General features: G+C 35.5%; 44 protein-coding genes (2 of these 44 only partly in view). 27 read left to right on the top strand and 17 right to left on the bottom strand.

The genetic code is table 11. From position 1 onward, the window contains the following. The 7 genes from CHSO_RS17185 to CHSO_RS17160 form a co-directional block, all read right to left on the bottom strand. Positions 1 to 1,773, bottom strand: the 5' portion of a protein-coding gene (locus CHSO_RS17185; protein ID WP_045498623.1) for an AAA family ATPase. Its footprint begins 606 nt before the window's first position; 1,773 of the gene's 2,379 nt are visible here — the first part of the coding sequence; the start codon lies at positions 1,771 to 1,773; its stop codon lies beyond the left edge, outside the window. Further along, positions 1,766 to 2,473, bottom strand: coding sequence for an ABC-three component system middle component 1 (locus CHSO_RS17180; protein ID WP_045498620.1), 708 nt, complete (start codon positions 2,471 to 2,473; stop codon positions 1,766 to 1,768). Before CHSO_RS17180 ends, CHSO_RS17185 begins: the two co-directional genes overlap by 8 nt. Then, positions 2,457 to 3,668 carry an ABC-three component system protein gene (locus tag CHSO_RS17175; protein ID WP_144428955.1) on the bottom strand — a complete coding sequence of 404 codons (1,212 nt, stop codon included), beginning with the start codon at positions 3,666 to 3,668 and terminating at the stop codon, positions 2,457 to 2,459. The genes CHSO_RS17180 and CHSO_RS17175 overlap by 17 nt, the downstream gene beginning before the upstream one ends. Positions 3,669 to 3,944: 276 nt before the next feature. After that, positions 3,945 to 4,121: a DUF3606 domain-containing protein gene (locus tag CHSO_RS25440; protein ID WP_084221015.1), complete on the bottom strand. Its 177-nt coding sequence runs from the start codon at positions 4,119 to 4,121 to the stop codon at positions 3,945 to 3,947. Between the two features lie 95 nt (positions 4,122 to 4,216). Then, entirely contained in the window at positions 4,217 to 4,471 is a 255-nt protein-coding gene (locus CHSO_RS17170; protein WP_045498614.1) for a helix-turn-helix domain-containing protein, read from the bottom strand. A 37-nt stretch (positions 4,472 to 4,508) separates the two neighbouring features. Continuing rightward, positions 4,509 to 5,225 (bottom strand): hypothetical protein, encoded by a 717-nt coding sequence (locus tag CHSO_RS17165; protein WP_171817663.1) that lies wholly within the window; start codon positions 5,223 to 5,225, stop codon positions 4,509 to 4,511. Between the two features lie 161 nt (positions 5,226 to 5,386). After that, the gene (locus CHSO_RS17160) at positions 5,387 to 5,620 is read right to left on the bottom strand and encodes a helix-turn-helix domain-containing protein (RefSeq protein ID WP_002977873.1); all 234 of its coding nucleotides are present in this window, start codon (positions 5,618 to 5,620) and stop codon (positions 5,387 to 5,389) included. 90 nt (positions 5,621 to 5,710) lie between these two features. Here CHSO_RS17160 and CHSO_RS17155 point away from each other — a divergent pair, with 90 nt between their 5' ends. Further along, complete coding sequence (locus CHSO_RS17155) at positions 5,711 to 6,256, top strand: hypothetical protein (RefSeq protein ID WP_045498608.1); 546 nt, start codon at positions 5,711 to 5,713, stop codon at positions 6,254 to 6,256. A 544-nt stretch (positions 6,257 to 6,800) separates the two neighbouring features. On the opposite strand, the gene CHSO_RS17150 is transcribed toward CHSO_RS17155, so the two are convergent. Further along, a complete protein-coding gene (locus CHSO_RS17150) occupies positions 6,801 to 8,018 on the bottom strand; it encodes a hypothetical protein (RefSeq protein WP_045498604.1) in 1,218 nt (405 codons plus the stop codon). Positions 8,019 to 8,794: 776 nt separating this feature from the next. On the opposite strand from CHSO_RS17150, the gene CHSO_RS17145 reads away from it, so the two are divergent. The 4 genes from CHSO_RS17145 (at position 8,795) to CHSO_RS17130 (ending at position 15,110) form a co-directional block, all read left to right on the top strand. Next, entirely contained in the window at positions 8,795 to 9,466 is a 672-nt protein-coding gene (locus CHSO_RS17145) for a hypothetical protein (protein WP_045498601.1), read from the top strand. 791 nt (positions 9,467 to 10,257) lie between these two features. Then, on the top strand, positions 10,258 to 12,762 hold the full coding sequence (locus tag CHSO_RS17140) for a PIG-L family deacetylase (protein ID WP_045498598.1): 2,505 nt from the start codon (positions 10,258 to 10,260) through the stop codon (positions 12,760 to 12,762). Positions 12,763 to 12,862: 100 nt separating this feature from the next. Further along, positions 12,863 to 14,554 carry a sodium:solute symporter gene (locus tag CHSO_RS17135; RefSeq protein ID WP_045498595.1) on the top strand — a complete coding sequence of 564 codons (1,692 nt, stop codon included), beginning with the start codon at positions 12,863 to 12,865 and terminating at the stop codon, positions 14,552 to 14,554. Between the two features lie 37 nt (positions 14,555 to 14,591). Then, complete coding sequence (locus CHSO_RS17130; protein ID WP_045498593.1) at positions 14,592 to 15,110, top strand: DUF2911 domain-containing protein; 519 nt, start codon at positions 14,592 to 14,594, stop codon at positions 15,108 to 15,110. Positions 15,111 to 15,211: 101 nt separating this feature from the next. On the opposite strand, the gene CHSO_RS17125 is transcribed toward CHSO_RS17130, so the two are convergent. From CHSO_RS17125 to CHSO_RS17090, 8 genes are all read right to left on the bottom strand, one after another. Further along, positions 15,212 to 16,723, bottom strand: coding sequence for a serine hydrolase (locus CHSO_RS17125; protein WP_052480635.1), 1,512 nt, complete (start codon positions 16,721 to 16,723; stop codon positions 15,212 to 15,214). Positions 16,724 to 16,796: 73 nt separating this feature from the next. Continuing rightward, positions 16,797 to 18,233 carry a serine hydrolase gene (locus tag CHSO_RS17120; protein ID WP_045498590.1) on the bottom strand — a complete coding sequence of 479 codons (1,437 nt, stop codon included), beginning with the start codon at positions 18,231 to 18,233 and terminating at the stop codon, positions 16,797 to 16,799. A gap of 5 nt (positions 18,234 to 18,238) precedes the next feature. Next, positions 18,239 to 19,735, bottom strand: a complete 1,497-nt coding sequence (locus tag CHSO_RS17115; RefSeq protein WP_045498583.1) for a serine hydrolase domain-containing protein — start codon at positions 19,733 to 19,735, stop codon at positions 18,239 to 18,241. Between the two features lie 90 nt (positions 19,736 to 19,825). Further along, the gene (locus CHSO_RS17110) at positions 19,826 to 20,572 is read right to left on the bottom strand and encodes a helix-turn-helix domain-containing protein (RefSeq protein WP_232509089.1); all 747 of its coding nucleotides are present in this window, start codon (positions 20,570 to 20,572) and stop codon (positions 19,826 to 19,828) included. Positions 20,573 to 21,672: 1,100 nt separating this feature from the next. Next, entirely contained in the window at positions 21,673 to 22,548 is an 876-nt protein-coding gene (locus tag CHSO_RS17105) for a helix-turn-helix domain-containing protein (RefSeq protein WP_045498576.1), read from the bottom strand. A 230-nt stretch (positions 22,549 to 22,778) separates the two neighbouring features. Beyond that, entirely contained in the window at positions 22,779 to 23,495 is a 717-nt protein-coding gene (locus CHSO_RS17100; protein ID WP_045498573.1) for a class I SAM-dependent methyltransferase, read from the bottom strand. Positions 23,496 to 23,660: 165 nt separating this feature from the next. After that, positions 23,661 to 25,418, bottom strand: coding sequence for an ABC transporter ATP-binding protein (locus CHSO_RS17095; protein ID WP_045498570.1), 1,758 nt, complete (start codon positions 25,416 to 25,418; stop codon positions 23,661 to 23,663). 123 nt (positions 25,419 to 25,541) lie between these two features. Further along, positions 25,542 to 26,471 (bottom strand): bifunctional helix-turn-helix transcriptional regulator/GNAT family N-acetyltransferase, encoded by a 930-nt coding sequence (locus tag CHSO_RS17090; RefSeq protein WP_045498568.1) that lies wholly within the window; start codon positions 26,469 to 26,471, stop codon positions 25,542 to 25,544. A 422-nt stretch (positions 26,472 to 26,893) separates the two neighbouring features. Between CHSO_RS17090 and CHSO_RS17085 the strand changes: the two genes are divergently transcribed. Beyond that, positions 26,894 to 27,355, top strand: a complete 462-nt coding sequence (locus CHSO_RS17085; RefSeq protein WP_045502802.1) for a GNAT family N-acetyltransferase — start codon at positions 26,894 to 26,896, stop codon at positions 27,353 to 27,355. Positions 27,356 to 28,106: 751 nt separating this feature from the next. Here the strand turns inward: CHSO_RS17085 and CHSO_RS17080 are convergent. Continuing rightward, positions 28,107 to 31,175, bottom strand: coding sequence for an amino acid adenylation domain-containing protein (locus tag CHSO_RS17080; RefSeq protein WP_198408388.1), 3,069 nt, complete (start codon positions 31,173 to 31,175; stop codon positions 28,107 to 28,109). A 1,268-nt stretch (positions 31,176 to 32,443) separates the two neighbouring features. Here CHSO_RS17080 and CHSO_RS17075 point away from each other — a divergent pair. The 21 genes from CHSO_RS17075 to CHSO_RS16975 form a co-directional block, all read left to right on the top strand. Next, positions 32,444 to 33,304, top strand: a complete 861-nt coding sequence (locus CHSO_RS17075) for an AraC family transcriptional regulator (RefSeq protein ID WP_045498567.1) — start codon at positions 32,444 to 32,446, stop codon at positions 33,302 to 33,304. 23 nt (positions 33,305 to 33,327) lie between these two features. Then, the gene (locus tag CHSO_RS17070; RefSeq protein ID WP_045498565.1) at positions 33,328 to 33,963 is read left to right on the top strand and encodes an SDR family oxidoreductase; all 636 of its coding nucleotides are present in this window, start codon (positions 33,328 to 33,330) and stop codon (positions 33,961 to 33,963) included. 282 nt (positions 33,964 to 34,245) lie between these two features. Beyond that, entirely contained in the window at positions 34,246 to 34,806 is a 561-nt protein-coding gene (locus CHSO_RS17065; protein WP_045498562.1) for a nuclear transport factor 2 family protein, read from the top strand. Beyond that, entirely contained in the window at positions 34,806 to 35,192 is a 387-nt protein-coding gene (locus tag CHSO_RS17060) for a nuclear transport factor 2 family protein (protein WP_045498560.1), read from the top strand. Before CHSO_RS17065 ends, CHSO_RS17060 begins: the two co-directional genes overlap by 1 nt. A gap of 80 nt (positions 35,193 to 35,272) precedes the next feature. Further along, positions 35,273 to 36,343, top strand: coding sequence for an NADH:flavin oxidoreductase/NADH oxidase (locus CHSO_RS17055; protein WP_045502797.1), 1,071 nt, complete (start codon positions 35,273 to 35,275; stop codon positions 36,341 to 36,343). Between the two features lie 15 nt (positions 36,344 to 36,358). Further along, entirely contained in the window at positions 36,359 to 36,637 is a 279-nt protein-coding gene (locus CHSO_RS17050) for a putative quinol monooxygenase (protein ID WP_045498558.1), read from the top strand. A gap of 30 nt (positions 36,638 to 36,667) precedes the next feature. Continuing rightward, entirely contained in the window at positions 36,668 to 37,411 is a 744-nt protein-coding gene (locus tag CHSO_RS17045; protein WP_045498555.1) for an SDR family oxidoreductase, read from the top strand. A gap of 27 nt (positions 37,412 to 37,438) precedes the next feature. Further along, positions 37,439 to 38,584 (top strand): NADH-dependent flavin oxidoreductase, encoded by a 1,146-nt coding sequence (locus tag CHSO_RS17040; protein ID WP_045498553.1) that lies wholly within the window; start codon positions 37,439 to 37,441, stop codon positions 38,582 to 38,584. Between the two features lie 1,023 nt (positions 38,585 to 39,607). Beyond that, positions 39,608 to 40,333, top strand: a complete 726-nt coding sequence (locus CHSO_RS17035) for an NUDIX hydrolase (protein WP_045498550.1) — start codon at positions 39,608 to 39,610, stop codon at positions 40,331 to 40,333. A 16-nt stretch (positions 40,334 to 40,349) separates the two neighbouring features. Beyond that, complete coding sequence (locus tag CHSO_RS17030) at positions 40,350 to 41,834, top strand: xylulokinase (protein ID WP_045498546.1); 1,485 nt, start codon at positions 40,350 to 40,352, stop codon at positions 41,832 to 41,834. A gap of 107 nt (positions 41,835 to 41,941) precedes the next feature. Next, positions 41,942 to 43,270, top strand: coding sequence for a xylose isomerase (gene xylA / locus CHSO_RS17025; RefSeq protein ID WP_045498543.1), 1,329 nt, complete (start codon positions 41,942 to 41,944; stop codon positions 43,268 to 43,270). Positions 43,271 to 43,362: 92 nt separating this feature from the next. Further along, positions 43,363 to 46,242, top strand: a complete 2,880-nt coding sequence (locus tag CHSO_RS17020) for a SusC/RagA family TonB-linked outer membrane protein (protein WP_045498539.1) — start codon at positions 43,363 to 43,365, stop codon at positions 46,240 to 46,242. A gap of 13 nt (positions 46,243 to 46,255) precedes the next feature. Next, positions 46,256 to 48,220 (top strand): RagB/SusD family nutrient uptake outer membrane protein, encoded by a 1,965-nt coding sequence (locus CHSO_RS17015; RefSeq protein WP_045498535.1) that lies wholly within the window; start codon positions 46,256 to 46,258, stop codon positions 48,218 to 48,220. Positions 48,221 to 48,299: 79 nt separating this feature from the next. Next, positions 48,300 to 49,475, top strand: coding sequence for a mannonate dehydratase (uxuA, locus tag CHSO_RS17010; RefSeq protein ID WP_045498531.1), 1,176 nt, complete (start codon positions 48,300 to 48,302; stop codon positions 49,473 to 49,475). A gap of 32 nt (positions 49,476 to 49,507) precedes the next feature. Further along, on the top strand, positions 49,508 to 50,323 hold the full coding sequence (locus CHSO_RS17005; protein WP_045498528.1) for an SDR family oxidoreductase: 816 nt from the start codon (positions 49,508 to 49,510) through the stop codon (positions 50,321 to 50,323). Positions 50,324 to 50,619: 296 nt separating this feature from the next. Then, on the top strand, positions 50,620 to 52,038 hold the full coding sequence (gene uxaC, locus CHSO_RS17000) for a glucuronate isomerase (RefSeq protein ID WP_045498525.1): 1,419 nt from the start codon (positions 50,620 to 50,622) through the stop codon (positions 52,036 to 52,038). A gap of 4 nt (positions 52,039 to 52,042) precedes the next feature. After that, positions 52,043 to 53,041, top strand: a complete 999-nt coding sequence (locus CHSO_RS16995; protein WP_045502794.1) for a PfkB family carbohydrate kinase — start codon at positions 52,043 to 52,045, stop codon at positions 53,039 to 53,041. Continuing rightward, positions 53,038 to 53,673: a bifunctional 4-hydroxy-2-oxoglutarate aldolase/2-dehydro-3-deoxy-phosphogluconate aldolase gene (locus CHSO_RS16990; protein ID WP_045498522.1), complete on the top strand. Its 636-nt coding sequence runs from the start codon at positions 53,038 to 53,040 to the stop codon at positions 53,671 to 53,673. Before CHSO_RS16995 ends, CHSO_RS16990 begins: the two co-directional genes overlap by 4 nt. Then, positions 53,674 to 54,948 carry an MFS transporter gene (locus tag CHSO_RS16985; RefSeq protein WP_045498512.1) on the top strand — a complete coding sequence of 425 codons (1,275 nt, stop codon included), beginning with the start codon at positions 53,674 to 53,676 and terminating at the stop codon, positions 54,946 to 54,948. It abuts the gene before it with no gap. Between the two features lie 172 nt (positions 54,949 to 55,120). Continuing rightward, positions 55,121 to 56,839, top strand: a complete 1,719-nt coding sequence (locus tag CHSO_RS16980; protein WP_144428952.1) for a glycoside hydrolase family 43 protein — start codon at positions 55,121 to 55,123, stop codon at positions 56,837 to 56,839. Between the two features lie 145 nt (positions 56,840 to 56,984). Beyond that, positions 56,985 to 57,671: the 5' end (the start) of a glycoside hydrolase 43 family protein gene (locus tag CHSO_RS16975; RefSeq protein WP_045498510.1), read on the top strand. 927 nt of this gene lie beyond the right edge of the window; only the first 687 of its 1,614 coding nucleotides appear in the window; it begins with the start codon at positions 56,985 to 56,987; its stop codon lies off the right edge, out of view.

The raw sequence follows: 57,671 nt of genomic DNA, 5'->3' as shown, positions 1-57,671 counted from the left end.
TATTGCTTTTTCAAGAATCATTTCATTTGTTATAATTGAAAATTTTTCTTTATCTGCGTCAAAATATTGGATATATAAATGTTTATTTTCTATTAATAATTCATTATACACTAATTCTGCTAAAAGAGTTTGCTCTAAAAAAAATTTAAGTAAAGCTTGTTTTTCGACAATTTCAGCTAAAGTAGTTGGTGGCTGAAGGAAGTTTATTTCATTCAGTAATTCACTATTTAAGATAGGATAGCTTTCAAAAATTTGATCCGTTAAATCCCTTAAATTAGTAAATCCTCTGAAAAGAGCAATAACAGTTTGCTCTGTAACTTTGTTGTTAGATATAAATAATTTTGCTGAATCTGCTATTTTAGCATGTACCGCTTTCAAGCTTTCTTCTAATTCTGTTTTTTGTTGCAGTTTTTGAGCATTATATAATTCTAATGAAAAAGTTTTAGACTGTATTGCAGATTCTAAAGATTCAAACGAATCAAAACTTGAATCACATAGAGGACAGTTTGTTTCAATAATGTGATCAGTATGTTTTATTTTATTAAACTCTTCAAGAATTTTATTTCGATCAGAATTTATTTCTGAAATAATTCTACCAATATCCCCCAAATCTCTGTTTATGTCTTTTATACTATTCTCAAAAACAAGATAATCGGAATATTCTTGATTTTCAGGTAAAAACAAATCAAAATATTCTTTTTTGATAAATGTAGTATTGCTAGTTTCTAAAAATTCTCTAGCCTTTGCTAATTTTGAATTGATTGTTTCTAGGGTTTCCACCAATTCAGTACTATAAATGGGCTTTATTAATATTGCTTTTAATATTTGCTCATTAGCAAGTACTTCGTTATTCAGTTTATGATATCTTACTGACTTTTCGTACTCATCAGGGGAAAAGTTATTTCGAAGAAGTAATAATTTAGAAAGTAAATCTTGGTAATAATTAAGTTGTTCCTTAGCTGAGTCTAAATTTCTAAACGGTAACTCCAAATCAAAATCAAAATCTTTTTCCTGAAGTAATTTTTTATACTCTCCTGTTTCCGAATCTTGTAAGGAATCTCGTAGTTGATTTATTTGTTCATCAATTCCTGTTTGTTGTCTCGTCAAGGTATCTTTCAATTCCTGAAGTTTTTGTTTTTCACCTTCTTCCTTTTCGATGTTAAAAAGAAAGCCTAATGAAGCTCCTTTGTCATCTTCATTTTTACGCAAAAAATAAATACTATCTTCCTGTTGAATGTAATTAAACAGATAGTATACTGATGATAAATCAACTCTCGAATCTGCGCCGTAAATTATAGCATTAATTTGATCCTGTTGAGTAGGTGAAAGTTCTGAAAAATCATCTTCAGAAAAATGAGTTGGGTTTGTGGAGAGAAATGTCGTAAAAATATTTCCTGCATCTCCGGGGATAAAATCTCTTCCAAAAACTTTTTTTGTGGGTGATTCATCATCATCATAAAATTTTATAATAATATATTCGGTATTCGATGTCGAATCATGAAGCCATAACTTAAGAATAACATCTTCGTTATCAGTATTTTGAAAAAAAGGCTTATTCTTATTGTTAGTTTTCTTTTGAACATTCTCAAACAAATTTATTCTTTTAAATTCACCTGTAAGACAGATTTCGATAACATCAAAAATAGTTGTTTTTCCAAACCCATTTGGACCTGAAAGAATGTTTACCTGTACGTTTGAATCATTGAAATCAAAAATTGTTTTGGACTTAATTCCTTTAAAATTCTGAAGGGATATTTTTTTTAATTTAATCATTGGGAAAAAAACTTAAAAGGTCATTTATTTCAGTTTCATCCTCAACCCTACTAAAATCGAGTTTTTTTATTTCATTTGTCTTACTAAGTAAAGTTGTATAAAGAGGTATATCATAATCAAGTGTATTTGTGATTTTCTCACTGAGTGCTGTAAATCCTTCTCTATCTTCAGCAAGACTTAAAAATGGAAGTTTTATAAATAACTCCATGATGACAACATATTCAGCTATATCAGTTTTATATCCAATTGAAGCAAAAACATTAAAAAGCTCAATATTGCCAACCTTCTTCCTTAATGAAGGTATCAATGGGGAATCAGTAAGTTGAATGATCGATGCGTCAGTATAAAGTACTACATATTTTTTAAAAAAATATTCATCCTCCTCAAATAAAAGAATCTGTTGTTGTAACTCTTCAATAGATTCTATATTATTACATTTAACTAGTACAATTAAAGAAGAATTTTTTTCTATTGTAATTTGTTCGCCATTATTTACAATCGTAGTGAAGCCATCTAAAACTCTTTTATACTGTTCGTTCTCCTTAATTAATTCTTTACTCTTTAAATTAATGAAATCTGCTTCTGAGATATTTACTATAAAAAAGTATGATTTTTCCTCTCTCGTGTAACATTGAAGTGTTGCATTTTCTACTATAGTATAGCCGGACTCATTTAAAATTTTGCTAATTATTTCCTCCATTATTTAAATTTAGTTTTTTTAATGCGCTTTCTCTGTTGATAAGTTTGCTATTAGTAAATGACATAAATTTTTTCTTGTCATCAATTTGTTGTTCAGTATTAGGAATATTATTGATATTTGGATTTCTTGAAACAAGATCAACTTCAATATATTTATTAATTAAAGAGTGATTTTCCCACAATAGATTCTGGGAATCGATATTGATCAATATATTTTTGATGACTTCAAGCTGGTCTTGTTCTTCTTCAATAATTGCAGTTAAAATATACCTGCTTGGTTCATTCTCTATATGATATTTTACCGCATTTTCTACTAGCGAAGGGTCTGAGTGAATAATATTTATAATCATTTTAAAGAATACCTGTTTTAATCCGTTTCCATTATAATAGATCTGAGAATGCTTTAATCTTTCTGGAGTTTCATGTAAATTTAACCTTTGAAGAAAGGATAAAAAATTAGTATCATTTAATGTATTTATCTGTTTGAAAATATTTTCTTCAAGAAATTCTATGCGTGCTTGTTCTAAATCTTCAGATTTTAATATTTGTGCATAGGTATCATAGAATAATTTCCTGCACTCAAAAATCTCTTTTTGTACAAATGTTTCCCTACTCCTAATTAGATCGTTAACTTCGGATAAACAAAATTTGATATCAAACAAATGTTTATGTTTTTTTTGATGCTCGTACCTAATACGATGATCTAGTTCAAAGGTTAACCTGCAATAAGCTTCAGAGATTACGGCATCATTTTCATTGAGAATATTATTTAATTCTATTTTTATAAAATTTTCAATTTCAGTGGTTCCACAGTGGAACTGTGTTGTTGTATATTCGTATCTTCGGACATTATTAGTATTCCTCGTGGTAGAGGTATCCCAATCACTTATTTCTACTGCTGTATGTAGAAACTTATCATTTCCATCTTCAAAAGCCTCATTTAATACAGCATTATATTTACTTTTATTTTGGTTTCCATCAGAATAATATGCTTTAACCTGATGAACTGTTTTGTAAAGAGGATTAGCCCCAGGAATATCTTCGTAAATTGCAACATCTTCATGTGTTTCAAATTGTACAAAATGTGTATTTAGATTGATTCCCGACTCTTGCATAGTCCGCAGAGCAACTAATAACCCTACCTGACCTTGATGCGAATAGCCACTCCAACTAGCTGTAGCGTTTCTATCACACATTATTTTTCATTTTAATAATTTTTATGATTATAAAAGTCTTTTAATTTTATATTGTTTTTTATAAAACGACATTAACAATATTCTGATCATTATCAAATCTACTCATCTGTTTATGATTTACGTTACGGTTTCCCATAAACAGCAAAAATAAAAACCCTCTTAAAATTTTCAATCAGTATTTTTACTGTATTTCTAGAGAATTTTGCCACAAAAAAAATCCCAACTCTCGTCAGGATTTATTTTAGAAATAAAAAATTTTCTTACTGAAAACATCCATTATTTCCCAAGATACTTTTTAACCGCATCAACGGAATCTCCAACAGCTTCAACTGCTTTTTTCAATTGGTCTTTGGTAACCCCAAGTTTTTTTGACCAATCGTTTAATTCCCACTCCTCGTTCACATTTATTCTGATTGCATCCTGTGGTCTTTTTTTACCTAAATCATCGGGCATAATAATTTTTTTTTTTGATTAATAAGAGCAAAGGTAAACAGCCTTTAAACCATATCCTTACGGTTTTCCGTAAAAATAAAAAATCCCAACTTTCGTCAGGATTTTCTCTTATTTTGATTTTTAAATTCTTTTTGTAGGTGATCGATTTCACTTTCAATCTTCTTTAATTCTTTTTCATTGAGTTTTGTAAATAAATGTAATAGATCAATTTCAAGAAAATTACAAAATAGAATAAGACTTTCAATGGTTGGGTTTGTTTCAGCTTTTTCAATTCTACCAACATGGTTGCTTGAGATATTCAGCTCATTTCCAAGCTGAAACAGAATAACAGTTTTTAATTCTTTTTGCAATGTAGCAGAGGTTTCTACGTAAAGAAGGAAAGCAATTTTATATGATTGTAATTACAAATGGGAAGTCGTTAATTCCAATTCTAGTAGGTGTTTGAGCTCCTTTAGTCAAGATATTTACTTGAGATTTTGCCTGCTCAAATATATTTCCTGCGGAATATATTGAATTTCTAAAATATTCGTGCGCATAAATTGCTATATCAATCATTACTTGTAAAAAGAAAAAATTATGGGCGCTTTCGTCAATATCACAAGCAAATAAATATAGTGTCCCTTCATCAGCATTCTCTATAGCTGAATTAAATAATTGAGCAGACTCTTCACGAGTGAGAGGAGCTTTCACGGTTCCCCCGTATGCATATTTGGGTACTAATCTATTAATCCTCTTAATATCTAATTCAAAATCGATGATATCTCTACAAGATTCAATGATATGTAGTTGTTTTGGGCAGGAATATTGAATTTGACCAGGATTAATTATCGTATGTTCTTGCAATTGAAAAATTTGAATTCCATCTTTGTTTGCTCCATGGCCAATTAGTACTACAATTAAATAATCTTGATTATTTAACATTGTTAGGTTATTAAGAGTTTCTATATCAGGTTCTTCTAGTATAATTATTTCTGAGTCAAAGTCAAATGCTCCACCTGCATTACTAGTAAAAAAATCAATATAAAGTTGGATTATTTTTCTATCATTAATTAATTCTGTAGGTGTTTTACTATAGCCTTTTATAAATAAAACTTTCTTTTCCAATTTCATAAACTTTAAGTTAATAGGATTTTATAAGGCTTTTTAACAGATTGCCTGAACAGCAAAAATAAAAAGGCTCGTGAAATTTTCAATCAGTATTTTCACGGAATTTCTAAATGATTTCGAAAATTTTGTCAAAAAAATAATCCCAACTTTCGTCAGGATTATTCATTTATAAGTTTAAAGAAATCAGATAAACTAATTTTTCTTGCTTCGCATATTTTAAAAAGTGTTTCAACTGGTATTCTGTAAGTTTCTTCACTTTTAATTTTTCTAATGGTACTTTCTTCTACGCCATGATTTTTGGCAAAAGAATTTTGTGACTTGCCTTCTTGAAGCCAAGGTATCAACCATTTTTTTGTAATGTATGAACAAATTTTTTCGTTTATATCTGTCATAGAACAAATGAAATAATTAAATAATAAAAAATTACGGTCGATCGACCGTAATTAAATTTCTTTTCTTACATTTATAAAAAAATACAAACAATGAAAAAGATAAAAACAGATTTTAATCCCCGGTTTTGGGTAGACAAGAAGCACTCCGGGTTGCAGCTGATGGAAACTTTCTTTCAGTTCAACGAGCTGGATGTTTCCAAAGAAAGGCTCAACAATATGATGAATTATGCAGTAAAAAGAAATAGCTGGATCAATGAAGACCCGGCGATCATCTTTGAGTTTTACCATTCGATGAGATCATTGATCCGGGCAGGGTATCTCATCATGCTGAAAGACAGGAAATGGACGGTCGATACCAAGACTGAAAAGATTTCCCCGTGGGTACTTGGCCTGCTTTCGGAGAAAGAATACCGGAATCCTCTGCTGGTTTTCAAAAATGCATTCAGAGAATACACCCTCAAAGAGTTTGATTATTTTATGTCTGGAATCGTCTATTTTTCAATGGGTGTCTATGAAAATCTACCGGAAAGAAATATCGTGATGCCCTACATTCATACGGTTAAAATGCTGGATGCTGCCCACCTTATACTTCAAAGAAGGAGAGAAAAGAAGATGGAGGACACCCATTCAGAATAAAAAAGTTGAGCGTAATGAAGCTAAAGCTTTGCGTTAGAAAAACATACCATCATTACATTATTTTGATTACAAAGATTAACGCAAAGTTGATGAATAATTCCGATTTATGGTAAGTGGGCAAAGTGATGCGGCTTTGTCGCTGATGAAGCTGTATGCTTTTCCATGCGCTTCGACGAATCAACGAGAAATGATTGTCAATCATCATTTCTCAAATATTGTGTTTTATTGTCTCTGTTGCGCAAGGTCTCCCGAGTTTGAGCTAGTAAATAAGATTATTTCCTTTACACTTGCTCCAAAGTCAGGAGACTTCGGAGAGCAAGTGATGCAAACATCACTTGTGATTTTACAAAATGTAGCGTAAACTTCGTAGATAAATAAGAAATGAGGCTGTCTCAAAAGTGTCTTTCTGAACACAGACTGAAGGTCTGCGAACGAAGTTCTGAAATGTAGTGAAGAATCTTATATATGTGGTTATTAAAGAGATTCTTCCTTCGTCAGAATGACAAAAACCAAATTAGTTGACTTTTGAGACAGCCTCATTATATTATGGTGCTTTTACTTGCTCTATCTTTATGTATATTTTAGAAAGGTTGGGTTGGGCACTGCCTGAGGTAGGGGCTCCTGCCATAATGGTTGCGGTATAAGCGGTTTTTGAAGAAGCATTACTGTCTATCCAGGTATATCTTCTATGCTCAGGTCCACCACTGGCTCCATCTATAATTCCTACGTTCCCCCAGTAAGCACTTCCTACTGCTCCAGTGCCTTGAGGAAACCAAGTAGCTGATGCATCTCCCATACCACCCCATACTCCTGAAGTAATATTGTTTGTGGTTACAGCTGCTCCAATATAACCGCCATATTCGGTATTATAATTCCAATACAGATTAACGGTAGCACCTGTATTATTATACAATTGTACATTAGGAACTGCAGCGGTTGTACCACTTGTGGTATCAAATATTACCCTGATGGAATACTTCCCATCTGGGGTAGTAAGAGGGAAAGTATAGGCTTGTTTTCCGTTGGGATCGGTTGTTAAGGTAGGATATCCCATCGCAGCGAGAGATGAGATGTCTGCACGACTGCTATTTCCCACTGTAGCGGTACAGTTTTGTCCTGCTGTTAGGAAAGGAACTGCAGTGCTGTTCAGAGGAAGAGTCATATCATTACCAGTGGTAGGAGTCCCGGTCACGGAGAATACCAATTCGCCATCACCAAACTCTAGGGTTCCGGGTCTTAGCTGGAAGGTTAATCCGTTCACTGTAAAGGGAGCTCCGGAATTATACGCACCTCCGTTTCCTTGGCTATAAGTAACTCTCAGGTTTCCGTTGAAAGGAGTACCTGCAGTATAAGTAGAAGGATTTAAGTAAGCTGTGGTACATTGTAAAGCTGAAATCGCCGGAGAGATGGCATTGGTTGCCTGTGTAAGTCTCTGCCATAGCGCTCCATCAAAATAATAATAGCCCATAGCATTAACAAGGATACGTTGTCCTGTGGCATCTCCACCGGTAACATCCGTAATATAAATTAATGCTCCTCTTTGATCACTGCCATAGGTAGCAGTATTAGCTGTAAGCTCAGCTCTTGTAAGCCTCGGAGCCTGTAATCCGAATGTTTGTGTGTTATCCGTAATCACTCCTGAACCATCTCTTTTAGCAGATACATCCATCGTTGTTTTCGGTAAAGTTGTATTGAAGCCTACTTGGGCAAGGGAAAATCCAGAAATAAGAATAGCACTGAATTGTGTAAATTTTGTTTTCATGTTAAGGTGTTATTTGGATAAATCAAATATAACTTTTTTTTATGAAAAAAATAAAAAAAATCATTTATTGTTGAAATAAAATAATTAATTCGTTATATTCTATTGAAATATGGGGATTTTGAATGGGTTTGTAACGTTTTTAATTTCAGTGTTTTATGCTTGGTTAAAACTATTTATATCAAATTTTCCCAAATTCTATTCTTCTCTAAAATATGATGTTTTTTATTTAATATACAGATATTTGTACTCATTATTTTATTTCTAATCGGTTCTAATATCTTGATGGCATCACTAAATATATTATAGTTAAATATAAATGGTTATCAATGAATCTGATAAAATGTCCAAAATCTACTGATTGGATTGTCCTGATAGAATTACCTATCTTGGAGACAAGAGAATGGTAATAAAACCCAGAAAGAATCGGCGGAGTTGATTTTTGAAGCGAATGTTATTGATCAGCCTCATCCTAATCTATTTCTTCTTAACACAATTAAAAATAAAGCATATTTTAAATAGAAACTTTGCGTTTATCTTTTTAATCAAAAAAAAAATTTCAAACACGATGCGTTGAGTAATATGTGTTTTATAATCGATAAGAAGTAGAATTAACATTTTTATAAAATACTATCGGGCACATTCAGGTATATAACGCCATATTTTTTTCTATATTTAGAACTATATTAGTATACATGTTTATTAATGTTTAATAAAATGGCTTGTGTTTGTATTTTGAACTCTAAAGCATGCCTAAATTGTGATATAAAAAAAAGACAATGCCAATAAACCCACTACCTCCGGATGGAGGCATGTTATATAAAGAAACAGATATGGCTCAGTTTTTCCCTGAGCCATTAAATGCAATAACGGCTCTGTTATTTTTAGGCTTGGCCATTTTTTGGACCATTAAAATGAAGGGTAATTTTAAAGAATATCCTTTTTTAACATACTGCTTAATTTTATTATATATTGGCGCCATTGGAGGAACGGTTTATCATTCATTCAGAGAATGGCCGGTATTTATCATGATGGATTGGATGCCCATTATGTTGCTCTGTTTATCTGCCGGATTTTATTTTTTAGCTCAGAGCATCAAATGGTACTATGCTGTTGTAATGATTCTTGCCTATATAGTACTCATGTTGGGTTTGAGAAATTGGATGTTGGTAGATAACCCATCTCTTTTTATCAACGTAAATTATGCAATCATGGCTTCATTTGTGCTTTTTTCGGTAGTAAGTTATTTAATCTATACCCAATGGAAAGCTGGCAAATGGGTAGGCTTTGCTTTATTGTCGTTTGTTCTTGCACTCACTTTCCGCATCGTTGATAAATGGGACTGGCTGAGTTTCGGAACCCACTTTTTATGGCATACTTTTGGGGCAATAGCCACATTTTGTATGTTTAATTATATCTATCTTACGCGGAATGCAATTAGAAAAGCATAAGGAGTTTTTATTTTCCCGGAAACTATCATTAACAAATAAGTGTGTTTAAATTTAACCACAAAAGTCACAAAAGATTTTATTTTTTTAAACACTTTAGTACACTTTAGAAAGTTTAAAAGAATACCGCATAATTAAGTTCACATAAGATGAAAATCAAAGATTTTTTAAAACTTAAGTGAACTTATTCTGCACCAGGATATCCTCTTAAGCTCACTTAAGTGTTTCAATCTGTGGTTTAATAAAAAAGTTTAAACTTCATCACAGTAGATTTTATTTTTCAAACACTTTAGTACACTTTAGAAAGTTTAAAGGAATACCGCATAATTAAGTTCACATAAGATGAAAATCAAAGATTTTTTTAAACTTACGTGAACTTATTCTGCACCAGGATATCCTCTTAAGCTTACTTAAGTGTTTCAATCTGTGGTTTTAAAAAAAAGTTTAAACTTCACCACAGTAGATTTTATTTTTCAAACCCTTTAGTACACTTTAGAAAGTTTAAAGGAATACCGCATAATTAAGTTCACATAAGATGAAAATCAAAGATTTTCAACAAAACTTACGTGTACTTCTTATACACAAAGTATATAACTTAAAATAGCTTAAGTGTTTAAAAATCTTTTGTGACTTTTGACTCCGTCGAAATAACATTCATCGACTAAAAGGAGATAATCTTTGATTTGTGGTTTAATAAAAAAATAAACAGCTTTTTTTGTGAAATTCACAGTTTAATTCTTTTAAGGTTGAAAGAAAGATGATTTACTTATATTTGCCCTGCAAAGTAAAATTAAATGTTCAAAAAAGTAAGCACTGTATTTATCCTAGGATTTTATACGGTTTTTTGTTCGGCCCAACAGGTCCGGCCATCAAAATCATCTGAAATTTACCGTGAACTCAAAACCCTTAAACAGCTGCCTAAAGTTTTATACCTTGCAGCTCATCCCGATGATGAAAATACGGGATTGCTCTCCTGGTTAATCAACGACCAAAATGTAGAAACGGGCTATTTGTCTTTGACCAGAGGGGATGGTGGGCAGAATTTATTAGGCACAGAGCAGGGTGCTGCATTGGGTTTAATCAGGACACATGAGCTTTTAGAGGCAAGAAAGTTAGACGGCGCCCAACAGTTTTTTACCAGAGCGATTGATTTTGGGTTTTCTAAAAACACTACCGATACCTTTAAACAATGGGATGTAGACGGTATTACAGCGGATGTAGTCTGGGTAATCCGTCAATTTCGTCCTGATGTTATCATCTGTCGTTTTCCTCCTACTGCTGCGGCAGGTCACGGACAGCATGCGGCTTCGGCCGTGGTTGCGGAAAAAGCTTTTAAGCTGGCAGGTGACAAAACGGCTTTTCCAGACCAACTAAAATATGTTAATACATGGCAGCCAAAACGTGTACTGTGGAATACCTTTCGCTTTGGTGGGGTCAATACGACAGCCGAAAATCAACTGAAAGTTACCGTTGGGCAATATGATGCGCAATTGGGAATGGGCTATGGTGAATTGGCAGGATTAAGCAGAAGTTTACATAAAAGCCAGGGTGCGGGAACACAATCTGTAGCCGGCATCAGAACAGAATATTTTGCCCATGTTATTGGTGAACCTGCAAAAGCAAACCTTTTTGACGGAGTAGTTAAAACCTGGACTTCAAAAGGAAACGCTGATATTGACCAATCATTAGATAAAATTATTTCCGCTTTCAATTTCAATAATCCAGACTTTAGCTTGCCTGCTTTGCTTGCTTTGCGAAAAAAAGTGATGGCACTAAAAGATGCAGACCTGAAAAAGGATAAAATTAAATCTCTTGACCATATCATTTTAAGCTGTGCCGGATTTATGGGCGAGGTGGTGACCAATCAGGCCGAAGCTGTTGCCGGAGATCATTATAGTTTCAGATTAAATCTGATTTCAAGAGCTGCAAATTCTGTGGTTTTAGAAGATGTACAATGGTTAAGTCAATCAGCAAGCTTCAATAGAAGACTATCAAAAGATTCTTTAATTACCATTCAGCATGACATTCAGATTCCTGCGGATGCAGCACTCACCGAACCTTACTGGTTGGCAAAACCAGCCACGAATGCAGCAACTTTCTCTGTTCCAAATGATACTTTAATCGGTTTGCCTGAGGCAGAATCACCGCTGAATGTTTTGCTTGGTTTAAAAATCGGTTCGGAAAATTTTCAGGTTAAGCTTCCTTTATCTTTCAAGAAATTAGATCCGGTGCGTGGTGATGTGGTAGAAGCCTTGCGCATTGTTCCTGCATTGGAACTTAAATTTACACAACCATTGTATTGGGTTAAGGAAAATGAAGATCTACATTTGAGTTTAAATGTTAAGGTTAATTCTAACAGACCATATACTAAAGGAATTCTCAACCTGATGTATAACGGAGAGCGATTAGGCAGCGCTGATGTAAGCTCGCTTAATGGAAAAGATACTACCATCGATTACGTTATTCCCAAAACTAAGCTTGCCGCAATACATTCATCACGTTTGCAATTGGATGCCAATTTTGTGGCAGATGGAGTCGCTTATCATAAAAAACAAATATTAATTCAGTACCCGCATTTACCCACCTTACAATATTTTTCGCCTGCAACGGTAACCGTCATGAAAGGTGATATTCAGGCGAAGGTTAAAAAAGTGGGTTATATAGAAGGTGCGGGCGATTTCATTCCTGAGTTCCTACGCATTGCAGGGATTCAGGTAGATGTTTTGAAAGACGAAGATTTTTATGGCACATTAGATGAAACTGCTGGAAATGGTAGTCAAAACAAGCTATCACAATATGATGCCATTGTATTGGGTGTTCGTGCCAATAATACAGAGAAAAAACTGGGCCGCTGGATGCCTTTTTTATGGTCTTATGTAAAATCCGGAGGTAATTTGGTGATGCAGTATAATACCAGCCAGGATACCACTGTAGACCAATTGGGAATGTACAATTTCAGTATTGCCAATAAACGGGTTACCGAAGAAAATGCTGCGGTTACGTTTTTAAATCCCAATCATAAATTACTGAACTTTCCAAACAAAATCACTGCGGATGATTTTAAAGGCTGGGTACAGGAGCGTGGCGCCTATTTCCCTGCTCAATGGGATGCAGCGTATGAACCGCTTTTTGAAATGCACGATACAGATGAAGAGCCACAGCAGGGATCAACTTTATATGCCCAATACGGGAAGGGTAATTTTATTTATACACCGTTGGCATTTTTCAGACAGCTGCCTGCAGGAAATGTGGGAGCGGCACGTTTATTTTTTAACTTTTTATCTGCACAGAAAAACTGATGAACAAGCAACTTAAAAATTGGAATATCTGGTATGTACTATTAGCTGTTGCATTAGTATTGCAGATCGCATTTTATTATTGGTTTACTAAATTCTGGGCATGAGTAATATAGATTGGACAGTTCTCATTTTTACACTTGTTGCAGTGGTGGTTTACGGCGTATTCATCGGGCGTGGCCAAAAAAGCAACGAATCATACCTGAAAGCAGATAATAAAATGCCTTGGTATATTGTACTGATAGGTATTATGGCTACGCAGGCAAGCGCGATTACATTTTTGTCAGCCCCGGGGCAGGCTTATACAGACGGTATGCGTTTCGTTCAGTATTACTTTGGTTTGCCTTTGGCGATGATTGTGATCTGTATCACTTTCATCCCGATTTTTCAGCGCTTAAATGTTTACACGGCCTATGAATATTTAGAAAACCGTTTTGATAAAAAAACAAGGGTACTTACTTCACTGCTTTTTCTTTTTTCCAGAGGCTTATCTACGGGAATCAGCATTTACGCTCCGAGTATCATCTTATCAAGCGTTTTAAACTGGAATATTTATTTAACTAATGTTTTAACGGGGGGCATTCTGTTGATTTATACCTATGTTGGCGGTGCAAAAGCGATTGCTCACACCCAAAAATTACAGTTTCTTATTATTTTGGGAACCATGGCTTTTGCGGGGTATTTGCTTATTCAAAATATGCCGAATGGAATTGGGGTTAACGATGCGCTGTATCTGGCAGGAAAATCCGGAAAGCTCAATGTAATCACCACAGAATTCGATTGGAAAGATAAATACAACATTTGGAGTGGGCTGATTGGTGGTTTTTTTCTGGCACTTTCTTATTTCGGAACGGATCAGAGTCAGGTCGGGAGGTATATTACTGCGAAGGACAATACCAATGCAAAAATGGGCTTGCTGTTGAACGGATTGGTTAAAATTCCGATGCAATTTTCTATTCTCCTGATCGGTGCCTTGCTTTTCGCATTCTTTTCTCTAAAACCGGCTCCGATTTATTTTAACGAACGCTCTTATCAACATTTAAAGGAATCACAACCTGAACAGGCTGCGGTATTTGAAAAAGAGCATCAGGATTTACAACTAAAATTTAATGCAGAATCGAAAGAGATTCTAAAACTAAAAGAAACTCATTCTCCCCATCTCAAAAAAACAATTCAGGATTTTAAGAACACACAAGCCCAGGTAAAAGCACTTCACGGCAGGGTAGAGGAAGCTATTAATAACTCGAACTATAATGCAGAAAAAACGGATACCAATTACATTTTCCTGTATTTCGTTAAAAATACCTTACCTGTAGGGATGATCGGTTTATTGTTTGCCGTCATTTTTCTGGCCAGCTGGGGTTCAATTTCTGCGGCGCTGAATTCCCTTGCTGCCTGCTCATTAAAAGATGTTCATTTGATATTTAAAAAAGAAATTCCTGATGATGCCACCGAATTAAAGTATAGCCGCCTGCATACTTTAGCTTGGGGTATTTTCTCAATCGGTGTAGCTATGTTTGCCACTCAAATGGGTTCTCTCATTGAAGCGGTTAATGTATTAGGTTCTCTTTTCTACGGTCCGATATTAGGGATTTTTCTGGTCGCTTTTTACTATAAAAAAATCACCGGTTCCAATGTATTTATTTCTGCAATATTATCAGAAATCGCGGTTATTGCCGTTTATAATTTTGATATCGTTTCTTTCCTTTGGCTCAACGTTATTGGGGCAGCGGCAGTGATTATATTTTCCGCAATCGGATTACTGTTTTATAAGCAGAAAGCAGTAAATTCGTAAACGAACAACAGTAAATATACAAACAAACAAAAATATTATGAAAACCATCATTAAATCTGCAGCCGTACTTGTTGCGACCATGACAATCTCTATGAATGCCTTTGCACAGGATACTAAAAAACCTGCCAGCCCTCCGGCTACTGCGACAGGAAAAATTAAAGATGCAACCATTACCATTGCCTATAGCAGTCCTTCTGTTAAAGGGCGTACCATCTGGGGCGGTTTGGAAGCTTATGATAAAGTTTGGCGCGCGGGAGCCAATGAAGCAACGACTTTCGAAACGGATAAAGACATTACCGTTCAGGGTAAAAAACTTCCTGCAGGTAAATACAGCTTTTTCTTAATCCCAAAACAAAGCGGAACCTGGACTGCGATTTTTAACAAAGAACCAAAACAATGGGGTGCTTATAAATACCAAGAAGCTAAAGATGCTTTGCGTGTGGATGTAAAAACACAAGCTTTACCAGCAACACAGGAAACTTTAGTATATAAAATAAACAGTAATGGATTTACAATGGATTGGGATAAAATCTCAGTTCCTGTAGAGATCAAATAAATTTAGATAAGAAATTAAAATCCCGGTTAACCCGGGATTTTTTGTTTATAATTTTGATATTTTCTCAAAAATTACTGTCACTCAATAGTAAAAAGTATAATTTATTTTTGAGTGGTCAAAAGTTGGTTGATTTTCAAAACCATTTCCTTTGCATTCTGATTGGCTGGATCAAGTTCAAATGATTTCTGATAATCGCTTTTTGACAACGTGTATTCTTTTTTGTTAAAATAAGCTTCACCACGACTGTCATACACATTTCCTGACTTTGGAAACTGATTGACATTTAAGGTAAAAATCTTAAGTGCTGCATCTAATTGATTATCTTTTAGAAATTCATAACCAAGTCCGTTGAGTTCATTTTCATTGGAGAAGTTGTAGTCATTTGGATTATTCTTTTTCAGTTCTTGGTACAACACAATTCCTTTGTCGATATTTTTTAAACATTCTTTTCTAATGGTTAAGGCAATGGATTCTTTTTGAGGTTCAATGGGATAATTTTTCCATTGGTTCAAACTGGCAATACTTAAAAGAATTTCATCTATTAATTTAAAATTATTACCGTTAGTCATTACAACCAGACCGTTTCCGTCTTCAACACTTCCGATATAATAACACACAAAACCTTCATTTCCCCCACTATGTCCGAAATATTTTGTGCCTTTGAAATCATTCAGAAACACCCCATAATTATTCTCAATTCTCTTTACGGACATTTCCTTAGATAAAACTTTATTCGATTTACCTGCTAATGACAATTGTGTTTCGATGATATATTTTGCCAAATCATTTGGGTTAGTCCATAAACCGGCTGCGGCTTTTTCAGGATAAATATGATATTTACCTTTTACTTCTTTTCCATTGTTATAAGCTGTTGCCAATAATTTTTCTCTATCTGAAGAAGGTGGTTGATGGTAAGAGCTTTCGTTCATCCCTAATGGGGTCAAAACGTTTTTCAACATATAATCTTCATACTTTTCTCCTGTAGTGTTTTCAAGGATTAATTGTGAAATGGTTGTTCCGCCCCCTGAATATTGAAATTTAAGGTTGGGCTCAAACACAGACCGCACCGCAGGAGAATTGGCTGGTTTTTGTCCATCGAGAATTTGTATCAAGGTAGGTAATTCTTTCCCTTTTTGATAGCCTCCGAAGCCATGAACAGATAAACCCGCTTTATGACTCAACAGATTGGCAATAGAAATTTTTTTCCCTTTTGAAAGCGAATCGTATGGGAATTTCCAGGTTTTTAAATAATTATTAATGTCATCGTCCAACCCTAATTTTCCTTGTTCAATCAATTTTAAAAGACCGAGACTGTTGATAGACTTGCTAATAGATGCAGCCTGAAACAGTGTTTGCGGGGTGGCTTTTCTGTTTTCAGTAACATCCGCATATCCATAAGCTTTTGTCCATTCTATCTTATAATCTTTTATCACTGCAATGCTTACTGCATTCATATTGTAGAAAGCCATTCTTTCTTTTAGCGTCCATTTTTTTGTTTTCGATGTATCCCAACTGAGCAGATTGTCTTCGAATGATTTTATTTTATCCTTAACATTTTGGGCAAAAACATTCAACGATAAAGAAAGCAGTAGGATTAGGTTTAGTTTTTTCATTTAGAAATAATTAATTGATTCTGTATTTAATAAGACAATTCAAAAAAGGATGTTATTACATTTTGTGCCTGTTTTATTTCCCTGTTTCTTTCTCAATTTTTTCTATCATTTTTTCTGCATTACCGTTGGTTCCACCAAGACTGATTGCTTTTTTATAACTCTCTAATGCTAAATCGTACTGCTTAGCTGTAAAATAAGCTTCACCTAAACTATCGAAAAGATTAGCATCTTTAGGAAACTCGGTGGTAGCCAATTTAAATATTGTTATGGATTCGTTGATTTTTCCAAGTCTTGATAATTCATATCCTAACTTATTAAGTTCTCCCGGATTATCAAAACTATATTCATTTTTAGAGCTTTTTTTGAGTAAATAATAAGTTTCTATACCTTTATTTACGTCGTAGAGCGATTCTTTTCTTATTGCTTGCTCAATAGATTTTTTAGGAATTTCGTACTCTTTCCCTAACATTATGTTGTGGATAATATACCCTAAATCCCAAACTCTATTGAGGTTATTGGACAATAGAATGATCGTAATATTATTTTTAATATCATTTAAAAAGATAGACTCAAATTTGTAAGAAACCCCATTGTGTCTTTGTAGGTCTTCTTTTTCAAAGTATCTGCCAAGTGATCCGCCTTCATCTTTTGCATATGGATTATTCAACAGGGTTTGAAAGGAATCTTTGGATATTAAAAGATTGGAATTCATTGCTTCAATCCATTTATACAGATTATCGATATCTACCCAAAGCCATCCACTAATGAAATTCATTTCCGGGCATCGGACATTGTCCATATCATAACAGGAAGTTCTGTTTTTATAGCCAAATGTTGGGTCAAATACCGAATTGGTCATCTTTAGCGGCTTAATTATATTTTTAGTAACAAATTCTTGAAAGGATACTCCAGTTACCTTCTCAATGATTCTTCTTTGCAAAAAGACATTGCTGTTATCGTATTTGTAACTTGTTCCAGGTTCAAACAATAAATTATCACTGCTTCTCAAAATCTTCCATGCATCTGTATCACTTACCGGATTTAACCCCGATTCTATTTTAGGAATTCCGCTGGCATAATTAATCAGATGACGTATGGTTACTTTTTCCGACCATTTCGGCAATCCCAAATCAAATTTGGAAATCGGGTCATCAAGATTAAGAAGACCCCGCTCCACTAAAATCATGATGGAAACCGCATTAAATTCCTTTGCAATAGAGCCAATATTGAATATTGACTTATTGTTTAAAGGAGTTTGTCTCGTTTCATCGGTAAATCCAAATGATTTCTGATACACAATCGTATTGTTTTTAACGACAAGGACGTTTCCATTGAATAAACCTCTTTCGTAAGATTTTGTCATTAAGGAATCAATTTGATTGATTTCTGATTTTTGTTCAGTCGAAGTTTGATGTATTTTCTTTGTTTCTTTGGAATTATTTAACGCTTGGGCAGAAAGCGCATTGGTAAATAAAACAGTTGTTAATAATAAGAAAAGTAGGTTCTTCATTTTAATTAATTTTTAGAAGATAGAATTTGATTGATTTTTGAAAGCATTTCTTTGGCATTATCGTTATTCGGATTCAGTTCCAACGTTTTATGATAATCCTTTTTAGAAGCATTGTAATCTTTTTTAATGAAATAAACCTCGCCCCGTGTATCATAAATATTGGATGAATTTGGAAATTCTGAAACTGCGTAATTAATAATTTTTAAAGCTTCATCAGTTTTTCCTTCACCCAAAAACTTGTATGTTAATCTATTCAATTCATTTTCAAAACCATTAAAATTATAAGAATTGAATTTGTTTTTCTTCAGTTCATTCAAATAAACAATTCCTTTTTCTACTGATTCTGCTTTCATTTTTTTATAAACCTCGAAGATAATTAACGGTTTAGGCAAATCAACTTTGGTATTGTATAGAACTCCAAAGACATCATCGATAACAGCTTCCAATTGTCCGCCTCTTTTACCTGCTCTAGTATTATCAAGCAAGATCACATATATTTTGTCCTCCGGAATTCTGGCAATATTGCAGGAAAAACCATTGATTCCGCCACTATGTGCCATTGTTGTAATATTTTTATCTGAACCTAAAAAATTCTGATGTTTCTGAACAACTAAACCGTAAGCGTAATCGCCTAAATTTGGCGTGAAATATATTTTTTTGCTCTCGTCATTTAGCAGAGTATTTGTGTATAAAGCATCATCCCATTTTCGCATATCATTGGCTGTGCTGTACATTCCGCCAGCAGAAAATACGGCAGTTTTGATATTAATATAATCTGTTTTTTGATAACCATCGTAGTCAAAATCATAACCCTGTGCATAATTTGAAATAATTTGTTTTGGGTTTTCAACTCCTGTATTTTTCATTCCAATGACATCAAATATTTTTTCTTTGAGAACTTTTTCATAAGGTTTTTTAGTGATTTCCTCAATAATTAATCCCAACAGATAATAGCCAGTATTGCAATAATTCTGTTTAGCTCCAGGTTCAAATCCCAGATTATCTTTAAAATATTTGATTGCAAAATCTTTCCCAGACAAATTTTCAAATCCCATTTTAGTTTTAAAATCAGGAAAATCGGTGTAATTGGGTAAGCCGGAAGTATGCGTTAATAATTGGTGAATCGTAATTTTGCTTCCAACTGTTTTGCTAAACCAAGGCAAATAATCACTTATTTTATCATCAAGTTTAATTTTTCCTTCCTGTTTTAACTGCATAATCAGCATTGCTGTAAACTGTTTCGTTATAGAACCAATTCTGAATTTGGTGTCAGATGTTGCCTCGATATCCCAGCCAATGTCGGCTTTTCCATAATTTTTTTGCAAGATAATTTCGCCATTTTGAATAACTAAAGCACTTCCGTTAAAAAGATTGTAATCGTGATATTTACCAATGATTAAATCAATTTTCTTAGCTTTTTCTTCATTTGAATTGGTGTAGGGGTTTTGTGCAAAAGTATTCAGAGATAAAAGCACTAGCAATGCAAACAGAAAATTCTTCATATTTTATAATTTGAGGCAAAGATGCTTTAAAACGCCTCAGTACGCGACCGATTAAAAAAAGTCGAACCCATTTCTTAGAAAAAGGATGGATTAATTTGGATTTTTTCTAAAATCTGTTGGTGTTGTTCCTGTATATTTTTTAAAAGAAGTACTAAACGACGATTTAGAATTGAAACCAACCTGGTAAAGAATTTCTAAAATAGTGAGCTCTTTTTGCGAAGGATCTTTCAATATTTCCTTTGCTTTTTCGATCCGATATTCATTTACGAAATCAAAAAAATGCTTGTTCATATACAGATTAATCAAAGCAGACAGATCTTTAACGGGCATATTTAATTGTTCTGCCAGATCCTGAATCGTTAACGAAGAATCCAGGTAGGGCTCTTTTTCCACCATATAATCTTTTAAGAATTCGATTTGTTTATTTTTTTCATCATCAATGATAGGAGAAGATTTTTTTTTCGGGGCAACATCTGAGATCGGCTTTAATAGAGAATTAACGCCTCTGAAAAATTCAGGTTTGTCTAATGCAACAAATAGATACCAACACGTACAAAACAAAAACGCAAATCCATCAAGGGTTACAATCCATGCTCTGATCTCACCCCAACCAAAGATAAAAGTAACCGACCATCTGATAAGTACTAAAAAATGTAAGACATAATAGAGAATTGTTATTTTGTAAAGTGCATTGAGGATAGAAATATTTGGATTCGTATAATTTTCCAGATAGACGGTTTTAGATTTTCTAATCACCAGAAATGAAGCAATAAAATAAACCTGAAATAGAAATTCAAAAAGAAAATAAAAAAACTGCATGATAGGCGTTTGATTCATTGTATTTATGAAGCTTATTTTCGAAGCTCTATCTTCAAAATAAATCCCATACGCCATATACAAATTGAACGCAATAAACGGAATGGTGTGCCATAAATGTTTCGGTTTTAATCGAAAGTTGGAAAAACAAACGGACAATACATAGAGGTAAAATGATGCCGGAACCAAATAGTTAATGCTCCAGCGAAAAGCCTCGAGGTTGATGAAATTAACAGGAAAATCACGCATCAAAAATTTACAAGCATCTACGGCATTTGTAAAAAGGAAAAAAGCAAGAAGCCAATTTGCAAGTTTGTGCTTCGTTTTTACAGTCAATAAAAATAGGGCGAGAAACAGCACCAAAAATATTCCTATAAATGCTGCTATTTCCAAAAAGCTGTATTTGTCCATAGTTTTTTAACGTAGGTGCAATTTAATATTTAAATAGGAAAGCTTAAAAAAGTATAGATGATTTTATCCAAATGCTAAAAGTTGTATTGTTGTAAATACCAATACAGCCACAGTCCTGGCTTATTTTGAAATAGTTAAAGTCATTATTGAATGAGCAAAGGGGAAAGGAAAAACAGAATATACAAAAATAATAAAACATAATCGATTGTAAATGAGTGATTTGTATATTGTTTTTAGCTTGAAAAGTGGAGCTTGATGCATTCGAATCCTCTCTTTCAAAACACTTTAAAATCTCATTTTCACATATATTATGATTCTTCCACGAAAAAATAGCACAAAATTTATGCTATAATTATTCTATATCGACTTCAAAGAACATCCATAAATCTCTAATGTTAAATATAAGAATTTCCATGCTAATGTTTTAAGGATCATCTAAGTAGTAGTTTTAGCAGAGAATTACTGTCTTATACTTTATTATCCGATTTATTTTCTAAAGTTTAGTCGGATTCTTTAGCGCTGCTTCTGGTTTACAAGGCGAGGTGAAAGTATCTTTTGAAATTCTTATTTCCTTTTTGTGAAATACCAAGACGATATGATTTTAAAATGCCTTCCAGATACAAAAATAAAAGAATATAGGTAATTCAGACAACTAATCATTGTAAATAGAGCATAAGAGCAGTAAAATTTTCAAACTTGATCAAGTTATATTATGTCTTATTCCTAAAATTTCTTGGGGAGGAACCTGTGAGTCTTTTAAAATATCTGCAAAATAAACTGGTATCTGCAAAATTTAGTTCACTGCTGATCTGTTTAATTGATAGATTAGATGACTTAAGCAATGTTTTTGCATGTAGTATCATAACATGATCAACCCATTGTATGACAGATTTTCCCGTCTTTTGTTTTAATAGTGTAGAGAGATACTGAGGGGTCAGATGCAGTTTTTCTGCATAAAATTTTACGCTTCGCTCTTGATTGGCATGTTTAGAAATTAAGATATAGAAACCATCAATTATCTCATGTACGCGGTTTTTTACGAGACTATTGTTATTTGCTAAACTGGAATACACTTCGGAAATCATACAAATTAGAGCTATGATAAGATGTTGTAAAATTTCTGTCTTCTTAGAACTTTGTTTACTATGGTAGAAATCTTGTAAAAGAGCCAGCAATTCTTTTTGACGTCCTATACTTTCAGGTAATAGCTTTACAATAGGATTCCACCGAATTTGGTCATTCATGATAAATTCACGAAGAATTGGAAAAGCTGTAATAAAATCTAGCGACAGTCCAATAGTGACAAATTCAGCGTCTTCACTAGCCGTTTTAGTTTCTATCATTAATTGGGGCAATACAACAAGAGTATCGTCTGCATGAACTTCATACTCCAAAAAATGAATTTGTGTACGCATTGAGCCTTTTAACATAAAACCCAGTAATAAGCCGTCAAACTGATGCCTATAATCGGTGAATTCTTTTTGTGGCTGATCATTTTGATCAATGATAAACATTCCCTCAGCTTTTTTAGAAGGGTCAATATTATAAAGCTTATAGACGTTGTCTAATGTTAAGAATAAAGGCATAAGCAAATATTAGAAAAAATGAACATTTCTTGTGAATACCTGACGGTCAATACGTATAATTTGTTACAAATTGAAAGTAGTTGTCCGCTGAAAACCAAAAGTAAGCAATTCAAGATATTTATTATGCACCCTTTAACCCGTAGAGAGAATTTAAAGTTAGGTCCCCTGATTGTTAGTCCTTTTTTACCGATTCCTCTGTTGAGCTACTATTTTTGACGCTGGGATATGATTCAACTTAAGGGTTTTAAAGTATCTAAAATTAAAATTGGTGGATGTTGAATATGTTTCTCAAAATCTGTACGTTGTCTTAAAAGTCTTGTATCTGGCGTAGGTTCTTTCAAATTCTTTAAAATAAAACCAACTTCTAGCACTTCTTGTACAATAGTAGAGAGCTTACGATGGTATTTTACGACATCTTTTATAAACCAATCCTGTTTACGTTGATTTTCGATTGCGTAATTGGGGATGGTTTGCATCCGATTTAAACTCTCGAGTATTGCAGTGCAACTCGGGTGTTCTATTGAAAATAAAAATTGCCCGCCTGGTTTTAAGCCGGCATATATTTTTTTAAATACCATTTTTAAATTGGCAATATAGTGCAGCGTCATGGAACTCAATACTAAATCGAGTTTTTCTTTTCCAAACTCATATTCTTCTACTGCCTGACAAACCCATTGAACAGAGGGAGAAGAAATTCTCTTCTTTGCCTCAGCAAGCATTTTTTTAGAAATATCTACACCAATAATTTTTTTTGGACTCTGACTCAAAATCGATTCTACTTGATGACCTAGTCCGCAGCCCAGATCTACAACTATCTTGCCTTGTACAGGTTTCATTAGACATTTTATTGCGGGCTGTTCCAACAGTTCATTCAAACCCTTGTCATTGTCTCTTAAATCTTTATAACCTTCGAAAAAATCGGGATGATCATATATATTTTGTTTCATACTTATAATTTAGGTCTGTGATAGCGAATTTATTCATAATTGATGTTCTATAAAATTTACCAATTGAGTTAAAACGGGACAATTTAATTCATCAAGGAAATGAATAGAAATTTTTACTATTATTCCTTAGAAGTTAAACGCACTTCTGGATATTTTTGACTACTATCAGTTGAATATCATTTTGGCATACCTGCCTCCAAGAGTAATCAAATGATCGTGCGTGCCTATTTCTTCAACCCTACCATTTTCTAGAACGATTATTTGATCTGCATAACGAACAGTTGAAAGTCTGTGCGCGATCGAAATGACGGTCATACCATCACTCACAGAAGATAAAGCAGCAGTGAATGCTTTTTGGGTTTCAGCGTCCAGTGCGCTTGTTGCTTCATCGAGAAGTAGAATTGGCGGTTGACGTAATAATGTTCTGGCAATACACAGTCGTTGTCGTTCTCCACCAGAAAATTGATAACCACGTTCACCCACCTGAGTTTGTAGACCTTCTGGGAGGCTGGCGATAAGTGTCTTTAGCTGTGCTACCTGGAGAATATTTGCTATCTCTTCCCCTGTAGCATCTGGTTTAGCAAAAAGAAGATTCTCTTCAATAGAGGCGTTGAGTAAAAAAGGGTCTTGCGTTACTATCCCCAGCAATTCAGAAATAGATTTAAAGCTTAAATCCTTAACATCTATCCCATCAAACAGTATTCGTCCCTCGTCGGTATCGTACAGCCTGGCGATAAGATTTCCAATTGTACTCTTCCCAGATCCTGTCGGTCCGATAAGAGCAGTATATTTACCAGCAGGGATTGTAAAGGAGATGTTTTTCAGCAAAGATACAGATTCCCTGTCATAAGAGAATGAAACGTTCTCGAATGTTATACCCTTTTTGAATTCACTTTTGTCTAATGTGAGAGGATTTTCTCTTTCTGTTATTTCTGGAGGCATATCAAGATAGGAAAAAACTCTGGTAAGGATTGCCCTTACTTTACCAAATTCAATACGAGTTTCAAACACTTCTAGGAGAGGCCATAGAAGTTGTTCCTGCAGTGCTACAAAGGCTACCATAGTCCCGATAGATACTTGGTAACCCATTCCCAAAAGCATGCCCCCACCAAAGAATGTAAAGGCAGGCAACATATCCAAGAATAGAAAAATAATAGCAAATTCCCATTGGCCTGCTGTGTTTGACCGGGTTTCTAATTTGGATAGATCTTCAGAGTTCTTTCTGAACATGTGTACAAGATGCTTCGCTCGTCCCATTGTTCTGGCTAGAATGAAACCTCCAGCAGATAAAGATTCAGTAATATTAGACGAGAGATCAGCTACACGTTCCTGTTGGTCATGCATAATCCTTTCCCGTATTTTGGCAACTCGTTGGTTGACCAAGACGAGTAGAGGGACTATCAAAATAGAAACAATAGCTATGCGCCAATCTAAAAGTAACATGGCTATAGTAGTTGTAATAATAGCGGTTATATGTCTGGCAAAATCAGTTGCGGTATTCGTTAACAAAGATTGCATTTTCGAAATGTCACTCGTAATACGTGCTTGTATTTCTCCTGTTCGGGTGGATGAAAAAAATGAGAGCGATAAGGACTGGAGATGTTCATAGAGCTTCACACGAAGATCATGCATAATCTTTTGTCCAATGCTAGTTGAAATATAAGATTGTACAACAGAGACAATTGTTGTAAAAATTGAAATAGCTGCTAATCCAAGCACGAGCTTGTATAGTAAATCCATATCCGAGGCCGGTAGTGCATCGTCGACGATTTTCTGGATTAAGAAGGGACTTATTGTGCCAAATATCCCACCTATTATAATTAATAATAGTACAATAGCTAACGTGGTAGTATAGGGTTTCACAAGATGTGTAACCCTTGAAAAGGAAAATTTCGTATGAGATACTTTTGTATTTGCTTTCATTATAGTAGGATTATCTAGCGGCAAAAAGTGAGTGTATTGCTATATTTAATAGCGAATTGCAAAAATACATGTAAAGAGTTTGCTTTTGTTGGCAATTCTACTGGTTTTACATTCAATCCGTAACTAAATGAGCTTTAAATCAAATCGTTCTTCGTACAAGGGTTTTCCCCATTGTGTAGATTCGACGGCATGTGTTTGCACAAAACCAGCTTTTTTATACATGCTTATAGCACGTTCTTGAATACTTGTAGTCAATAGAAATATATTGCTATAATCTCTTTCTTTGCAATATTCCAGTGCCACATTCAGGAGTCGTTTACCAATTCCAGTTCCACGAAAGATAGGATGGGTCAGAAACCAGCGTAATTGTGCTTCTTCTGAATTATGATGGACAATTGCTATACAGCCAATGATCTGCTGATTGTATTCAGCTAGCCATACACGGTCATCTGCTTCAGAGTAACTTCCTAAGAAATCATAGAAAGTCTTTGCAACATATCCTTCAAATTGAAGTGAATACCCGGATTCTCTGGCATAGAGCAAACCATGCAAATAGATTAAATAGCCAATGTCACCTGGTTTTAGTCCTTCTCTAAAAGTTACTTCTTTGGCGAGCATGCTGTTGTTATAATCCTTCGATAGGAGATTTTGAATGGTACGCATCGAATTTATAAGCATGGACTTTTCTTCGGTGCCTAATTTGTTTTCAAAACTTGCTATCTGTTTGTCCGATTTGGTCTGTAACTCATGAAGTAATTGCTGACCTTTGTCTGAGAGCGTAATTATCAGGGATCTTGCGTCATCCTCACATTTCATCTTTTGAATAATATCTTTTTTCAAGAAACTATTCAAAAGACGGCTTACATATCCCTTATCTAGGTTTAATAAATCACATATATGCTGGGCTGTTATATTTTCATGTGCACCAATTTCGTATAATATACGTACTTCGGTTAATGAATAGGGGCTATCCAAGAATTGTTGGTTCAAAAGCCCAATATGAGAGGTGTAAAACCTGTTGAAGCTTCGTATGTTGCTAATGATCTGTTCCATTTCTGTAGTTTTAAGCCCCAAATGTAAATTAATTAGTTGACTTTGGCAACTAACTGAAGGGTTGAAGATTTTTTAATAAATTATGACTATGTCTTTTTCATATAAAATTTCTTATTGACATCATTACAAAACATTCTAAATAATCAAAAAAATGTAACGTATAATCGTAATATCTGAATGTTATTTATTGAATTATTTAGAATAATAGCCACATTATATTACAAATTGCACGATAAATTACTTTAACTGATAATTTTTGAACGGACGAAAGAACTAATTTTGTTTTTCAGAAAAATGAAATACAACTTCTTTTTCAACTATATGACTCCAGCTGGAACAGTTAAGATAAGTTTCAAATGTTATGCAATATAACTACAAGAAAAATCAACAATGGCCTGGGTGATTTATTAAATAAATTCAAAATGATAGTAAAACTTAGAGAAATTACACAAAGCAACTACTATGAAGTATGCCTTCTTACTACTAATGCAGATGGAATGCCTACTTTTGATGAAGAATATGTTTGTGCAAATTCCGTTTCTATAGCGGAATCTAAATATTATCCCAACTTGCATACACGTGCTATCTATCAGGGCGATACAGCTGTAGGATTTATGCTGTTTGGACCATACGAAGAGGATGAAAACAACTTTTGGTTACTTAGGTATATGATAGATTACAGATATAGGGGTAAAGGATTTGGAAAAGCTGCTTTTGAAGCTTTCCTTAAAGAAGTCGAGGCCTTAAACTCCATATCAACAATTTATTTAGGCCTATATCCTGAAAATGAAATTGCCAAAGCTCTCTATACATCATTTGGCTTTGTTTTCACAGGAAGGGAAAAAGATGAAGAGCATATATACAAGCTCGACTTGAATAAATAAACGTTATAGCTATCACCCGAAAGTTTATTGTTTCATCGATAATCCTTGTCTTATTATGCTCAACGGTTTACTTCATCTACAGAGGATCTCAGGAATTTGACATTGAAAATATTTTTCATAAGACTTAGCATTTACTTTAAAAGGTGATGAATTAGCGGACACATTATTCGTTCCGAAACAGGGTATGTAGGATTTTCTCAAGGAGGGTGGGGAATTCCCAAAGCGGAACGGCAAATAACACCCGCATTTTCAGCTATTATTGGGTGATGGTTAATTGATTAGACCAGGAGCGTTTTATACTGGACTAAAATTAAAAAAACAAGGAATCTCCTTGGATAAAATCAAGTAAAAGGTAGATTTTATCCAGAGAACTAATGTTGCTTTGTTTTCCATTTATAGCGATAGTACTATCCTGACCTTGAAAACATGTATCGCTATCTTATAATCTAAGAAAAATCTATCATCAGCCCATTACAAAATCTGTTGTTATATTGTGACCTCGACGAGCGTATCTTCAAAACTTTTTATAGATGATTTGGTTTGTTTGAGCGAAATACAACAAGAATTATAAAGCTCTTTTTTATCAATATTTTGTTAACAAACTTCAAAAACAGTTACCTACTACAACCCTAGAAATGTTTTTCTAATGCCGGGATTCTAAAAATGATTACACAGGATAATGCAGAGTTGCTGCAACTTTCTGGGTTGCGTAGTCCTTATCAGGGCAAACTCTATCCAAAACAATCAATATTTAAAGAACTCCCATAAACTCCAGATAAGGAGTCATCAATTTTTTATCAAAAACTGGAGGCATCAAATCTGTATCTGCTAAAAACTGCTGCGTATTGCTTCTGTCGTAATAATAAGTGTTTTCATACGCTTCTACTAATGATTTTCCTTCGTGTACATCTTCTGTAAACAGGCTCAACAAAGGGTAAATCGGTAAATTATTATCATATTTCCATTGGTTGAGCCATTGATGGTATTCCATTCCTTTTAAATTGATATCATAATATTCATTTATTTTGACGCAGAAATCAGTAAGTGAAACATCATTTTCTGGCAAAGGAGAAAGGTGGAAATTGAGTCCGATCGCTTCTTTCTTCTTACTGATGTGCATGATGGCTTTACACATATAATCTACCGTTGTAAGCTCATCCTTTAATCCCATCACAAGTGGAAACGAGTTCAGCTCAACACAACTTCTGATCAGCGATCCCCACCATTGATTCATCACGGTTGCTCCGGAAGTACTGTGACAAACCGCAAAACCCAATCTGAAATTCGTAATTGGAAGCCCTTTTTGCCGGGCTTTTTCAGCAATACTTTCCATTACCCATTTGCTTTTTATATATCCAAGATCTCTGGCGACTGCATCCATATTTTGGTTGATCGAATCATCTTCATACATCCAGGTTTTCTTTGTAAAAGGTCTTCCCCAGCTAAATACGCCCATCGAAGACAGCAACATCAGAAATTTTATTTTTCCTGTCACTGCAAGATCAATGATATTGTGTAAACCGTCAATATTCGATTTTTTAATTAAAGAATAAGGCTGCACATAGCTCACCGAACTCCCCGAATGATAAATCACTTCGATACGATTGGTAATGAAACTGTAATTTTCATCTTCCATACCGAAATGATGCAAGGATAAATCTCCAGTCATCGCGATAACGCGGCTGTCATACTCGAGTGACCACGATAATTTAAATTTTTCAAAAGTAGCTTTAATACGTTCCAATCCTTCTTCCGAAGAGGCTGCACGCACCAAACAGTAAATATTTGCTGTGGTCTGCTGTAAAAGTTCTTCCAGTAAATGAGATCCCACAAAACCCGTTGTTCCTGTTAAAAAAATACTCTTAGGATTCTTTAAAATCTCGGGATTTGGTGATTCATTTATAGTAAAATCAATGTGTAGTTCTGAATCTTTTATCAACTCGCTGATCATCATTTCAGCTTTATTTTTTTGCGAAATTTCAGTTTTTACCATTCGGTTTTTAACTTCTTTAACAAAAGCTGAAATAGTGGTGTAAATATAAAGTTCCGGTAAGCTGATCAAATTTCTGACAGGTTCAGGAAGCAGCATATGCAGTTGAGCAAGCAACAAAGAATGACCTCCCAATTCAAAGAAGTCTTCTTCTTCATTAACGTCTTCCAACGAAAGAAGATCTTTCCAGATATGCATTACGACTTGGGTTAAATTATCATCTTTCCATTTCGGCAGATTGTCATTTTTTACTTGATTTTCGGGAATTTCCAAGAGTTTTTTATCTATTTTTCCGGCATGGTTCAAAGGCATCTGATCTATAATTAAAATCTTGTCAGGAAGCATATACGCAGGCATTACCTGTTGTAATTTTGCCTTTATGTTCTGCAGAACTTTTGTCTGATCTTCATCCGTTGCAAGCTGAATAAAAGCAATTAAAGCCGGTAAACCATTTTCTTTTCTCTGAACTTTAACAGCACTTTGAGTGATCTGTGGCAATTTTGAGATATTATATTCAATCTCAGCAAGTTCGATCCTGTAACCCCTAATTTTAACCTGATCGTCTTTTCTTCCGTAAAATTCAAGATTTCCGTCTTCTCTGCGAAGAGCCATATCTCCGGTTTTATAAAGCGTTTTACCATTATTTAATTGATCTAAAAGCCATTCCGGAGCTTGAATAAAAGATTTTTGAGTGTCTTCTTCACGATGTAAATACCCTAACGCCAATTGAGAACCTCCGATATAAATTTCTCCAACTGTTCCACCTATTACAGGTTTCAGATTTTCGTCTAATAGAAATACATCAACAAACGGTATTGCGGTTCCGATAATTCTTGGATCAACCTCTTCTTTAAATTCATAATTACTTACCGCAACAGTTGCTTCGGTCGGTCCATAACTATTGATCAGACGAATCTTTTTATACCATGCTTTTACCGTGTTTTCAGTACAGGCTTCACCTCCAATCGCTATAGTGCGGAGATTTCCGATAGGTTTGTTTACCGGCAACGAAGCCAATACCATCGGAGGCATCAAAGGAACGGTGTCTATAGAGTGCTCAACAATAAAATCTAAAAGCGGCTCGCCCACAATTTTATTATTCGGATATAAATGCATCGTGGCTCCTTTAATTAAGGGTGTCCAGATATCTATTATGGCTGCATCAAAACTCGGAGAAGCAAACTGCAAAGTTGTATTATCTGCAGATAAACCTAAAATTTCTGCCTGATATTGTACAAAATTATAAAAAGAATGATGTGAAATGATCACTCCTTTTGGCATTCCCGTACTGCCGGAAGTGTAAATTACGTAAGCAGGATTTTCAGGTAAAATATTAATTAAAAGGTTCTCAGTTGACCTATTTTGAAAAATTTCATCAGAAATTAAAGAATCTAATGCAATACATTGAATTTGGTCATTATTGACTTTATCTACATATTGATCTACGGTGATGATCATTTTAATTTTTGAATCATCAATCATCATCTGGATTCGGGCTTGCGGTAGTTCCCCATCGATAGGTAAATAAGTGGCTCCCGTTTTTAAAATGGCTAAAAAAGCAATGATACGGCCTGTTGACTGCGGGATACAGACCCCGATCAGTCCACCTTCTTCAATATTCCGAGTTTGTAGATAGTGTGCTAATTGATTCGCTTTTTCGTTTAACTTTTCATAAGTAATTTTTTCAGCACCATCAACAATGGCAATTTTTTCGGGGTATTCTTTCGAGATTTTCTCGATTTGTTTTACAATATCAACTACTTTTTTATGGAAGTTATTTGTTGAAAAGTCATTCGAATGAAAGCTCATGGTAGCTGGCTCTTTTTTCATGGTGTAAAATTTTATGTTAAAATTTGGTGTTAGTTTTCCACATAAAATTAGATAAAAAAAGGTTTCCAAATTATAATAACTAAGCAAAAAATTAGATGGTAACAAAACCATGATTGCGAATAGAAATCTGTTTTGTAGATCATTACATATCGTTTAATTCCTTTTATTTTTTTATTCCCGTCAAATCTATTTAATGTGCGGTTGTTTCTTCATCTTACACTTTGGCTGCCCATAATTCACAAACCCGGTTTTCTGTTTTGTTTTCTTTTTAATCTTATTTTTTTATGCAACTTGGAAAGAAGATTTAAAGCCCTTTTTATAAATTGGCATTGATTGTTAGAAATGTTTGTAGCGTAATTTTTTATCTTAACTTAATTGATGCATCAATCCTAAATAAAAAAGGAGTCTATCTACAATTTTACACCATTGTCATTCTGACGAAGGAAGAATCTCATATTTGGCTTAGATTCTTCATTTCACTTCTGAACTATGTTCGCAGGCCTTCAGCCGGTATTCAGAATGACAGGGGTCAAAATAGTAAAATATTTGGGTCAGTGTAAAATTGTATATAATTACCTAAAAAAAAATGACACCAACAGTATTTAGTAGGTGCCATTTAGCTTTTTGTGACCTCAACGAGCGTATTTTCAAACACTTTTATAGATGATTTGGTTCGTTTAAGCCAAATTAAAAAAGAATTACAAAACTCATTTTTATCAAGTAGTTTCTTTTAGTTTTTGTCTATTGCAATTTAATTTTAAAAATTAATAATAATGAGCATTAGCATTAGAATTAGAATAGTTAGTCTTTAGATGTCTGTGCTTGTCTTGTACTCATAACTGAAGAAATATCGAAATATTTAGTTGAAGATTTTGAAAGAATTTCTGAATTATCACAAATGAAAACTTATTTGTCAAATCCATATTGCAGGTTCATAGCATTACAATAACTACAGGTTTCGAGATGTAAAATAATTGATTGCTTATAACATGGTTCTTAAAATTTTGAACTATAAATCAGATTTTTAAGAAAAAAAATAACGAGAAAATCTATTCAAATTTCCTAATTTCCATATGTTATTATTTGAACTATTTAGTAAAATAATTTGAGCTAAAAAGAATATTATTTTATTTAAAAGATCTATAAATTTGTGTACGCTCAAATAGTATGTTTTTACTTAATAATCTACTCTGTGATGGAGTAAGAGTTATTATTTAAATTAGTATTGCACACACGTAATGAAATTTAATGTTACAAAAAGTAAGTAAATGAAAAAAATGATAAAGTTTCCGACTTCTTTGATAGGTCTTGATACACCTCAGAATACCTTAGAACTTGATGGTTGTACTTTAATTGAGCAATGTATACATAGTACAGAAGTTAGAGGTACTATGTATCTCGAACAGCATTTACTTCTTATTGTCCTTGAGGGAACGGTTGTTCTTACCTATGGAAAGCAGGAATATATAGTGGGCAAAAATGATATGATTTTGCTAAAGAAAGCTACTGCAGTAAAGTATCATAAATTTGGAAATACTGAAAATGACAATATTTATGACAGTTTGATGTTCAGCATTAAAGATGATCTCCTAAAGTCATTTTTGTCAACATCAGAAATCAAGGTGTCAAAACCTGAAGGAGAGATCAAAACAAGACCATATCCAATGAATGAATGTTTGGTTGCATTTGCCCATTCCATGAAGCCTTACTTTTTTGATCAATCTGTGGTTCATCCTGGACAACTTCGGTTGAAAATTATGGAATTGCTATACGATGTTGCGGAATGTAACCGAAATATGTTTTTACAAATTCTACAATTACACGAGCCTATACGGACCGATATCCGTAACGTGGTGGAACAGCATTATGCTTCACCGGTTTCTGTTTCTGAACTGGCTTATCTTTCTGGCAGAAGTTTATCAAGTTTTAAGAGAGATTTTCAGAATATCTACAATGTTGCGCCAGCAACCTGGATCAGAGAAAAGAGATTAGAGAAGGCAAAAGAAATGCTGGAAACAACATCTTTGTCGGTCTCAGATATTTGTTATTCCTTAGGATTTGAAAATGTCTCTCATTTTTCAAGAATATATAAAGAATTTCATGGACAGGCACCGAGCATATCCCGTTAACAAATCATTTTAAAATTAAATGTATGAAAGTATTGGTTATTGGAGCAAATGGTAGAGTCGGATCTCTTTTAGTAAATAAGCTAGCTACTCAATATCAGGTTTTGGCAGGCTCAAGAAATCCAAATTCAGCAAATAACGCATATAATATTGAGCAGGTTTATATTGATTTGCTCAGCGATGTAGATATGCTTGCAGAAAGTATGAGCGGTGCTGATGCGGTTTATTTTGTTTCTGGATCGCGTGGGAAAAATCTTTTACAGATAGATTTACATGGAGCAATTAAAACCATGCAAGCCGCAGAAAAAGCTGGGGTTAAACGTTATATTATGCTGAGCTCAGTTTTTGCATTGCAACCCGAACGCTGGAATGAATCTTTCCTCAATGATCTTACAGATTATAATATTGCTAAACATTACGCTGATCTCTACCTCACAACCCAAACTGATCTCGATTATACTATTTTGCAACCCGGAGGACTTAAAGAAGGGCAAGGAACAGGAAAAATAGAGGCTAATGTTACTAGCCCGGGAACTAATTCTATTGCTAATGTTGTTGATACCCTTGTCGCAGTATTGGAAAATAATTCAACAATTGGTAAGGTTATTTTGATGCATGATGGAAATACACCGATTGATAAAGCACTTAATCAACTTGGATAAAAAGGCTGTATTCAATTAACTGAATATATTGGCTTCCTATCTTACTTAATCTTCACTTTTCCCATTAATTTTTTGAATCTTATTAATGGAGAAACGTCAACATTATATTTCTCAATTTTTCACTGCTAAAAAGGACTAATTAGTCAAAATATTTGAACTAATTAGAAAAAGCATCCCATTGTCGTCATTGTACCTTTGTTATAGAAAAAGAGCTTAATTATTCTGTTCAAAAAAACAGTTAATTATGCTCAAAAAATAGCAATACTAAAAAAAGGGCGATTTATGAAAAACATTCAAAACCGTAAAAACATTATTTCGAGTTCCGTAAATTCTAATCCTGATTGGTTAAGGCAAAACATTGGAAAAATTTCGAAAAAAATATTTTCTTCAGTGCCAACTGTAGCAATTATCTCAGTCTTTACCGTTGGCGGATTATTAATTTCATGTCAAGATAAAAACAATCAAAACAATAAAACAGAAGTTATGCAAAACAATCAAGAGCAAAAAGAAGCTATCCTTAAACCAATAGATTTATATGTTGAAGCAGGAAGAAAAGGCGACGGCAATATTGCTAAACCGGCATTCGCATCGACTGCAACTATGTCATGGTCTGAAGGCGGAGCATTGAAAAGTATACCAATACAGGTGCTTTTTGACGGATTTTCCGTAGCAGAGCCAATGGAAGCAAATTACCAACTGACAACTTTAGATGCAGAGGGAGATGTAGCAATCGTGAGAATCGAATCTCAGTTTGGAGCCAACAAATATGCCGATATGTTTACACTGGTAAAAGACGGTAACGATTGGAAAATTATCAGTAAAATTTATCAAACCATAAAATAATGTCAGCAAATAAAAATATCAACACCGTTCAGGATTATGAAGATGTCTTAGCGGCAATGGAAGGCTATGTTCACGGATTAAAAACAGGAAACGTAGCAGAATTAAAAAAGACCTTTCACAAGGATGCGATCATGTATGGTCATTTAGGAAGTGATCTGTCGCAAGGAAGTATAGATAATCTGTACACCTATGTGGAGAAATTTGGCGCGGCGCCCAATATCAAAACCAATCTTACGGTTTTACACAAAACACCCACTACAGCAGTTGTTCGTATCGAAATGGAACACGATGCTGCCGATGAAAATTTTACAGATTTCCATTCATTGATCAAAATTGATGGAGATTGGAAAGTTGTTGCAAAACTTTTTCATCTCTACGATAAATAATTAAAAATCATTCTGTAAAAGTTTTTACTGGGAGCATCAAATTGCTTCCAGCAGGAACTTTTGCGTCAAAAAAAAATAAAATGTCAAAATTATTCAGTCCATTGAATGTAAAATCAATTACGTTTAAAAACAGAATCATCACTTCGCCAATGTGTATGTACATGGCCGAAGATGGCTTTGCAAGTGATTGGCACTTGGTTCATTATGGTTCGAGAGCAATGGGAGGCGCAGGTGCAGTAATGCTGGAAGCAACAGCTATTAGCGCTGACGGACGTATTGGTGTTGGAGATTTGGGAATCTGGAAAGACGAACATATTGAAATGCTTACCAAGATCACGTCATTTATAAAAAGTACCGGATCTGTTCCTGCTATTCAATTGGCGCATGCCGGTAGAAAAGGAAGTACGTGGGCTTCAGGGCGTGAGAGCCGCCCGTTAATGCCCGATGAAGAAAATGGGTGGGAAGTGATTGCACCTTCTGCTATTGCATTTTCTCCAACAATGCAAACACCCCGCGAAATGACTTTGGAAGATATCGAAGAACTTCAACAAGCCTTTGCGGATGCTGCCGCGAGAGCGTTAAAGGCTGGTTTTGAAATGGTCGAAATTCACAGTGCGCACGGTTATCTGATCAATGAATTTCTGTCACCTATTCCAAACAAAAGAACCGATCACTATGGCGGAAGTATTGAAAACAGAGCAAGATTTTTATTTGAAACCATAGATAAAGTAAAAGCAGTATGGCCTACTGAACTTCCAATTGCTGTTCGTATTTCGGCTACCGACTGGATGGAAGATGGCTGGAACATTGATGATTCAGTTTGGTTAAGCAAAAAATTAGCAGGGAAGGGAATTGACATTGTTGATGTTTCTTCCGGAGGTACCGTTCCGAATGCTAAAATTACAGTAGGCTCAGGTTATCAATTACCATTTGCAAGTACGATTAAACGTGAGTTGAAAAACCAATTATTAGTGGGAGCAGTCGGTATGATAACCAGCGCACATCAAGCCGAAACGATCTTGACCAATGGAGATGCTGATCTTATTTTCATAGGTCGCGAACTTTTACGAAATCCATATTTCTCTTTAGAAGCAGCAAAACAGCTTCGTTCTGAAGCTCCTGTTCCAAAACCTTATGAGCTTGCCTTTTAACATTAAAAAAAAATTATGAGTATTTATTTAACCGTTGTTGTAAAGGCAAAACCTGAGCATCAGCAAGAAATTAAAACCCTTTTATACAGTCTCCCGGAATTATCTAAGAAAGAAGAGGCCTGCATCGAATATGATGTTCACCAGAGTATTGATGATGAAAATACTTTTATCCTTAATGAAAAATGGGAAAGTGTAGATGGTTTAGATCTCCATAATGATCAATCATATTCAAAGGAGTTTTTTGCATCATTCGATAAATTACAAGAGCAACCGATTATTTATCGATCCAAATAATTTTTAGGAGAATTTGTAAAATTTAGAAATATGAAAAAATTAAATGAGTCTGTAACCATTATTACCGGTGCATCTTCCGGAATTGGTGCGGCAACAGCATTAAAATTAGCTAAAGCAGGAAGCAGTATTGTTTTGGTCTCTAGAGCTGATGATAAAATAGAAAAAGTAAAACAACAGATTGAAGAAGAAGATGGTAAAGCTGAAATATTTGTTGCAGACGTAACAGATATTGGCCAAATGAAAGCGATGGTTGATTTTACTATTGATAAGTTTGGAAGAGTAGATAATTTGGTCAATAATGCAGGTTTGATGTTGTTTTCACAATGGAAGGACGTTGCGATTGATGAATGGAATTCGATGATTGACACCAATATCAAAGGCTATTTAAATGCCATTGCAGCTGTGCTTCCCAAACTGTTGGAGCAGAGATCAGGTCATGTTCTCAATATGGGATCTGTGGCGGGAATCAATATCGACATCGGTGCAGGAATCTACCACGGAACTAAGTTTTTCGTTCGGGCAATTACCGAAAGTTTAAGAAAAGAAGTTTCTGTTCATAAAGGTATCAAGATAAGCCTGATAAGTCCGGGAGTGATTAACACTGGATGGGCAGATAAAGTGACCAACAAAGAAGGAGCAGAGATCGCTGCAGAGCTGAACAAGCAGGCTATTGAGCCAGATGATATTGCCAATGCTGTCCTATTTGCATTTGATCAACCTGATAATGTTAACGTGAATGACATTGTTATCAGCCCAACTTTGCAAGACTGGTAATATTTAATAAAAAAGAATTTTTAAGTAATGAATAAATATAATAAGCTATTTTCTCCTTTATCATTTGACAAAGGAGTTAGTTTAAAAAACAGAATTGTGATGTCGCCAATGACCACTTGGGCATCGGATGAAGATTTTACCATTTCCGATGAAGAAGTCGAATACTATCATAAAAGAGTTAAAGGGGTAGGATTGGTGATTACAGGATGTACCCACGTTACAGCAAATGGAATTGGTTTTACCCACGAATTTGCAGGATATGATGACACTTTTCTTCCTAGCCTGAAGAAGTTGGCCAATGCAGCTAAAAGTGGTGGTGCACCGGCAATTTTACAAATATTTCATGCAGGAAATAAAGCAATTCCCGATCTAATTCCCAATGGCGAAGTGGTAAGTGCAAGTGCCGTTTCAAGTGGGCCAATATTGCTTTCTGATAAAGAAAATCTTCCGAAAGAATTAACCGAAATTGAAATTCTGGAAATCATCACAGCATTTGCAGAAACTACAAGAAGAGCAGTAGAAGCTGGTTTTAATGGAGTAGAAATTCACGGTGCACATGGGTTTTTGCTTCAGAATTTCATATCTCCTTTTTTCAATCGAAGAAATGATAAGTGGGGAGGTTCTCTTGAAAATCGTTTGAGACTTAGCCTTGAAATTGTTCGTGAAGTGAAAAAAGTAGTTTCAGAATATGCTGATCGTCCTTTTCTTATAGGTTACAGAATTTCACCTGAAGAAATGCCTCAACAAACCTATGGACTTCAAGATACTTTCATTTTAATTGATAAGTTAATTGAAGAAAACATCGATTATCTACATTTTTCTTTATTGGATGCTGTAAATCAAAAACCAATTGATTCAGAATTTTCAGATGAGCCAATATCAGTTGTACTCAACAATTATGTAAACAACAGAGTTCCTGTTCTTGTTGCCGGAGGTATTACAACACCTGCAATGGCTGATCGGGTTTTGGACTATGGTATTTCTATGGTAGCAATCGGTAGAACTTTGGTTATCAATCCGGATTGGGTGGAATTGGTTGAAAGTGGGGAAGAAGAAAAAATTGTTTCAAATCTTAAACTTGATACGATTGAAGACAAAAAAATCCCCTCGAAATTGATCACAATTTTTGAAGCGTTAAAAGGTTGGGTTCCATTGGAGTCTAAAACACTTTAAAAAACATTGATCTACCTTCAAAGTAATAAAAAATGGCGCCAACTGTCTTCAGTTGGCGCCATTTGGCTGTTTGTGACCAAGACGAGCGTATCTTCAAACACTTTTATAGATGATTTGGTTCGTTTAAGCCAAATAAAACAACAATTACAACACTCATTTTTATCAAATAATTTCTTTTAGTTTATAATTATTGCAGCTTAGTTTTAAAAATTAATAATAATCTACATTGGAATACTAAGTCTGTAGTTAGTGGTGATTGTTTTGTCCCCATAGTCAGATCTTGCTCCTAAGTTAGTACTATACGTAATGTCTGGGTTAATGGGATTTTCAGCTAAAATTAGTGAAAAACCTCTGGTATTAACTACAAAAAGATGGTAATGTTTTCAGGATTACAACAGAACGTTGATAGATCTAAATCCAGAAACGAACTTTGCTTTTATCCAAAAAATCCCGAACAAACGGTGAATGAAGCTTTCTCCTTCCTAATGAAAAATAAGAATTTGCTGTAAATGAAATCCTGTAAAAAATAAAGGCTGCAGGATTTTTTTGTTGGCATATTCGCGAAATTTTTAAGCAAATGCTTACGGTATATTTTGAATTTTTCATGTTTACATTATCATATTATATTGGTGTTTAAGTTGGATGTTTCTTAATTATTTGAGGTTATAGCATAAAAAATGGTAATTGAAAACAGTTATTTACTTCTTTTTTAATAATAAAAAGTGTGTTTTTTACATTTTTTTTAAACCAAAAAGAAAAAAAATTAATTCTTCTTATCATAATATTTATTCAAAAAAAATATATTTTTTTAGGGGTATCGTTGTATTGTAATGAATTGTTAATTCATGTTTTATGAAATAAGTAAGTGTAAAACTAATGATAACCTTATCATATTTTTTATACAATTGATATCATAAAAATTCGATATGTAAGATGTTGATAAGCAGTAGATAATGATGGATTTATTTTTTTTATTCAGATGAATTTTTATATTTGTAATGTTACCAAAATGTTAACGAACTAATGAATCAGAACTTTATCCATACCTATGTCTCTGTAGATTGTGTTGTCTTTGGATTTGACCATGAAAACCGGTTGAATATATTATTAGTACAACGCCATGTTGATGATGTACCATTGGAAAAACAGATTAAACTTCCCGGTAGTTTGATTTTCAGTGATGAAGATGTAGATGATGCTGCACAAAGGGTACTTCACGAACTTACAGGGATAAAAAAAATGGTTCTCAAGCAGTTTAAATGCTTTGCAGACCCCATGAGAGCAAGCAATGTACATGATATCAAATGGATGGATCAGGAATATAAACATCATATAGACAGGATTATTACAGTGGCCTATCTTTCCCTTTGTAAAATAGATCATAAGATCAATAGTACAAAATATGATACCGTAGACTGGTACCCTATTGATGAGGTTCCGGTACTACCGTTTGACCATAATAAAATCATCAATGAATCTTTGATGGAGATCAGAAAATGGATTGAATCTGATTTTTCCATTATTTTTGAGCTGCTGCCAAAAAGATTTACCATAAGACAGCTCTATCAGCTCTACAGCGCTTTAAATGAAAAAAATATTGATATTAAGAATTTTCATAAAAAAATATCTTCATTCCCCTATATTGTTCCTTTGGACGAAATTCAAAAAGATGTATCGCACCGCGCAGCAAGATATTACCGATTTGATGCTAAGATTTACAAGAAAAACAATACAAAACTTATAAAATAACCCCTTTTTAAAAATTATGTACTTACTAGGCTATGACATTGGCAGTTCTTCTGTGAAAGTGTGTCTCATTGAGGCATCCAGTGGAAAAGTGATTGCTTCTGAATTTTCTCCCAAAAAAGAAATGAAAATCACTGCGATAAATCCGGGATGGGCAGAGCAAAATCCGGTGGACTGGTGGATCAATCTGAAATTGGCACATGAAGCTGTTATGCATGAATCCGGTGTACATGCTGAAGATATTAAAGGAATTGGAATCACATGGCAGATGCATGGTTTGATTCTGGTGGATAAAGATCAGAACCTTCTAAGACCATCCATTATCTGGTGTGACAGCCGTGCTGTACCTTATGGTGAAAGAGCTTTTAAAACAATAGGAGAAGAAAAATGTCTCTCCCATCTGTTGAATTCACCAGGAAATTTTACGGCATCAAAGCTCGCATGGGTAAAAGAAAATGAACCTGATATTTTTGAAAAGATAGATAAAATAATGCTTCCTGGAGATTATATTGCGATGAGACTATCAGGGCAGATAGGAATAACCATCGAAGGATTATCAGAAGGAATTTTCTGGGATTTTAAGAATAACTGTATCTCGGAAGATATCATTAACCACTATGGGATTCCTAAAAGTTTTTTCCCGGAAATTGTCCCCACATTTGGTATTCAGGCAACCGTTTCCAGAATTGCGGCTGAAGAATTAGGTTTAAAAGAAGGAACGCCCATCTCATACAGGGCAGGAGATCAGCCCAACAATGCTCTTTCACTGAATGTTTTTAATCCGGGAGAAATTGCCTCTACTGCAGGAACTTCCGGAGTGGTGTATGGAGTTCTTGATCAGCTGGAATATGATAAATTATCAAGGGTCAATACCTTTGCCCATGTCAATTACGCACCAGAACAGATCAGGCTGGGAGTTTTGCTTTGTATCAATGGCACTGGAATTTTAAATTCCTGGTTAAAACATAATTTTGCAACCTCACTCTCTTCTTACGGTGATATGAATGATATGGCTTCGCTTTCACCTATAGGATCAAAAGGATTAAGTATTATCCCTTTTGGAAACGGAGCTGAGAGAGTGCTTGAAAATAAAGATACAAGTTGTTCTATTCACGGAATTAATTTCAACATACATACTAAAGGAGATATACTGCGTGCGGCACAGGAAGGTATTGTATTCTCTTATGAGTACGGAATGGATATCATGAGAAATATCGGAATGGATATCCAGGTTGTCCGTGCAGGAAATGCCAACATGTTTTTAAGTTCAATTTTTCGTCAGTCGTTATCCAGCGTCAGCAATGCGGTCATTGAACTTTATGATACTGATGGAGCGGTAGGAGCAGCAAGAGCTGCCGGAATGGGAATAGGGTTTTACTCAGACTCCAAAGAAGCATTTTCTTCACTTGAAAAAATAGCGGTGATAGAGCCTGAACACGAAAAACAAGAACAATATTTAGAAGCCTATGCCAGATGGAAACATCATCTTAACGAAATAATCTAGAAAAGTTACAACAGCATTTTTCATCCGCTTACTGACTCTTAAGAGTCAGTGAGGAGGGTATCTCTACGCAAAAATTTAAAAAACAAATTAAAAATAATCAAATAAATATGAACACTTTAACAGGTACAAAAGAGTTTTTTACAGGTATTGAAAAAATTAAGTTTGAGGGGAAGGAAAGCAGGAATCCGTTGGCATTCCGTTATTATGATGCTGAAAAGATCGTAATGGGAAAACCAATGAAAGACTGGACCAGATTTGCAATGGCATGGTGGCATACCTTATGTGCAAACGGAAGCGATCCATTCGGAGGACCTACTATCCACCACCCATGGGATATCGGAAATGATCCTGTGACCAGAGCAATGCATAAGATGGATGCAGGCTTTGAATTCATGTCTAAAATGGGCTTCAATTATTACTGTTTCCATGATATCGATTTGGTAGACCCCGCCAATAATTGGAAAGACTATGAGAAGAATATGCAGACTATTGTGGAGTATGCAAAACAAAAGCAGAAGGAAACAGGAATTAAACTTTTATGGGGAACAGCAAATGTTTTCACGCATGAAAGATACATGAATGGAGCTTCTACCAATCCCAATTTTGATGTTGTAGCCTGCGCAGGAACCCAGGTGAAAAATTCAATAGATGCCACCATTGCACTTGGAGGTGAAAACTATGTTTTCTGGGGTGGAAGAGAAGGATATATGAGTCTTTTAAATACCGATATGAAGCGTGAAAAAGATCATCTGGCCCGTTTCCTTTCCATGTCGAGAGATTATGCCCGTCAGCAAGGATTTAAAGGAACTTTCCTTATTGAACCTAAACCAATGGAGCCTACCAAACATCAGTATGATTATGACTCTGAAACCGTAATCGGATTCCTGAGACACTATGGACTAGACAAAGACTTTAAACTGAATATCGAAGTGAATCATGCTACATTGGCAGGTCATACATTTGAACATGAACTTCAGGTTGCTGTTGATGCAGGGCTTTTAGGAAGTATTGATGCGAACAGAGGAGATTATCAAAACGGCTGGGATACGGATCAGTTTCCGATCGATTATTATGATATGGTTCAGGCATGGTTGGTACTGCTTCCGGCAGGAGGTCTGGGAACCGGAGGCGTAAACTTTGATGCCAAAATCAGAAGAAATTCTATTGATGCTGAAGATTTATTCATTTCTCATATTTCAGGAATGGATGTATTCGCTAAAGGTCTTCTTGCGGCAGCGGATATTTTTGAAAATTCGGATTACAAAAAACTGAAAACAAACCGTTATGCTTCTTTTGATAACGGAAGTGGAAAAGCATTCGAGGAAGGTACGCTTACCTTGGAAGATCTTCAGAGAATTGCTCACGAAATAGGCGAACCACAGCCAAAAAGCGGAAAACAGGAACTGTTTGAGGCCATCGTGAATATGTATATATAATAAAAAGATAAAAGGCTCATAAACACTAAGGATTCTTATAGACTATAATTATTAAATAGCCTTTTGTTCAATAACTAATTAAAATAATAATTATGAACCGATTTTATTTCAATAAAAGCAATAGAGCTGCATTATTTTTTGCAATGACTTTATTGCCTTCCGGCATAGCATATTCACAGGTTAAAAAAGATACAGTAGCTAAAGAAAATAAAATAGATGAAGTTGTTGTAATAGGATATGGAACGCAGAGAAAAGAAGCTGTAACGGGTTCGGTTGTAACTGTAAAAGGTGAAGCCCTTAGAGAAGTTCCTACTGCAAATATAACACAGGCTCTACAAAGCAGAAGCGCCGGGGTAGAAATCAATCAAACGTCCAGCAAGCCGGGGGCAACCATGAAAATACGAATTAGAGGGACAAGATCATTATCGGACTCTGCAAATGATCCGCTTATCGTATTGGATGGAATTCCTTTTGTGGGATCTTTGGGAGATATAAGTTCTAGTGACATCAAGAGTGTAGATATCCTGAAAGATGCTTCTGCAACCGCTATTTATGGTTCCAGAGGAGCGAACGGGGTTATCTTAGTTACAACAAACAGAGGGGCAAAAGGACTAAAACCTAGATTTACTTATAATTCTTTCACAGGGAGCCAGACTCTGTTTTCCAGGTATCCTATGATGAATGCTGCCCAATTGACTAAGCTGAGACATGATGCCAATGATCTCATCAAAAATGGAGACAGTGAAAAAAACGGAGTTGATACGGACTGGCAAAAACTGTATTATAAGCCTGCAATGATAACGAACCATGATGTTGGAGTTTCCGGAGGTACAGAAGGGGGTAATTATAATGTTGGTTTGTCATACTTGAAGCAAGACGCGATAGTTCCTTTACAAAGTTATGAACGTTTTGGATTTCGATTAGGTCTGGATCAGCAGATCGGAAAAAATTTTAAATTTGGTTTTACTACAAATTCCAATTATGTAAAATCAGAGGGTAATGGTATTGCTTCAGCTCCTACCTTGGGATATTCACCTTTGGCCAGTCCGTATGATGAATTTGGTAATCCGAGAAGAACATTAACGATGTCATCAAATATGGATCAGGCCTGGGTTTATACAAGAGAAAGTCTTAAAGCTCTGGGAGAGAAATATGTAGATGAAACAAAAGCTTTCTCATCTTATAATAACATGTATGGTGAAGTAAAATTACCAATAGATGGATTGAAATACCGTATAAATGTAGGATTGGATTTCAGAACCTCAAATAGTGGAAATTATACAGGGGTAGGAGTATTTAATACAAATCCTGCTTCTATTTCTTCTGCGGGCAAGGGTAATAACCAAACCTATCACTGGACTATAGAGAACTTATTGACTTACGATAAGACTTTCGGAAAACATAAGATAAATGCTGTTGCCTTATATTCTTCTGAACAAAATACTTATACAAGTAGTTATATGAGTGCTAAAAATGTACCTGCAGATTTTTTTCAATATTATAATCTAGGTCAATCTCCGCAAGCTGATATTACTGTAAGGCCTGAAGATCAATCTTATGCCAGAACAGGATTGGTTTCCTATATGGGACGAGCGATGTATACGTATGACAATAAGTATATGATTACAGCTACTCTTAGAAGGGACGGTGCTTCTGTACTTGCAGAAGGGCACAAATGGAATACCTATCCTGCAATCTCTGTGGGGTGGAATATTACTAATGAAAACTTTATGAAAACTTTCCAATTCGTTAATCTTTTGAAATTAAGATATGGTTGGGGAGAAACGTCAAATCAAGCTATTGCACCTTATACAACTTTAGGAAGCTTAACTGTTAATCCATATAACTTTGGAGGGGCTTATTCTACAGGTGTTTCTATTAATACAGCTCCAAACCCTTTCTTAGGATGGGAATATTCCAAAACCCACAATGCTGGATTGGATTTTGGGTTTCTTAACAATAGAATCAACGGGACAGTAGAATATTACAGAACACATACTTCCGGAATACTTCAAAATAAGAGTTTACCTCCAACTTCAGGGATTCCGGGAGGAATATTACAAAATGTAGGAGATATTGAAAACAAAGGCTGGGAAGCTTCCCTTAATGCAGTTATTATTGATAAACCGGATGGTTTCAGCTGGGACGCCGGAGTTAACTGGTATGCTAATAAAAACAAAATTCTATCACTTGCATCCGGTGCACAAAGAGATGAAAATAATTTATGGTTCGTGGGTCATAATGTAAATTCACTATATGATTATCAGTATGTAGGTTTATGGCAACAAGGAGATCCTTATTTGAGTATTCTTGAACCTCAGGTCGGCGCTGCTCCAGGTATGATTAAAGTTCTATATACAGGAGGGTATAATGCAGATGGGACACCTGTGAGAGCTATAGGTCCTGAAGATAGACAAATTATAGATACCAATCCGGATTGGCAAGGAGGTTTCAATATGCGTTTTGCTTACAAAGGCTTTGAATTGAGTACAGTAGGCGCATTCCAAAAAGGAGGTGTTCTGATCAGTTCTATTTATGGTTCTGCAGGTTACTTGAATAGATTAACTGGTAGAGGAAATAACGTAGATGTAGATTACTATACGGATGATAATACAGATGCAAGATTCCCGAAACCAGGCGGATTGTTAAGTGGTGATAATCCGAAGTATCTGTCAACTCTAGGTCTTTTTGACGGGTCATACGTGAAATTAAGAACAATCACATTAGGGTATAACTTAAGTAAGGATTTTCTTAAAGATTTTAACATTAACAGCTTAAGAATTTATTTTACGGTTACAAATCCGCTGATAATTTATTCTCCATACCATAAAATGTCTGGAATGGATCCTGAACCGAACTCTACAGGTGATCAAAATCAGGCTGTAAGCGGATACAAAAATCGTCAGTTGATTATAGGAACTAATAATCCTGCAACAAGAAACTTTATAATGGGAATTAATTTATCTTTCTAAATCACACATCATCATGATAAAAATTAACAAAAAAATTGTATTGGGAATTGTAGTGGCTTCACTAGTATTGTCTAGCTGTAATGAGATTCTAGACGAACAACCCAGATCAGGATATACGGTTGATTATTTCAATTCTGCAGATGGCGTAACATCTGGCGTAACTGCATTGTACAGAAGTTTACGTCTTCTTTATGGTAACGGTTATTATATGAGCGCAACGCAGAACGGAACGGATGAGGCGACTTGGGCTCAGAGTGCAGACGGTAATTTTAAAGATCTGGATATGACAGGTGGTGCCGGAGCAATAAACTCTAATACCTTTCCTACGAGTATGGTTTGGGGATCCGTTTTTCCTTATATTAATACAGCTAATGGTATTATAGAAAGAGCACCGAAATTTAATCTTCCTGAATCTCTTGTATCTGAAGCTCGTTTTTTCAGATCATTTTATTACTTCCAATTAGTACAGACGTATGGCGGTGTACCGTTGGATTTAGGTTCCGGAGAACTGGTTCTGAACATTTCACCTACAACTTTGTCCAAAAGAAATACGGTTCCTGAGGTATATTCAAGAGGTATTTTTCCTGATTTATTAAAAGCAATAGACAATCTTCCTGCAACCCCTAGAGTTACGGGTGGGGTTACAAAAAATGTGGCAAGGCTGATTTTAGCTAAAGCATATCTTACTTACGGTTGGTGGTTGCAAAATCCTAATAATATCCCGACATATCCTGATACTGCACGAACGGATCTTGATGGCCATAATGCACAATGGTATTTTCAAAAAGCATATGATTTATCTCTACAGGGTATTAATAATCCAGGATCTTATGCACTTCAACCTACTTACTATGATGTAAATGAAGGCTCTAAAGACCGCAATTCAGAGCATATGCTTTACGCAGATCATACAGCATCTAGTATTTTTTATAACGAAGGTGATCCCGTAGGATACGGTTCGGGATGGGCTCCGGATAACTTCGCTACCTGGATGCAAACCTGGAATTATACTAATATCAAAAGTAGTAAATCGGCTACTTCATGGACTCCTGCAAGTCCGATCACAAGAGAAGCGGCGCAATCGCTGGGGAGACCTTGGGTACGTATGGCTCCGCCTATCGGGGTTATCAAAAATACCTTTGCCGATAAAAATAACGATTCCCGCTATGATGGTACTTTTGTAACTACTTACAGAGGAAACTGGCAGAAAACAGGAACAGGCTTGGAAACTGTTACAACACTATACAATGCCAATAATCTTCCTGTCCCGATAGGAGGAGCAATATTAAGCTTCTTGGATGATGATTCTCAGCTATCAAATATTGCTTATCCTTCTGATGGTGGCCAAAATAGTGTAGGTGCCGGTGTTTTGCCTGGACGTGCAGATTGGGTAATTTCACCTAACGGAATTAGCAGAATTGTATATCCGGGACTTTGGAAAATTGGAACATATCAGACAAATGACGTTACTGGTTTAGGTTATCCAAATGCTGCTTTAACAAGGCCATTCCCTGTGGCTAAATTTTCCGAGTTTTATTTCATTGCCGCAGAAGCGGCTGTAAAAGGTGCTTCAGGTGCTATGAGTGCGCGAGATTTGATCAATGTAATTCGTGCAAGAGCAGGAAAATGGAGATTTAGTAATAAAAATAATGCCGCATATATTGCCGACAATAGTGCAGCTATGATTGCAGCAACGCCTGCTACTATTACTATAGATTATATTTTAGCAGAAAGATCACGAGAATATTATGGTGAATTTTACAGATGGTTTGATTTGGTAAGAACTCAAAAGTGGGCAGAATATGCCGCAACTTATCAGATAGGAGGAACAGCTTATGGAAATCATACGCCACAGAATTTTACAAGAAATATTCAGCCATATCATTACCTGAGACCAATTCCTCAAGGACAGTTAGATGCAATGACTGAAATGTCTGCGACAGATAAAGCAAAATATCAGAATCCCGGATACAACTAATTTCATTCTACATTCATATCAGCAACAGAGTAGGTGTGCAAACACCTGCTTTGTTTATCTGAATTAAAATTTAAAAATTATGGAAAAAACCTGGCGCTGGTTTGGAAAAAAAGACAAAATAAAACTCAACACGCTCTGTCAGATCGGAGTAGAAGGAATTGTTTCCGCACTGCATGATATCCCAAACGGAGAAATCTGGAGTTTTGAGGCCATCAATGATTATAAAAACTATATAGAAAGCCACGGACTTCGCTGGTCTGTTGTGGAAAGTCTTCCTGTAAGCGAAGCGATCAAATATGGAGGTGAAGACCGTGACTCTTTAATAGAAAATTATATCATAAGCCTGGAGAATCTGGGTAAAGCAGGCATTACAACAGTTTGCTACAACTTTATGCCTGTCCTCGACTGGGCAAGAACCGATCTCTTTCACGAATGGGAAGACGGCTCATCATCACTTTATTTTGACAAAGCCAAGTTTGCGTACTTCGAAATTCATATCCTTCAAAGAGAAGGAGCAGAAAATGATTATAATTCAGAGATCCTTCAAAAAGTAGAAGAATTAAAAAATACCTTAACAGAAAAAGATAACAATGATCTGATAGACTCAATTATTGTAAAAACACAGGGATTCGTGAACGGAAATATCAAAGAAGGCGAATTGAATCCCGTAGAAAAGTTTAAAAGTTTACTGGCATTATATGATGGTATAGATAAACATCAGCTTCGTCAGAATATGAAATATTTCCTTGAAAAAATAATGCCTGTCTGCGAAAAATGGAATATCCAGATGTGTGTACACCCTGATGATCCGCCGTTTTCATTACTCGGCCTGCCAAGAATAGTAACTAATGAAGAAGATATTGACTGGCTTCTGAATGCCGTTGATAATCCTCACAACGGATTAACCTTCTGTGCAGGTTCTTTAAGTGCTAACCTTCAGAATGATGTTCCGAAACTGGCTCAGAAATTTGCCCACCGGACAAAATTCGTTCACCTGAGAAGTACAAATGTCTTTGAAAACGGTGATTTCATCGAGGCTCATCATCTGGGAGGAAGAGGAAAGCTTATTGAAGTAATCCGTGTCTTCGAAAAAGAAAACCATGATCTGCCCATGAGAATTGATCACGGAAGACTTTTAACAGAAGATATTGATAAAGGATATAACCCCGGTTATTCATTTTTAGGAAGAATGCTCGCATTAGGACAGATTGAAGGGGTAATGGCAGCAGTACAGTCAGAACTACAGAAAAATTAATCTGCGTTTGTAATAAAATAGTAAAAAGTAAAATGAAAGATCTGTTTAGTATTAAAGACAAAGTGGTAGTTATCACAGGAGCTTCAGGCGTTTTGGGAGGCAGTCTTGCTAAAAGTTTTATCGATGCCGGGGCTAAAGTTATCGCACTGGGAAGAAACCAGGAAACACTGGATGCCCGTGTAAAAGAACTGACAGACTTGGGAGGAGAGGCACTCGCTGTAGAAGCCAATGTAATGGATATCGAAAGCCTTGAAGCCGCCTCAGAAAAAATAAAAGAAAAATATGGCAGGATTGATATTCTGCTCAACATCGCCGGTGGAAATATTCCGGAAGCGACCTTATCTCCTGATCAATCATTTTTTGACATGGATATCAAAGGGTGGAATGCCGTTACCGATCTTAATATCAACGGAACCGTTTATCCAAGCTATGTTTTCGGAAAAGTAATGGCCGGGCAGGGAAGTGGAAACATTATTAATATTTCTTCTATGGCTGCTTATTCAGCAATTACAAGAGTCGCCGGATATTCTGCAGCTAAATCTGCAATTACCAACTTCACACAATGGCTTGCATCAGATCTGGCATTGAAATTCGGAGATAAAATACGTGTTAATGCAGTGGCGCCAGGATTTTTTATTGGTGATCAGAACCGCGCCATTCTCCTGAACCCGGATGGAAGTTTAACCGAGAGAAGCAAAAAAGTAATCGCCAAAACACCCATGCAGAGATTTGGAGAAGTAGAAGAACTGAATGGAGTTGTACAGTTTTTATGTTCGGAGGCAGCAAGTTTCATTACAGGAGCACTGATTCCTGTTGATGGAGGTTTCAGTGCATTCAGCGGAGTATAAAAAACTAATTTCTTCATATCCAATGAACAGGACCTTAATGGTTTCATGCAAGGTCCTGTTTTTTTAATGTTAAAGGTTTAACCACTTAAATTTTTTAGAGCTAAGCTTTATGCATAATAAGTACACTTAAGTTTTGTGAAAATCTTTGATTTTCATCTTATGTGAACTTTCTGCAGAATCATTTTAAACTTACTTATGTGAACTAAAGTGTTTTAAAATAAAGCTTTTGTGACTTTTGTGGTTTTATAAAGTTTAAACAAGTTTAGAATTAAAATCCAGGATTGTAAAAGTAAATAATGAGTAATTCCATTAAAAATAAAGAAGTTTTCGGAGAATCGTTTTTGCTGGAATCAGCAAAGGCAGAGAATCTGTATTTTGGCTATGCTAAAGATATGCCGGTTATCGATTATCACAATCACCTTGAACCGGACGTTATTTCTGCCAATCAGAATTTCCGCTCTCCAACGGCTATTTGGCTGGATGGAGACCATTACAAATGGAGGGCTATGAGAAATTTTGGAGTTCATGAACAGTTTATTTCAGGGCAGGCTTCAGACCAGGAAAAGTTTATGAAATGGGCAGAAGTCGTGCCTTATACACTTCGCAACCCATTATTTCACTGGACCCATTTGGAATTAAAAAATCCTTTTGGAATCAGCGAATATTTATCACCAAAAAATGCAAATACGGTGTATCATCAGATGAATGAAAGTCTGCAGACCTCTGGTTTTCTGCCACAATCCATTCTTCAGAATTTTAAGGTGGAGGCTTTATGTACCACTGATGATCCTGCTGATGATCTCGTTCATCATAAAGCTTTAAAAGATAGTGGCTTTAAAACGGCTGTTCTTCCGGCTTTCCGTCCGGATGCCTATATTAATATCATTAATTCTGAACAATATCTTTCAGGAATCAAAAAGTTTGAAAAGGTCTGTGGATTTCAAATTACATCAGCTTCTGATTTGTTGAGTGCACTTCAGGGCAGAATCAATTATTTTGTGGAAGCAGGAGCAAAAGTGGCCGACCATGGCTTTGAATACTTCCCGGATACTACGAAATGGAATCATAGCCTTGAAAAAGAATTTTCTGAATTCCTTAAGGGCAATCTCTCATCATTTTCAGATCCTGAAGCCTTGTGCGGCTATATGCTGAAAGAGCTTTGCAAAATGTATGCAGAAAAAGGCTGGGTACAACAGTTTCATGTAGGGGCAACAAGGAACAACAATTCAGAAATGTTCAGAAAAATAGGTGCCAACGCAGGATATGACGCCATTGGAGAACCATACTACGCACAGAGAATGAGCATTTTGCTTGATGAACTGAATACAGAAGGAAAACTCACGAAAACCATTATCTACAATTTAAACCCGGCATTTAACGAAGTTCTGGCAGCTCTTGCCGGAAATTTCAACGAAGGAGGAATCAAATCCAAGGTACAGTTTGGGGCAGCCTGGTGGTTTCTGGATCAGCTGGATGGAATGACAAAACAGATGAATACGCTTTCCAATATTGGATTAATCAGCACTTTTATCGGCATGTTGACCGATTCCCGAAGTCTGCTGTCGTTCTCAAGACATGATTATTTCAGAAGGCTTTTATGCAATCTGTTTGGAAGCGAGATGGAGAGAGGTCTTCTTCCCGATGATGAAAAATGGGTGGGAAAGATCATTCAGGATATCTGTTATCACAATACAAAAAATTATTTTGAAATTTAATACCATGCAGAATTCGTCTAAGATATTATGTTTCGGAGAACTGCTTCTCCACTTTGCTCCGGATTCCGAAGGAAAGTGGTTCAATGAGCTGTCTCTGAAAATCTATGTGGGGGGAGCCGAATACAATGTAACGGCAGCACTTTCCCAGTGGGAAAATTCTGTGAAATTGTTAACAGCTTTACCTGAGAATTTTATGGGAAACCAGTTAGAATTTCAGCTTAAAAATAAAGGAATAGAAGTGCTTGCAGAAAAAACTCAAGGAAGAATAGGAACATTTTATCTTTCTTCCGATGGCGATATGCAGAATGCATCAGTGGTGTACGACCGCTTTCCGTCTGTTTTTACCCAATCGGATTTTGAAAATTTCAGTGATGATGAAATATTTTCAGAAGTAAAATGGCTGCATATCAGCACCATCACTCCTGCATTAAGTGACCATGCGTTCCGGAAATGTTTACATATCATGAAAGAAGCCAGAGTAAGAAATATTACGGTTTCTCTCGACTTGAATTACAGGGCGTTACTTTGGCAAAACCAGAATCCTCACAAAATTAAAGAGCTGATGCCTTTTGTGAACGTTCTCATGGGAAATATCTGGTCTGTTGAGCAGTTCCTGAATATTCCCATTGAATATGAGCTTAATGGAAATTTTGACGATGAAAACCTCCTGAAACAGGCAGGAAAAACAGCCTTGGAAATCCGGAAACAATTTCCAAATGTAGAAAAGATTGCCAATACGTTTCGCTTCACAAATGGAGAAAAGGTTAATTATTTTGCCACCTTATTTGCTGATGAACAGCTTTTGGTTTCAGAACAATACAATTCAGATAAGATTGAAGAAAGGGTAGGAAGCGGAGATTCCTTTATGGCTGCTTTAATACACGGAATTTTAAAAGGAAATCCTGAACAGAAGATCCTGGAAGATGCCGCAAAAGTTGCGTTCAAAAAGCTTTTTGTAAAAGGAGATACCATTGATGAAAGCATTAATATCGAAAAATTATGAGTGAAATACTACAGAAAATAAAAGACCAGAAAATAGTTCCGTTATTCTATAACGAATCGTTTGAAGTCTCAAAAAATATCATAAAAGCTTTATATGAAGCAGGAATCCGTGTGATAGAATATACCAACCGCGGCCATCAGGCATTGGAAAATTTTACCAGGCTGAAAGACATTTCCCATACAGAATTTCCCGAACTTCTGCTAGGAATCGGGACGGTAAAAAACATACAGGAAATGGATGATTATGCGGGTGTAAAAGCAGATTTTATCATTACACCTGTCATCAGTGAAGCATTGGTAAAACATGCACTTGAAAGAAATATCCTTTTGATTCCAGGTTGTTTTACCCCTTCCGATATCAATATTGCGTATCAGAATGGGTTAATACTGGTTAAAATATTCCCGGCTGATGCTTTAGGTAAGAACTACATCAAATCGGTACAGCCAGTTTTCCCGGGAATGAATTTTATGCCCACCGGAGGAATCAATGGTGATTATAAAGATATCACGGAATGGCTCAATGGTGGTGCCATAGCAGTAGGACTGGGCAGCTCGCTCATCGGAAAGGATTTTAATGAAGAAGAACTGACTCTGAAAACAAAGAATTTATTACAACAACTTAATCATAACTAAATGCAGGCTCCTCACAACCGAAATATAAGATGGTGGATGCTGTCTCTCGTTTTTCTTGCCACTACGATCAATTATCTTGACCGTCAGGTAATGGGTTTGCTGAAACCTGTTCTGGAAAAAGAATTCATCTGGGATGAAAAAGATTACAGTTACATTGTCATGGCTTTTACCACTACTTATGCTATCGGTTACATGGCGATGGGACGATTTATAGACAGAGTGGGAACCAAAATAGGGTATGCCGTTTCTCTTATTGTATGGAGTCTTGCCTCTATAGGACATGGGTTTGTCAAAAGTACAGTAGGATTTATCATAGCGAGAAGTACCTTGGGAATCAGTGAAGCAGGAAATTTCCCTGCCGCCATCAAATCTGTGGCTGAATGGTTCCCAAAAAAAGAAAGGGCATTGGCAACAGGAATTTTCAATTCGGGAGCAACTGTAGGAGCCATTTTAGCACCGCTGCTTGTTCCGTTCATTCTCGGACATTACGGATGGAGACAGACTTTTGTGTGGATTGGTGCTTTAGGAATGGTGTGGATTATCCTTTGGTGGAAATTCTATGCCGTACCTGAAAAAACAAAAAACCTTAGCAAAGAAGAACTGCAGTATATAAAAAGTGATCAGGCTGAAAAAACAGAAGAGAAAACCAAAATTCCTTTATCGGAATTATTCAAATATAAAGTAACATGGGCATTTGCTATCGGTAAAATCTTAACTGATCCTATCTGGTATTTCTTCATGTTCTGGCTGCCGGCGTATTTCTCGGATGTGTTCAAAATGGATTTAACAAAGCCTTCCATTCCTTTGATTATTATTTACAGCGGAACGACGATCGGAAGTATCGGCGGAGGATATCTCTCATCATTTCTGATCAAAAAAGGCTGGGCCATCGGAAAAGCAAGAAGCTTTACGATGTTACTGTTTGCCTTGATGGTTGTTCCGGTCATGTTCTCAAAATATGTAGATAATATGTGGCTGATTACCCTGATTATTGCCCTTGCCACAGCGGCGCATCAGGGATGGGGAGCCAATCTTATGACGACGGTTGGAGATAATTTACCTAACAGTTATGTTAGTTCTGTGATAGGATTTGGCGGTATGCTTGGTTCGGCAGCAGGAATTATTTTTCCGCTTTTTATCGGAATCGTTCTCGATGCTTTTAAAAAATCAGGAAACATCAACGGAGGCTACAATATCATATTTTTTATAGCTGGAATATCCTACGTTACAGCCTGGGGGTTGATAAAAATCATCAACCGTAAGAAAGCTGTTTAAAATATATATCGATCATAATGATAAAATAAATACCCATTGCTGAGTGTAACGCCCTTGCGAACCTTATGAAGATAGCAGTTAAAAAACTTGCGGACTCAGCGTTAAAAAAGAATACGATAAATAACAGATATTCAAAAATTGTAAAACATTAAAAACTATAAAAAGAATAACAATGAAACAGAATATAATGAATTTAGCTTTTTTCAGGAATAAAAAACATATCATTGCAGCAGCTGCTTTGCTCTCAGTGACTACTATTTCTGCACAAACTTTCTCAGACTTTAACTACCGTGGAAACGATAAAATATATAATGACAACCCTCTTAAACCGGATGAGTTCTACTCACCGATCCTTCAGGGCTGTTATCCCGATCCCAGCATTACCAGAAAAGGGAAAGATTATTATCTCGTGAACTCCTCATTTTCAATGTTCCCGGGCGTCCCGATTTTTACTTCTAAAGATCTGGTGAACTGGAAACAGGTAGGGCATGTCCTGGACAGACCTTCACAGCTTAAAGTTGAAAAATCAGGTGTTTCGCACGGAATTTATGCTCCGGACATCAAATACAATAAGCACAACGACACTTTTTATATGATCACTACCCAATTTGCGGGAGGTATTGGAAATATGGTCGTAAAAACAAAAGATCCGTCAAAAGGATGGAGCGAAGTTCAGAAACTGAATTTTGACGGTATTGATCCTGCTATTTTCTTTGATGATGATGGAAAAGCTTACATTGTTCACAACGATGCTCCGCCAAAAGATACCGAGCAGTATAACGGACACCGCGTTATTAAGATGTGGGACTACGATCTCGAAAAAGATCAGGTAGTTCCGGATTCGGATAAGATTATTGTCAACGGCGGGGTGGATCTTTCCCAAAAACCGATCTGGATTGAAGGTCCGCATATTTATAAGAAAAATGGTAAATATTATCTGATGTGTGCAGAAGGAGGAACTGGAGGGAATCACAGCGAAGTTATTTTTATGTCTGATTCCCCGAAAGGACCTTACGTTCCTGCTGGCAACAACCCGATTCTGACACAACGTTATTTCCCGAAAGACAGAAAAGAAAAAGTAGACTGGGCCGGTCATGCAGATCTTGTGGAAACACCGGATGGCCAGTATTACGGAGTATTTCTGGCGATACGCCCCAACGAGAAAAACCGTGTTAACAAAGGCCGTGAAACATTCATCCTTCCGGTTGACTGGAGTGGAAAATATCCTGTTTTCCAAAATGGACTGGTTCCGATGAAACCAAAATTGAAAATGCCACAAGGTGTTCAGAATCAAACCGGGCAAAACGGATTTTTTCCCAATGGAAACTTTACCTATAACGACAAATTAACTGATAAAGATCTTGATTTCCGATGGATTGCGATGCGCGGACCGCGTGAGAATTTCATCACGGTCACGAAAAATGGCATAAAAGTGAATCCTATGGAGACTAATATCAAATCGTTGGCTCCGGTTTCAGCATTATTCCACAGATTGCAGCACGAAGATTTTGAAACATCAGTAACGCTCGATTTCAAGCCTAAATCAGAAAAAGAACTGGCAGGAATTACCTGTTATCAAAGTGAAACATTCAATTATGTTTTCGGAATCACCAAAAAGGATAAAGATTTCTACATTGTATTGGAAAGAACCGAAAAAGGAGAATCCAAGTTAATTGCAAGCGAGAAAATTTCATTATCCAAACCAGTTAAACTGCAGGTGGTTGCTGATAAAGATGAACATAGTTTTAATTATTCGCTGGATGGTAAAAGCTATAAAAACCTTGGAGGACCGGTTTCAGGAGATATTCTTTCTACTGATGTAGCAGGAGGTTTTACAGGAAGCCTTATTGGTCTGTACAGTACCTCTTCCAATGATATTGTGCCACAATAGTATGAAAGATCTGTTATTCTGAATGGAACGAAGTGAAATGAAGAATCTCGTCTTTTACTGACAGTAGAGAAAAAATACTTAGTGACAGCAATTAAGTATTTTAAAATTGAAAAACTAAGCGTAAAACCAAACATCACAGTACATTTTGAAAATCAAAAAATCTTATATAGTTTCTTTATTGGGGTTTATCGGGCTGAATCTTCTCTCAGCCCAGGTAAATCCTTCCGGAAAACAGAGTACAGCGTTTACTAATCCTATCATATGGGCAGATGCGCCGGACTTATCCATTACCCGAAACGGAAACGATTTTTACCTGATCAGTACCACAATGCATCTGATGCCGGGAGCACCGGTAATGCATTCCAGAGATCTTGTACATTGGGAAATGTCAGGTTATGTTTTTGATACTTTAAATGATAATTCAAAATATAATTTATGGAATGGAACGGTTTACGGGAGAGGTCAATGGGCTTCTTCAATCCGCTACCATAAAGGAAAATATTATGTTTTATTTTCTCCGAATGATGAACCTTTCAAATCTTATTTCTATGTGACAGATAATCCTGAAAAAGGAAACTGGAAGCTCATCACCAGAACACGGCATTTTCATGATGCTTCTCTGTTTTTTGATGATGATGATAAAGTATATGTTTTCACTTCCAACAAAGTTTTTGAACTGAGTTCTGACTTTAAAGAGGTCATAGGAAATCCGGACGGAACTGAAGTGTTTCAGAAAGATGCTTCGGAAACCGGACTTCTGGAAGGCAATCAGATCATCAAAAGAAACGGAAAATACTATATGATGATGATTTCATGGCCCAGAAACGGAAAA

This window comes from Chryseobacterium sp. StRB126, from assembly GCF_000829375.1.
Lineage (GTDB): Bacteria > Bacteroidota > Bacteroidia > Flavobacteriales > Weeksellaceae > Chryseobacterium.
Note: the sequence above shows the minus strand (reverse complement) of the source record. Positions and strands in the feature narration are given on the sequence as shown.

Bases quoted from the DNA above. Each gene is read 5' to 3' on its own strand.
- CHSO_RS17135 (WP_045498595.1), top strand. From the start codon at position 12,863: ATGAGTAATATAGATTGGACAGTTCTCATTTTTACACTTGTTGCAGTG.
- CHSO_RS16985 (WP_045498512.1), top strand. From the start codon at position 53,674: ATGCAGGCTCCTCACAACCGAAATATAAGATGGTGGATGCTGTCTCTC.
- CHSO_RS17105 (WP_045498576.1), bottom strand. From the start codon at position 22,548: ATGCCTTTATTCTTAACATTAGACAACGTCTATAAGCTTTATAATATT.
- CHSO_RS17090 (WP_045498568.1), bottom strand. From the start codon at position 26,471: ATGGAACAGATCATTAGCAACATACGAAGCTTCAACAGGTTTTACACC.
- CHSO_RS17140 (WP_045498598.1), top strand. From the start codon at position 10,258: ATGTTCAAAAAAGTAAGCACTGTATTTATCCTAGGATTTTATACGGTT.
- CHSO_RS17100 (WP_045498573.1), bottom strand. From the start codon at position 23,495: ATGAAACAAAATATATATGATCATCCCGATTTTTTCGAAGGTTATAAA.
- CHSO_RS16995 (WP_045502794.1), top strand. From the start codon at position 52,043: ATGCAGAATTCGTCTAAGATATTATGTTTCGGAGAACTGCTTCTCCAC.
- CHSO_RS17040 (WP_045498553.1), top strand. From the start codon at position 37,439: ATGAATAAATATAATAAGCTATTTTCTCCTTTATCATTTGACAAAGGA.
- CHSO_RS17050 (WP_045498558.1), top strand. From the start codon at position 36,359: ATGAGTATTTATTTAACCGTTGTTGTAAAGGCAAAACCTGAGCATCAG.
- CHSO_RS17055 (WP_045502797.1), top strand. From the start codon at position 35,273: ATGTCAAAATTATTCAGTCCATTGAATGTAAAATCAATTACGTTTAAA.
- CHSO_RS17095 (WP_045498570.1), bottom strand. From the start codon at position 25,418: ATGAAAGCAAATACAAAAGTATCTCATACGAAATTTTCCTTTTCAAGG.
- CHSO_RS17130 (WP_045498593.1), top strand. From the start codon at position 14,592: ATGAAAACCATCATTAAATCTGCAGCCGTACTTGTTGCGACCATGACA.
- CHSO_RS17180 (WP_045498620.1), bottom strand. From the start codon at position 2,473: ATGGAGGAAATAATTAGCAAAATTTTAAATGAGTCCGGCTATACTATA.
- uxaC (WP_045498525.1), top strand. From the start codon at position 50,620: ATGAGTAATTCCATTAAAAATAAAGAAGTTTTCGGAGAATCGTTTTTG.
- CHSO_RS17085 (WP_045502802.1), top strand. From the start codon at position 26,894: ATGATAGTAAAACTTAGAGAAATTACACAAAGCAACTACTATGAAGTA.
- CHSO_RS17145 (WP_045498601.1), top strand. From the start codon at position 8,795: ATGCCAATAAACCCACTACCTCCGGATGGAGGCATGTTATATAAAGAA.
- CHSO_RS17020 (WP_045498539.1), top strand. From the start codon at position 43,363: ATGAACCGATTTTATTTCAATAAAAGCAATAGAGCTGCATTATTTTTT.
- CHSO_RS17125 (WP_052480635.1), bottom strand. From the start codon at position 16,723: ATGAAAAAACTAAACCTAATCCTACTGCTTTCTTTATCGTTGAATGTT.
- CHSO_RS17160 (WP_002977873.1), bottom strand. From the start codon at position 5,620: ATGACAGATATAAACGAAAAAATTTGTTCATACATTACAAAAAAATGG.
- CHSO_RS17075 (WP_045498567.1), top strand. From the start codon at position 32,444: ATGAAAAAAATGATAAAGTTTCCGACTTCTTTGATAGGTCTTGATACA.
- CHSO_RS17065 (WP_045498562.1), top strand. From the start codon at position 34,246: ATGAAAAACATTCAAAACCGTAAAAACATTATTTCGAGTTCCGTAAAT.
- CHSO_RS17045 (WP_045498555.1), top strand. From the start codon at position 36,668: ATGAAAAAATTAAATGAGTCTGTAACCATTATTACCGGTGCATCTTCC.
- CHSO_RS17005 (WP_045498528.1), top strand. From the start codon at position 49,508: ATGAAAGATCTGTTTAGTATTAAAGACAAAGTGGTAGTTATCACAGGA.
- CHSO_RS17110 (WP_232509089.1), bottom strand. From the start codon at position 20,572: ATGAATCAAACGCCTATCATGCAGTTTTTTTATTTTCTTTTTGAATTT.
- xylA (WP_045498543.1), top strand. From the start codon at position 41,942: ATGAACACTTTAACAGGTACAAAAGAGTTTTTTACAGGTATTGAAAAA.
- CHSO_RS17015 (WP_045498535.1), top strand. From the start codon at position 46,256: ATGATAAAAATTAACAAAAAAATTGTATTGGGAATTGTAGTGGCTTCA.
- CHSO_RS17115 (WP_045498583.1), bottom strand. From the start codon at position 19,735: ATGAAGAATTTTCTGTTTGCATTGCTAGTGCTTTTATCTCTGAATACT.
- CHSO_RS16990 (WP_045498522.1), top strand. From the start codon at position 53,038: ATGAGTGAAATACTACAGAAAATAAAAGACCAGAAAATAGTTCCGTTA.
- CHSO_RS17030 (WP_045498546.1), top strand. From the start codon at position 40,350: ATGTACTTACTAGGCTATGACATTGGCAGTTCTTCTGTGAAAGTGTGT.
- CHSO_RS16980 (WP_144428952.1), top strand. From the start codon at position 55,121: ATGAAACAGAATATAATGAATTTAGCTTTTTTCAGGAATAAAAAACAT.
- CHSO_RS17175 (WP_144428955.1), bottom strand. From the start codon at position 3,668: ATGTGTGATAGAAACGCTACAGCTAGTTGGAGTGGCTATTCGCATCAA.
- CHSO_RS17060 (WP_045498560.1), top strand. From the start codon at position 34,806: ATGTCAGCAAATAAAAATATCAACACCGTTCAGGATTATGAAGATGTC.
- CHSO_RS17150 (WP_045498604.1), bottom strand. From the start codon at position 8,018: ATGAAAACAAAATTTACACAATTCAGTGCTATTCTTATTTCTGGATTT.
- CHSO_RS17120 (WP_045498590.1), bottom strand. From the start codon at position 18,233: ATGAAGAACCTACTTTTCTTATTATTAACAACTGTTTTATTTACCAAT.
- CHSO_RS17035 (WP_045498550.1), top strand. From the start codon at position 39,608: ATGAATCAGAACTTTATCCATACCTATGTCTCTGTAGATTGTGTTGTC.
- uxuA (WP_045498531.1), top strand. From the start codon at position 48,300: ATGGAAAAAACCTGGCGCTGGTTTGGAAAAAAAGACAAAATAAAACTC.
- CHSO_RS17080 (WP_198408388.1), bottom strand. From the start codon at position 31,175: ATGAAAAAAGAGCCAGCTACCATGAGCTTTCATTCGAATGACTTTTCA.
- CHSO_RS17155 (WP_045498608.1), top strand. From the start codon at position 5,711: ATGAAAAAGATAAAAACAGATTTTAATCCCCGGTTTTGGGTAGACAAG.
- CHSO_RS25440 (WP_084221015.1), bottom strand. From the start codon at position 4,121: ATGCCCGATGATTTAGGTAAAAAAAGACCACAGGATGCAATCAGAATA.
- CHSO_RS17070 (WP_045498565.1), top strand. From the start codon at position 33,328: ATGAAAGTATTGGTTATTGGAGCAAATGGTAGAGTCGGATCTCTTTTA.